This window comes from Acidiferrimicrobium sp. IK (assembly GCF_025499425.1).
In the GTDB taxonomy this organism is placed as follows: Bacteria; Actinomycetota; Acidimicrobiia; order Acidimicrobiales; family Palsa-688; genus Acidiferrimicrobium.
The window spans coordinates 510796-565988 of record NZ_JAIMCB010000001.1; the positions used below are offsets into that span (position 1 = coordinate 510796).

The following is a 55193-nucleotide window of genomic DNA, read 5'->3' on the forward strand; positions in this document are numbered from 1 at the left end:
CAGCACGTTGTTGTCCACGGTCACATCGACTGATTCGGGGTCGACGCCGGGGAGGTCGAAGTTGACCACGAACTCGTCGCCGCGGCGGTAGGTATCGACGGGCATCCATCTCGGCGCCGTCCCGCCGTATCCGCTCAGCAGGCCGTTGAGGCGGTCGAGGTCATGGAACAACGAATCGAAGCTGGTCAGCATGGACATCATCACACCTCCTGTTGTGGTCAGTGCCCTTCGTAAGTAGATGACGGCGTCGTATAACGACAGCCGGGCCGTCCCGGATATTCCCTGGTATCGGTACCTGCGCGGGTGAAGGAACCCCTCTTCTGGGGTTCCCTCACCTTCGCTGTTCGGTTGTAAACCCTCTGCACGCCCTGGTCGCCCAACCGGATATAAGGGCGGGAAACCGCGACAGGAACCGCCTCAAGCTGCACAACGTCACCGCGTCGACCGGGACCCTCACGGAGGTGCCTCTCAGTGTTGATTGGCGGTGACGAACTGTTGCCTTCGGCTGGCTCCCGGTCCGAGCTTCAAGGATCCGGCGGGAGCCGGACGGCATCGGGGAACTCAGGCGCCAGCGGACTCCGACATCACCCAGCCATCAGGCGGCGAACGCTTACCTGAGCGGAACAACACAGTAAGAACCACCTCCTTGTCCTCACGATGATGCTCTGTGGCGGGGTGTCATCCCCACCGGTTATTTTACCAACTGGTGGCGGTTCGGTAAACGCAAACCTCCAGAAGATCTCCGGCCCGGCCCCACCGTGATCCGGTGTGCGCCACATTCAGCCCACGCGGTTGCACGCTCGCCAGGCCAAGCGGGCCTTGGCGGCTACGGCTCGGCGACCACCAAGCGAAGCGACCCGCGGAAGCGGTCCTGGCTGCGGAGGTACCCGAAGCGGGCATCCCACGCCCCGGAGCGAAGATCGGCCCGCAGACGCTCGACGATGCGGGCTTCGGAGCCGGGGGGTAGCAGCGCCCACATCGACTGCGCGGAGCGCACCGCCGGGTCGAGCAGGGCCTCCGGCCGGCACCAGAACGCCTCGAAGAACCCGTCGGTGCAGTCCGCCGGGGTCGTCAGGCGCACGACCCGGGTCCGGCCGCCGAGCGCCTCGCCGATCGCCTCGAGATCCCCGAAGCGGGGCGCCTCGACGGCCAGGCCCTCCGCCAGGTACTCCTGCTGCCACTCCGGCAGCGCGCTCAACTCGAACGTGAAGACCACCACCGGGCCGGTCGCCACCCGGCGCATCTCCGCCAGGCCCCTCGACGCCGGGTCCCAGTGGTGGACCGTCAGGCAGGCCATGGCGGCGTCGACCGCCCGGCTGCGAACGGGCAGGTCCTCGGCTCGCCCGGCGACGACCGCCGCCGCGCCCGGCGGCCGCTGGGCGCGCATCACCGCGCTGGGCTCGACGGCCACCACCGCCAGGTCGGCCGGTTCGTAGGAACCGGTCCCGGCGCCGACGTTGAGCACCGTGCGGGCGTCGCCGAGCGCGGCGCGGATAGCGGCCGCGATCCGAGGGTCGCCCCGGCGGTGGGCCGCGTAGGTCCGGCCGTGGCGTTCGTAGTCGACGGCTGGCCGTGCCATGGCCCGATCCTACGAAGCGGCCAGCACGCCTGCCTCGCCCACGGTCGGGTCCTCTCCGGTAGGCGCGGCGTGCCAGAGTGCAGGTCCCATGCACGACGCAGATCTGCTCGTCGTCGGCGCCGGTCCTTACGGACTGTCGATCGGCGCGCACGCCCGCCGGGCCGGCCTGGCCGTCACGGTGCTCGGCCACCCGATGGAGTCCTGGGCGCCGGCCGCCGCGGTCGGGTCCCGGCTGGTCAGCGACGGGTTCGGGTCCAACCTGTCCGACCCTGACGGCCGCCTGACCCTGCGGGCGTTCTGCTCCGGCGCCGGCCGGGGCTGCGAAGGGGCCGGCGAGTACCGCGACGTCGGGTGGCCGGTCCCGGCCGGTCTGCTGCGGTCCTACGCCGACTGGTTCGTGGCGGAGGCCGGCGTCGAGGTCGACGAGCGGACGGTCACCGCCTTGCGGTCGGGGCCCGGAGCCGGGCGTTCGCGCTCCGGGCCTGCCGCCGCTCACACGGTGACCCTCGACGACGGCGCGACGCTCTCCGCCCCGGTCGCGGTGGTGGCGCTGGGCCTCGCCGCGTTCCCTTTCACCGCCCCGGTGCTCGACGTCATCGACGCCAGCCTGGCGCTGCACAGCGGCGCGCTCGGTGATCCTGCACGGCTGGCCGGGCGGAGCGTCGCGGTGCTCGGCGGCGGCCAGTCGGCGCTGGAGTCCGCCGCTCTGCTGGCGGAGGCCGGCGCCCACGTCACCGTGTTGGTCCGCCGGGCGTCGCTGAGCTGGCAGCCGCGGAGACCCGAGGAGCGCAGCGCCGGGCAGCGCCTCCTTGCTCCCCGCTCGGCGCTCGGCGACGGGTGGCGGCCGTGGGCCGCGTCCCGGGCGCCTGAGCTGGTGCGGTTGGCGCCCGGCGCGTGGAGGGGACGGCTCGCCAACCGCGCCGCGGTGCCCGCCGGCGCATGGTGGCTGCGGGCACGCGTCGAGGGGTCGGTCGACATCCGGTTGGCGACGACGGTGGTGAGAGCCGAGGCTGTCGGAGACCGGGCGGTGCTGCATCTCGACGGGCCCGGCGGCGGCCGCCTGCAGGTCGATCAGGTGGTCTCGGCGACGGGCTACCGCCCTGACGTCGGCCGGCTCCGGTGGCTCGACGCCCCTGGCCTGCTTGACATGGCGCCGTCGTCGGCGTCCCCAAGGCTGTCGCGTCGCTTCGAGAGCTCCCGTCCCGGGCTGTGCTTCACCGGTGCGCTGGCCGCGTCCAGCTTCGGGCCGGCCCAGCTGCTCCTCGCCGGCGTCGCCCCCGCGGCGGGGGCGGTGACCGTCGCGGCTCGCCGGTACCGCCGCCGGGGCGGCTGACCGCGACCGTCCAGGCCGTCCTACGGTGATCCCAGCGCCGGTCCCCGGCCCCCGAAAGGAAACCCCATGAAGCTGGCCATCCACTACTCCCGCTTCGGTCACCCCGGAGGACCCGAGTCGCTGGCGCCGACGCTCGCCGCGACCGCCAGAGCCGCCGACGAGGGCGGCTGCTCGCGGATGACGGTGATGGACCACTGGTTTCAGATGGAGAACCTCGGCGGGCCGCCCGAGGCGATGCTCGAGTGCTACACCACCCTCGGGTACCTGGCCGCCACGACCAGCCGCCTGCAGCTGGGCGCGCTGGTCACCGGCGTCACCTACCGACCGCCGGGGCTGCTGGCCAAGCAGGTGGCGACCCTCGACGTGCTCTCCGGCGGCCGGGCGTTCCTCGGGATCGGCGCCGCCTGGTACGAGCGTGAGCACCTCGGGTTGGGAGTGGCGTTCCCGCCGCTGGCCGAGCGCTTCGAGCGACTGGAGGAGGCTCTGCAGATCTGCCGGCAGATGTGGAGCGACGAGGAAGGCCCCTACGAGGGTCGTCACTACCGGCTGGCCGAGACGGTGTGCCGGCCGCGGCCGCTGCAGGAGCCGCGCCCGCCGATCCTCATCGGCGGCAGCGGCGAGCGCAAGACCCTACGCCTAGTCGCCCGCTACGCCGACGCGTGCAACCTGTTTGTCACCTCCCCCGCCGAGGTGGCGCACAAGATCGACGTCCTCAACCGCCACTGCGAGGAGCTAGGCCGGGACCCCGCCACCGTCGAGAAGACCATCCTCGGGCAGTGGGACATCCTCGCCAACCCCGACGGGTTCCTGCGGGCGATGGAGGATTACGCGGCGCTCGGCGTGAGCACCGTGTGGACCGGGCCGCCCGGCGACGACCCGGCCGCCGGCGTGGCCCGCCTCACCGACGCGGTCGGGTCCCGGCTGGCGTCGATCTGACCTCGCCGGCCGCCGGCGGGGCGGCCGCCGGTCAGTGGGCGAGGATCGGGGCGATCTCGAGCACCCGGTTCATGCGCATGGCGTCCGCCGCGTCGGCGGGCGCCGCCGGGAACGCCGAGTAGGACGCCCACAGCTTGCCGGAGCCGTCCACGAAGGTGTCGAACCCGCCGGGCGACACCGCGGTGGGCGTCGACGCCAAGACCGCAGAGTCTTTCGCAGCCCGGCACGGCCCGGCCGGCGTGGCGCACCACGCCACCCCGGTGCCGTAGCTGGCGGACTGCCAGGTGCCGCCGGAGTAGAACAGCCACCAGCCTCCCGTGCCGGCGCGCAGCATCGCCGGGCCTTCGATGATGCCGTGCTCCCACGGCTGGACGGCGGAGAGCAGCCGCGTCGCTCGCCCCTGCAGCGACAACCCGTCGGAGGTGAGCGGCTGCTGCCAGATCGCGACGGGAACGTCGAGGGAATTGCCGTCGTTCTTCCAAAGCAGGCTGCGGCCGCCTCCCGGCCCGGCGACCACGCTCGGGTCGATGTCCCCGCCGAGGGACGGCTGGCACACGAGCGGGCCCGGCGACGAGTCGGTGAACGGCCCCGTCGGGCTCTCCGAGGTGGCCCGGCCGATGCACTCCAGGCGCGACGCCCGGTCGAGGGTGGAGAAGTAGAGCACCCACTCGCGCCCGATGTGGGCCACCGTCGGCCCCCACGTCATCGTCCTCGAGTCGACGGCCCACGACGGCAGCCGGGGGAGGGAGTCGGCGACCCGACGCCAGTGGACCAAGTCGCTCGACACCGCGGTCGGGACGTTCGAGCGCCAGTCGGTCGTCCAGTAAAGGACGTAGGTCGTCGAGGCGTTCCCGGCCTGGCCCTTCGGGACCGTCAGCACGTACGGGTCGCCGACGTCGTCGGTCTCGACGACGCGCGCCGGGCCGAGCACCGGGAGGCCCGACGCCGGCAGCCCCCCGCCCGACAAGGCGAGCCGCGTGCCCGGCGGCGGGACCCGGCCGTGAGCGGAGCGGGACGCGACCAAGCTGAGCAGCGCGGCCACGGTGACAACCACAGGCAGAGCCGCCACCCGCCGCGCCCGTCGCCGCCCCGGCCTGCCCATGCCAGGACCGTAGACCTCGGGCGGCTCCGATCGTCCGCGCCCCGGGACCGGCCCGGCTACCCGGCGCCGGGTCCGGTGTCGGGTCCGCTCGCCGGCGGCGGGCGCAGCGCGATGAGGGCGCCGCGGAGGCCGGGGTCGGCCACCGCGAGGGCGTCGTCCCACCCGAACCAGCGCACGTCCCGGCTCTCGCCGGGCGCCGGGGTCAGCGCCGGGCGGGCGGGCGCGCTCAGCAGGTAGCGCAGGTCCAGGTGGGTGTGACCCCGGCCGCCGTCGTGCACGTCGACGTGGACCACCTCAGGGTGGCCGCCGGACCCGATCCGCGCTTCTAGCACCAAGCCGGTCTCCTCGGCGGTCTCCCGCACGGCCGCCTCCCACGGCGTCTCGCCCGGCTCGAGATGACCGCCCGGCTGCAGCCACAACCCCAGACGCTTGTGGCGGTGCAGCACCACGCCGGCCGGGCCGGTCACGATCGCCGAGCCGGTGACATGCACCGGCCCGGCCGCCTGGTCGAGAGGGGCGGGCAGCCGGTCGAGGGCGTCGAGGATCGTCGCCACCGCGGCCACCTCCCGCTCATCGACCGGGGCCCGGCCCTCGACGTCGGCGCGCAGCACGCCGATGAGCGCCGTCACCGGGCCCACGTCGCAGAGCAGGTGAGCGTCGGGCCGTCCAGCTCGGTGAAACCGGCGTCGACCACCCGCACCGCCGCGGCGGCCTCGAACGGGGCGAACTCGGCCCGGGCCGGGTGAAGCACTCGCAGCGGGAACCCCGACACCGCCCACTCTCGTCGGCGGTCCTCGGGCATCTCCAGCCACGCCAGGTTGGCGGCGTGCCCGACTTGGGCCGCGGTCTTGCCGAGGGAGATCTCCACGTCGGGGTTGACCGCGATGACCACCTCGTGGCGGTCGGCCCGCAGCGGGCCGGCCGCCCGGTCCGGGTCGTCGAGGTCGAACCCCTGCAGCTGCAGCTTGCGAAGCTCGGGGGCGGCCGTGCCGGTCGGCCCCGGGACGAACGCCCGGACCTCCGCCCCGTGGTGGCGTACCGTCACCCCGCGCAGGTGGCGGGCCCGTTCCCACTCGACGCCCCGGGCCCGGCGGGCCAGCTTGCGGATCGATCCCGACAGCCAGCGCTCCACCTCGTCGTGCCACTCGCCGCCGGGCCCGGCCTCGGGATGGGCGAGCAGGGCCACCACCGCCATCGCCGCACACTCGAGCACCGCCGTGGCGCTGGGCCGCTCGGCCTTCTCGATCCTGGCGACGAGCTGAAGGGCCCAGGGGGAGTCGTCGGGCGGGGAGTCGTCGGGCCGGGAGTCGTCGGGCGGGGAGTCGTCGGGCCGGGAGTCGGTCCAGTCGTCAGGCACCCACCCATGGTGCCGGGTCGAGATGGGTAGGACAGTTAGGCAAGGCAACGAACCCACAGAGGAGTGGCAGTGACCGCAGTGCCCGACATCAAGCTCAACAACGGCGTCACCATCCCCCAGGTCGGCTTCGGGGTGTTCCAGGTGAAGCCGGCGGAGACCGTCGAGGTCGTCACCACGGCCCTCGAAGCCGGCTACCGCCACATCGACACCGCCGCCATGTACGGCAACGAGAAGGAGGTCGGCCAGGCCATCGCCGCGTCCGGAGTCGACCCCGCGCAGGTGTTCGTCACCTCCAAGCTCAACAACAACGCCCACGCCTTCGACGACGCCCTCAAGGCGTTCGACGCTACGTACGCGGCGATCGGCAAGGAGCAGCTGGACCTGTACCTGATCCACTGGCCGCTGCCGACCGTCGAGGGTCTCGACTACGTCGAGACCTGGAAGGCGATGGAGCGGATCTACTCCGAGGGCCGGGTCCGCAGCATCGGGGTGTCCAACTTCCAGGTCAGCCACCTGGAGCGGCTGGCCGCGGAGACCGACACCGTCCCCGCCGTCAACCAGATCGAGGTCCACCCGTACCTGACCCAGGAGCCGCTGCGCCGTTACGACGCGGAGCACGGCATCGCCACCGAGGCGTGGTCGCCGATCGCTCAGGGGAAGGTCCTCGACGACGCGGTCATCGCCGGGATCGCCCAAGCCCACGGCAGGTCGCCGGCGCAGGCGGTGCTGCGCTGGCACGTCCAGCGCGGCGACATCGTCTTCCCGAAGTCGGTCACCCCGCAGCGCATCCGGGACAACCTGGCGTTGTTCGACTTCGAGCTGAGCGACCACGAGATGGACGCCATCTCCGGGCTCAACCGGGACCAGAGGACCGGTCCGGACCCCGACGTCTTCGCCATGGTCCCGCCGGCGTAGGACCGCCGGCAGCGGCGCGCTCCATGACGACCGGCTCACAGATCCCTCACACCGCGAGGTCATCCTGGGACTGGAACACCGAACGCCTCGTCCAAGGAGTAGCCCCCATGCGCCGCCTTCCTGCTGTCGCCGCCGCCGTCGCCGCCCTCACCACCGTCGGGGTGGGGGCGGGGTCGGCGTTCGCCGCCGGGACCCCCGCCTCGCCCGCTCCGGCGGCCGGCGCCCAGTCCCGGTTGCAGAAGATCCAAGCCAAGGCGTCCGCCGCGGTGACCCACCAAGTCGACGCCTTGAACAAGCAGATCGCCAAGGTCCAGGCCGCCAAGGACCTCGGCGCCGACCAGGCCCCGCTGTTGGCCAGCCTCCAGGGAGAGGTCAGCGGTCTGCAGGCCCTCGGCCGCACCATTGCCGCCGACACCACCGCCGCCAGCGCCGCGAAGGACGCCAAGACCATCGTCACCGGCTACCGGGTGAAGGGCTTCGAGCTGCCGATGTCGCGGATGGTCCTAGCGGCGGACCGGGTCAGCGCCCAGGCCGTCCCCAGGCTGACCGGGATCGAGACTAAGCTGGCCGCCCGCGTCACCCCCGCCGACACGGCGCAGGTGACGTCGCTGCTCGCCGACATGAAGACCCAGCTGACCTCCGCGGGCGGCGCCACCGCCGGCCTGGCGGCCAAGCTGCTGGTTTTGACCCCCGCCGGGTTCGCCGCCGACCACGCTCTGCTGGCTCAGCCCCGCGCGTCGCTGGCGGCGGCTGGCGCGGACCTGAAAAAAGCGGTCGCCGACGCCAAGCTGGCCCGCGCCGACATCAAAGCCGCCGGCCACTCCGCGGCCCCCGCCCCGGCTCCGGGAGCTTGACCCGGGCCGGTCTAGGGGGGGCTCAGACCCCGCGGCGTGCCGGGTCGGCGACCACCTCGTGGAGGGTGACCTTCTCGGAGATCCCCTTCAGCCGGCGGGCCCGCCCGGGGCGGTAGGCGACCTGCGGGACCGGCCCGGCCGCGGCGACCATCTCGGCGGTCACCAGCACTTGGCCGCCCTCGGCGGTCTCGGTGACCCGAGCCGCCAGGTTGACGGCGTGGCCGATCAGGTCGTCGCGGGTGGCCACCGCCTCCCCGATGTGGCCGCCGGCGCGCACCCGCAGCGGGTCCGGGGCGGTGGCGACCAGGTCCAGCGCGGCGCGCACCGCCGCGTTGGCGTCGGGGAACGCGCACATCAGCCCGTCGCCGATCCGCTTGACGATCCTCCCGCCGTTGCGCCGCACCGCGGTCCCGGCCCGGCGCTGGTGGTCGGTCAGCAACTCCAGCGCGGCCTGGTCCCCGTGCCGGTCGGTGTAGGCGGTGAACCCCTCGAGGTCGGTGAACACCACTGCGGTGGTCTCGAGCGTGGCGCCCTCCTTCGCAGTGGTCAGCGACGACAGCAGCTGGACCGCTCCGAGGCCGAGGGTGCCCAGACGCGACGGGCGGGCGTCGACGGTCCGCTGCAAGAAGCGCTCCAGGACCTCGCCTGGCGGGCTGGTGACATTGGGATGACCGGTCGGGTCCTCCAGCCACCTGGCGTCCACCAGCCCCATCTCCAGGGCGGCCGCCGCGGCGTCGGGGTCGCTGCGGATCAGCTCCGCGGTACGCCGAGCGAGGAGCCGGCGCAGCACCCCGACCGCCTCGACCCCGGTGTCCCGGGCCCGCCCGACCGCGCTGCGCTCCACGCCCGAAACGCTAACGGGCCCACGACCAGGTCCGGAACCGGGGCGGTCCCGCAGGCTCGGGCCCGGGCCCGCTCAGCCGGCTTCGTAGCGCTCGACTAGGAGCCGCTTGGCCAGCTTCCCGGTCGGCAGCCGAGGCAGGGAGTCGACGAAGTCCACCGACCGGGGGCACTTGAAGTGGGCCAGACGCTGCCGGCAGAACTCGATCAGCTCCGCTTCCAGCGCCGGTCCCGCGGCCGCCGGCTCCGCGGCTTGCACCACCGCCTTCACCTGCTGGCCCATCTCCGGGTCTGGCACGCCGATCACCGCGACGTCGGCCACCGCGGGGTGCAGCGCCAGCTCGTTTTCGATCTCCGCCGGGTAGATGTTGACCCCGCCGGAGATGATCAGGTTGGTGCGACGATCCGATAGGTACAGGTAGCCGTCCGGGTCGAGCCACCCCAAGTCGCCGAGCGTGCTCCACCCCGCGGTGTTGAACGCCGCCGCGGTCTTGCCCGGGTCGTTGTGGTACTCGAACGCCGGAGGAGCGCCCTCGGCGCCCTCGAAGTAGATGGTCCCCACCTCACCCTGCGGCACCTCGCGGCCGTCGTCGCCGACGACGTGCAGGGTGCCGGTGAGCGCCCGGCCGACCGACCCGGGATGGGACCGCCACTCGTCGGGGCCGATGGCGACGAACCCGTTGCCCTCGCTGCCGGCGTAGTACTCGTGGATGATCGGGCCCAGCCAGTCGAGCATCTGGGTTTTGACCTCTACCGGGCAGGGGGCCGCGGCGTGGATGACGGTCTGCAGGCTGGAGAGGTCGTAGCCCTTGCGCTGCTCCTCGGGCAGCTTCAACAGCCGCACGAACATCGTCGGCACCATCTGCACGTGGGTGACCCCGAAGCGCTCGATGTTGGCCAGCGTCTCGACCGGGTCGAAGCGGTCCATGACCACCACGGTCCCGCCGAGACGCTGCACACCCATCGACCAGCCGAGCGGCGCCGCGTGATACAGCGGCGCCGGGCACAGGTAGACCGAGTCGGGCGAGAACCCGTAGAACAGGCTCATCAGCGTCTCGAGGCCGCCGCGAGTGCCGTACGGGGCGCTGACCGCGGCCCGCTTGATGCCCTTGGGCCGTCCGGTGGTCCCCGACGAGTAGAACATCACCGAGCCTTCGGTCTCGTCGCGCTGCGGCTCGGGGCGGGCGGCGGCCAGCGCCTCCTCGAAGGAAGCGAATCCGGCCGGCGGGTCGCCGGCCCCGGTGCACAAGCGCAGCGCCGGCGGGGCCATCTGCACCTGGTCCGGGCCGACCAGGCCGGCCAGCTCCGGCGACGCGACCAGCGCCTGGGAGCCGCTGTCGGCGACGATGTAGGCCGCTTCGGCCGCCGTCAGGTGCCAGTTGACCGGCGTGACGTACAGCCCGGAGCGCTGCGTGGCCCACGTGGTGTCGAAGTACTCGACGCAATTGCCGAGGACCACCGCCACCCGCGACCCGGCCTCGATGCCCGCCGCGGCCAGCAGGTGGGCCAGGCGGGAGGAGCGCTCGTCGAGCTCGGCGTAGGTCCTGACCCGCCCGGTGCCAGCCTCGATGGCCGCCGGGTGTCCCGGCGCCCTCGACGCGTGGAGGGCCAGGGTCTGCGGTTGCGTGTCGTCGGTCATCGGCTCCCCGTCGTCTGGTTGCGACTTTCTACCGCGCCGGCGCGCCCGCCGGGGGCAGACGGGCGCGCCGGGTTCGCCAGGCCATACGATGGAGAGGACAAACAGTTAGACGGTTGCACCGATAACGGGGGGGTGAGAGCCACCGGTGGTGCGCCATCATCACTCCCGCCTCGATCCCTCATAGGAGCCCGATGCCCGATCAGATCCCCTTCGTCGACTACCTGGTGCTCGGCGACCAGCCCCACTTGGTGGCCAACGAGTGCACCACCTGCGGCGCCCGGTTCTTCGACCGCCGCAACGCCTGCGCCAGCTGCTTCGCCACCGAGTTCAAGAAGGTCGACGTCCCCACCGAGGGAGAGGTACGGGCCTTCACGATCGTGTCGATGGCCGCCCCCGGCATCCCGGTCCCCTTCGTGTCCGCGACCATCGACTGCCAGGGCACCAGCGTCCGGGCCAACATCATCAACTGCGACCCCACCCCCGAAGCGGTCACCCTCGGCATGAAGGTCCGCCTGGCCACCTACGTCCTCGGCGACAAGGGCGGCGTCGACGCAATCGGCTTCGGTTTCGAGCCGGTGTCCTGAGTGAACGCGCCCACCTCATCCGGCATTCACCCCTTCTGCGACAAAAGGAGCACTACTGATGGCAAGTGACGACGTCTGGATCCTCGGGATCAAGATGACCAAGTTCGGCAAGTACCCCGACAAGGACATCACCGACCTGGCCGCCGACGCGACCATGGCCGCGCTGGCCGACGGCGGCGTGACCATGAAAGACGTCCAGCTGCTGGCCTACGGCAACCTGGTCGGGGGCACCCAGGGCCAGTCCCTGCAAAAGCAGGTCGGCCAGACCGGCATCCCCGTGTACAACGTGGCCAACGCCTGCGCCACCGGGGCCACCGCCCTACGGGTCGCGTACATGGCGATCAAGGCCGGGGAGATCGACACCGGCCTCGCGGTCGGCGTGGAGAAGCTGGCCGGCGCGGGGCTGCTCGCCGGCGGCTCGCGCGGCGCCGAGAAGGACGAGTGGACCCCTGAGGGGCGCTTCGGGGCGGTCGCTCCCGTCGACGGGCGCATCGGCACCGAGACGATGCCGGGCGTGTTCGCCCAGATCGGGATGGAGTACGGGCACAAGTACGGGGGGACGAGCTTCGAGCTGTTCGCCAAGATCTCCGAGAAGAACCACGCCCACTCCACGCTCAACCCGCTCGCCGCCTACTCCAAGCGGTTCACCCTCGAGCAGATCATGGGCGACATCATGATCAGCTACCCCAACACCCGCCCGATGTGCTCGGCCAACTGCGACGGTGCCGCCGCGGCGGTGCTGGTCAGCGACGCCAAGCTGAAGACCCTCTCCAAGGAGCAGCAGCGCCGGGCGGTCAAGATCTCCGCGTCGATCCTCACCACCGACCCGTGGGAGGAGGCCTGCCAGGTGCTGCCCAACGTCAACACCCTGACCCGCAACGCGGCCAAGCAGGCCTACGAGAAGGCCGGGATCGGCCCCGAGGACCTCGACTTGGTGGAGCTGCACGACTGCTTCGCCACCGCCGAGCTGGTCCACTACGACAACCTGATGCTCTGCGAGGAAGGCGGCGCCGCGGACTTCTTCAACTCCGGTGCCACCTGGCGCGACGGCAAGACCCCGGTCAACGTGTCCGGCGGCCTGGAGTCCAAGGGCCACCCGATCGCCGCGACCGGCATCGCCAACGTGTGGGAGATCGCCCACCACCTGCGGGGCGAGGCCGGTGACCGCCAGATCGAGGGCGCCAAGGTCGGCCTGGCCCACGTCATCGGCCTCGGGTCTGCGTGCGGCATCCACGTGCTGGAGAAGTCCGGCCTGTAGGTCTCTGCCAGTCGTCAGTACCAGCAGTGCCGCGAATGCGGGGCCGGGCGTAACGCCCGGCCCCGCTTTCGCGTCCCCTCGCTTCGAGCCCAGGAGCGGCCTACTTGAGGAGGGGCTCCCGGGGTAGGCCGAGGAGGCGCTCGCCGATCTGGTTGCGGACAATTTCCGATGTGCCGCCGGCGATGGTGAGGCACAGTGCGTTCAGGTACTCGTAGGCCCGACCGGCGCCGGCCGCTCCGACGGGGCCGATGACCCCCGACGGGCCGGCCATGCGCAGGGCCAGGTCCGACACCCGCTGGGTGAGCTCGCCTGACGCCAGCTTGGTGACGTTGCCTTCGGCCCCAGGCTCTGCGCCTTCCACGGCTCGGGCCACCAGGCGCTGCTGAAGCGCCCGCTGGGCCATGGCCTCGGCGATGAGCTCGCCCAGCTCGTGGTCGAAGCGGCCGTCCGCGGGGGCGTCAGCGGCATAGTCGCGGGCCGGGGTGCCGAAGCCGGGGCCACCGCCGATGGACACCCGCTCGTTGCCGAGGGTGGCCCGGGCCACCTTCCAGCCGTCGCCGACTTTGCCCACCACGTCGTCGTCGGGCACGAACACGTCGGTGAAGAACACCTCGTTGAAGTGGGCCTCGCCCGTGATCTGCCTGAGGGGGCGGATGTCCACCCCCTCCGACGTCAGGTCGATGACCATCATGGAGACGCCGGCGTGCTTCGGCCCGTCGGGATCGGTGCGCACGGTGGCGAAGCCCCGGTTGGACAGGTGGGCGTTGGAGGTCCACACCTTCTGACCGTTGACCAGCCAGCCGCCGTCCACCTTCTGGCCCTTGGTCCGGATGGCCGCGGCGTCCGAACCGGCGTTGGGCTCGGAGAACATCTGGCAAAACATCAGCTCGCCGCGGAGGCTGGGGCCGACGAAGCGCTCGAGCTGGTCGGGAGTGCCGTGCTGGGCGATGGTCAGGGTGACCCACCCGCCGATGCCCATGTCGGGCCGCTCGACGTCGGCGAAGACCTCGTCGATGACCAGCTGCTCCACTGCGCCGGCGCCGCGGCCCCACGGTGCGGGCCAGTGCGGGAAGAGGTACCCGGAGCTGACCAGCTCGGCGCGCCGCTCGCCTTCGGGGAGGGCCAGGATGCGCTGGCGGGCCTCCGCGGCCCGGGCCCGGAACTCCTCGGCCTCGGGCGGTAGGTCGACGCCCTCGGCGCGGCGGGCGCCGCCGCGCACCGATACGGTCAGCTCGACCGCAGGGTCGGGGTCGCCGTCGAACAGCGCTCGTAGGGTCGTCACTCGCCTCAGGTAGATGTGGGCGTCGTGCTCCCAGGTGAAGCCGATCCCGCCGGACACTTGGATGTTCTTCTTCGCGACTCGGACCGCGCCGGGGAAGGCCTGCGCCGCGGCCGCGGTGGCAGCGAGGTGCAGCTGCATGTCGGCGCCGTCGGTCCCGGCGGGGATGTCAGCGGCGCGCGCGGCGTCCCACGCCGCGGCCGTGGCCAGCTCGGTGTCGACGAGCATGTTGGCCAGGTGGTGCTTGACCGCCTGGAAGCTGCCGATGACCCGGCCGAACTGCTCGCGCTCCTTGGCGTAGGCGTTGGCGGCATCCAGGCAGGCGGAGGCCACGCCCGCCGCCTCGGCGGCGGCCAGGGTCCGCCCCAGGTCGCGAGCCGCGCCTGCTGCGCCGGCGAGGCGCCCTACCGGGGCGCCGGTGAGGGTCACCGACGCCAGCGGCCGGGTCCGGTCCAAGCTGTCGAGGGCCTCGGAGCTCAGCGCGGCCCGCTCGGCCACGACGATGTCGTCGCCGTCGACGAGCAAGACGATGTCGGCTCCGGCCCCGCCGGCAACGGCCCCGGCATCCAAGCCCACCGCTGCGCTGCGCCGCCCGGTGGCCAGGTCCGGCAGGAGGGAGGCCTTGAGGTCGTCGGGAGCGCAGCGCGCCAGCACCGCCGCCGCCCACACGGTGGGCAGGAACGGCCCGGGCGTCACGGACCGGCCCAGCTCGTAGAGGACGACAGCCAGCTCGGGGAGGCCGTAGCCCTGGCCTTCGAGATCCTCGGGGACGGCCAGGCCCAACCAACCCAGCCCGACCAGCTCGTCCCAGGACGCCGGGAGCTTGTCACTGCCCGAGTCGGTCGCCTCGCGCGCCGCGGCGATGCCGCCCTGGCGGTTGAGGACCGCTCGAGCGGTCTCGGCCAGCAGGCGGTGGTCTTCGGTGATGGCCAGGGTCATGGGTTCTCCTTAACGGGGGTGCGGGTTCGAGCAGGGGCCAGCGGGTGCCTGCGGCCGTCTACTGGGTGACGGTGATGGCCTGCTCGGGGCAACTGGCCCGACCCAGCTCCACCTTGTCGGCGAGCGCCTCAGGCACGTCCCCGCCGCCGATGACCGCGCCGTAGCCCTCGTCGTCGGCCTCGAACACCTCAGGAGCCAGCGAATAGCACCGGCCGTGGCCGGTGCAGCGGTCGGTGTCGATCGTCACCTTCATGTAAACATCCTACTGATTCCAGTAACTCGCTATCTGATTGGGTCGGTGAAACAGGGCGGGTCAGCGCGTAGCGTTGCCGGGGTGCCCGCACTCGTGGACAGTCACGTGCATCTCCTCCCGGAACGACTCGGAAGCGCCATCCGGGCGTTCTTCGCCGACCACGGCATCGACCCGGCCCGCTTCGCCTACCCCCTCGACCACGACGAGATCTGCGCCCGCCTGGCGGCCGACGGCATCGCTGCGGCATGGACGTTGCCCTACGTCCGCCGGCCCGGCGCTGCGGACGCACTCAACGCGTCCACGGCAGCAATCGCGGCCTCTCAGTCCGCCGGCCCAGTCGAGGTGATCGCCGGTGCGACGGTCCATCCCGGCGACGCTGACCCGGTGGGGGTGGTGCGCCGGGCGGTAGAGGACCTCGGGGCCCGGGTCCTCAAGCTGCACTGCTCGGTAGGCGACCACTCGCCAGACGATCCCCGCCTCGACGCGGTGTGGGACTGGGTGTCGGAGGTCCGGCTGCCGGTAGTGGTCCACGCCGGTCACGGCGTGTCGGGGCACACTGGAGCCGCCGAGCTGGAACCCATCGGGGTCGTCGCAGCGCGCTGGCCCGAGGCTCGGGTCGTCGTCGCCCACTGCGGACACGCGGCAGCGGCGCGGACCCTCGAGCTGATGACCCTCCACCCCTCACTGCACGCCGACCTCACCCCAGTGGTGTTCGAACTGGTCGACGTCCCGGCGCCGGCGGCCCGGGCGCTGGCCGACCGGCTGCTGTTCGGGAGCGACGCTCCCAACACCGGCTTCAGCGCAGCCGAGGCGCTGGCCGGCCTCGACCGCCTCGAACTCGGCGACGCCCGCGCCGCGGTCGCCGGCGGCACAGCCCGCCGCCTCGTAGAGGAAGTGGCGGGCTGACCGCTCCGGCGCCAGTCCGAGTCGCCGGCGACAGGCGCTGCTAGGGGCAGCCCCCGACGGGCCGGCGGTGAGGAGCCCTACGCCCGGTCAACGGGTTCGGTGTGCTTCTGCCAGGGGAAACGCCACGGGACCGTGCTGCCTGAGCGCACCTTGGCGGAGATCTTGCGCTCGATCACGAACGCCAGGACCGGGATGAGTCCGGCACCCACCATGGCCGCCATCTCCGTCAGGGTGAAGCGGGCCCGGCGGGCCAGGTCCAGCGCACAGACCAGGTACACGATGTACAGGTAGCCGTGGGCCGTGCCGACGATCTGCACGATGATGTCGTCACTGGCCCAGACCTGCAGCGGGATGCCCACGAACACCACGACCGCCAGTCCCACGCCGACGACGTAGGCCATCACCCGGTATCGGGCAAGGGACGACTCGAGCGACCCCCAGCGGGCCATCCGGGGAGCGGTGCTCACGGCAGTCCCTGGGGGTTGCGCCACGTCTTGGCCTTGCCCTTGTCCTTCAACGAGGCCAGGTAGTCGTTGTAGCGGTCGAGGGCGGCGGCTGCGGCTTCGATCTTGGACTCCTCGATCTCGGTGGCCCCTTCGCTTCCTGGCCCAGGGAGCAGGCCGGGGCCGGTGGTGGTGGTGAGCATCAGCCGGGTCGGGGCCGGTATCGGGTCGGCGGTGGGCGGACCGATCTGCTTGGCCCGGCGGAGCCGCTCCTCCTTGCGCGCCTGGACCTCTTCGGGCGCCTCGTGGATCAACTGCCACCACCCGACAACCGCCAAGACGGCGAAGATCGGCCACTCGAAGGTGTAGGCCCAGCTCAAGCCGTTGCCGCTCATGGCCCGGTCGAGCTGCCACCAGCCGGCGATCAGGCAGCCCGGCACGATGATGATGAGCAGGGCGTGCCATAAGAAGGCCCGGCGTGTCACCCACTTTTGCACGGCACCGATGCTAGAAGCACCCAGGTGCCATCGGCACGGCAGGACTGCGGCTCAGCGGCCTTCGAAGGTGGCGCCGCGCCGCTCGCCGAAGGCCCGCATGCCCTCCTTGAAGTCGGCGGTCCGGATCGCCAGCTCCTCGGTCATGGCCTCGTTGCGGAGGCTGTCGGAGAGGGTGGCGTTGCTGTTTTGGGCGAGGAGCTGCTTGGCCAGGCCGACCGACACCGTCGCCGCCGCCGCGAGCTCAGCGACGATCGCCGCTGCCGCGGCCTCCAGGTCGCCGGGCTCGGTGACCTGGCTGATCAGCCCCCACCGCAGCGCTTCCTCCGCGGCCACCGGGCGGGACCGCAGCACCATGTCCTTCGCCCGGGCCATCCCCACCAGGCGGGGCAGGATCCAGGTAGTGCCGCTGTCAGGAGTGAATCCCCGCCCGACGAACGGCACCCAAAACTTGGCGCTGGTGTCAGCGACGACGTAGTCGCCGCTCAGGGCCAAGACGTTGCCGAACCCGGCCGCCCAGCCAGCGACGACCGTCACGACGGGCACCTGCGCGTACTGGATGGTCTCTATGAGACGGTGGGCCCCGGCGGCCAGGCGCCGCTCCATGTGGCCGGCCCTTGGCTGGGGGCCGTCGCCCCGGTTTCCGGAGATGTCGAAGCCGGAGCAAAAGTTCTTGCCCTGCCCGCGGATGATCACGACGCGGGTCGTGTCGTCCTGGCTGGCGGTCTCGATGGCATCTATCAGGCCCGCGGCGATCTCGGCGGTGACGGCGTTCCCCTTGTCCGGTCGCTCCAGGGTGAGGGCCAGCACCGCGCCGTCGGCGGCGACGGCGAGACCGGGGACCTCGCTCATTGGTCCACCCCGAGGTGCGCGTTGTTCCAGTTGAGGACCTTGCCGTCCGGTGTGAAGCGCACGACGGCCGACTCGGCGGCGTAGTGGCTTCGGGTCGCGTCGGGCATCTTCTTCGGTGCGGTTCGAAACCCGGCGTATTTGCGAGCCATCTCGGCGTCGATAGCGGCCTGCAAGTCGGCGTCGGGGTCGACGATCTCGGCGTGTCCGCTCATGTGCACCGCTCGCAGCTCCGCCCACCGCTCGCCGTCCTCGACGAGGAACGAGCTGACCGGGTTGCGCCTCACCCGCAGGAGCTTCTTGCCCCGCGTGGTGGTGTAGACAGCCCCGCCGACGAAGGCGTACCAGACCGGCAGGGCGACCGGGGACCCGTCGGCCTTCAGAGTGGTGAGAACCCCGGTGTGCCCATCACGAACGAAAGCCCACAGCTCCTCGTCGTTCATGCGTACCGTCGGTCTGCGGGTCTCGCTCACCGCCTCCCCTTCGCTCTCATAATCCGCACACTATATTGCGGCTACGGGGACTGCCCGGCGGGCTGCGGTCGGGGAGCCCGGCGGGGGGTTAGCGGGCCGGCGCAGGGACGACGGGCAGCTGCAGGACGAAGCGGTGCGGGGGGCCAGGATCTAAGGATGCCGACCCGCCGCTGGCCTCCGCCAGGGTCCGCACCACGGCCAAGCCCAGCCCGCTGCCGGCCACCGACGGATCCGCGCCGGCCCGCTCGAAACGCTCGAAAAGCCGGGACCGGTGGCTCTCCGCCACGCCCCGCCCGGCGTCGCCGACCGCCACCCGGACCCTCCCGGCGCCGACGCTCACCTCGACGGTGTAGGGCGCCGACCCGTGGATCCTGGCGTTGGTGAGGTAGTTGGTGACCATCTGGTGCAACCGGCGGGGGTCCACGAAGACCTGCACGTCGGGGTCGCAGACCACCGTGACCGACGCCGGGTCGACGCCGTCGTCGGCCACCACCTCGAGGAGGGCGTCTCTCAAGGAGAGGGTGACCGGACGCAGCTGCAGCAGGCCGGCCCGGCCGGCGGCGAGCAGCAGGATGTCTTGGAGCAGCCCGTCGAGGCGGTGGGCCTGACGGACGATGGTGTCGAGGGCGTCGTCGAGCTGCTGCTCGCTCAGCCGCCCCCGGCGGTCACGGACGGTCTCGGCGAACCCGACGATCGCGGCGACGGGGCCGCGCAACTCGTGGGCGCTGAGGGCCAGGAGGTCGTCGGCCTCTCCGAGGTGGTCGGCCCGGGATGCCCCGTCGTGGTGCTCGATCCGGTGGTTGGTCATCTCGCGCGTCCCTGCCCCTCGCCCAGGAGCATGCCACGTCGCCGCCGGCGCGTGCAGCCGAGCCCCGGCAGGTGACAAATGTCAGGCCCGCCTCCGGACGCCGCGCACTGGGCGCAGCTGCGACGATGCCTTAGGCTGGAGGCCGGGAGGTCGACATGAGCCAACGGATGCCCGACACCATGCGCATCGGCGATGCGGAGCGGGAGCAGGCCGCGGAGGATCTGCGCAGCCACACCGTCGCCGGTCGCTTGAGCATGGACGAGTACGCCGAGCGCCTCGACGCGGTGTACGAGGCCAAGACGTTCGGTGACCTGCGACCGGTCATGGCCGACCTGCCGCCGCTTCGCGCCGACGGCCCGCCGTCGGCCGCGGCCGCCGCCCCCGCCGGCCCGTTCGTCGGGCCGCCACCGGCGCCCCCTGGGCCGCACGCCTCCCGCCAGGCTTGGGCGCCGCCGGTGGCCTGCGCCGGGCGGGGCGGCGGGGCCGGGTCCGTGTGGATGCTCTGGCTGGTCGTGGCCATCGCCTTGACCGCCGCCACGCACGGCCTGGCGTGGCCGGTGTGGTTCCTCGGGCCGTGGTTTTGGGGTTCGGCGCTGCGCCGGAACCGGTCCCGTTCCCGCCGGCTGGGCAGCGCCCAGCCCCGCTGAGGGAGGTCGTCCCCGGCGGACTGGTCCCCGCCGGCCCGGTCCGGGAAGGATGGCGCCCATGGCCGTCCCGTCCTCCCTGTCCGGTTCGGGGCAGGAGCAGCCCCTCGACCGCCTCCTCGAACTGCTCGACCTCGAGACGATCGAACTGAACGTCTTTCGCGGCTACTCGCCGCCGGAGACCAAGACCCGGGTGTTCGGAGGCCAGGTGGCCGCGCAGTCGCTGGTCGCGGCGAGCCGGACGGTCGACCCGGCGATGCCGGTGCACTCGCTCCACGCCTACTTTCTCCGGCCTGGCAACCCGAGCATGCCGATCGTCTACGAGGTGGACCGCCTCCGCGACGGCCGCAGCTACACCACCCGGCGGGTGGTGGGGATCCAGGGGGGCAAGGCGATCTTCAACCTCCAGGCCAGCTTCCACGCCCCCGAGGCCGGCTACGAGCACCAGGCGCCGGCGCCGGATGTGCCCGGACCGGACCAGGCCGTCCCGAGAGACGAGAGCGACCTGCCCGAGGACGTGCGGCTGGACTTCCTCCACTCGGTGCGGCCCATCGAGGCCCGGACCGTCCCCGACGACGACCCGTACCATCGGCGGGTGTGGATCCGGGCCAACGGCACCATGGGCGACGACCCGGTCCTGCACACCTGCGTGCTCACCTACCTCTCCGACCTCACCCTCCTCGGGGTGACCGTGGGTCCTCATCTCGCCGACAACGAGCGGCCCGGGATGATGGCCAGCCTCGACCACGCGATGTGGTTCCTCCGCCCGTGCCGGGCCGACGAGTGGCTGCTCTATGACCAAGAGACCGCCTCCGCCTCTTCGGGGCGGGGCCTGGCCCGGGGTCGGATCTGGACCCGTGACGGCGTGCTGGCCGCGTCGGTGGTACAAGAGGGCGTGATCCGCCCGCCCAGGTGACTCTCAGGCCGGCACGGCTTAGGCTCGCCTCCATGGCCGTCCCCGTCATCGAGACTGACCGCCTGGTGCTGCGCCCCTTCGTCCCCGACGACCTCGACGCGCTGGTGCCCCTCCACGAGGAGGAGTCGTTCTGGCACTTCCCGCTCGGCCGGGGCCAGACCAAGGCGGAGACCGAGGAGTTCCTCGAGCGGACCCTCGCCCGTTACGACGAGGAGGGCCTCGGCGTCCACGCTGTCGTCGAGCGGTCGTCGGGGCTGCTGGCGGGATGGGCCGGCCTGTCGGTGCCCCACTTCCTGCCGGAGGTCCTGCCGGCGGTGGAGGTCGGGTGGCGGCTCGGCTCCGCGTTCCGGGGTCGGGGTTACGCCACCGAGGCCGGCGCGGCCACGATCCGCTGGGGGTTTGAGAGCCTCAACCTGGACCGGGTGGTCAGCATCTACGAGCCGGGCAACGTGGCTTCGGGCGCGGTGATGGAGCGCCTCGGCCTGACCCTCGACCGGATCACGTCCCTGCCCCAGAGGCAGCTGGACGTCCACGTCTTGGTCCTGACCGCCGGCCGGTGGGAGCAGCTCGTGCACGCCGGGGCGTGGCCCGCGCCCCGCCACGAGCACCGCTAGACGCCAGGCGGTCCCGGCGGCCGGGCGCCGCTGGCTGGCAGACTCGCTGGTCATGCGAGCGGTGGTGTGCAAGCAGCTGGGAGCGGTGGCCGACCTCGTCGTCGAGGACGTCGAGGACCCCGTCGCCGGGGCCGGTGAGGTCTTGGTGGCGGTCGAGGCGGCCGGGGTCACTTACGTGGACGCGCTGCTCGTCGGCGGCCGCTACCAGTTCCCGGTCCCGGTGCCCTTCGTCCCCGGCGCCGAGGTGGCCGGCCGGGTCGCGGCGCTCGGCGAGGACGTGTTCGACCTGGCGGTGGGGGAGCGGGTGGTCGCCCAGGCCCGCACCGGCGGGTTCGCCGAGACGCTCGTCACCGGCCGCGGCCAGGTGTGGCGGCTCCCCGACGGCGTCGCGGCCGGCGTCGGCGCCACCGTCTTGCAGAGCTACATGACCACCGTCTACGAGCTGACCCGGCGCGATCCGCTGCGGGCCGGGGAGAAGATCCTGGTCCTCGGGGCCGGCGGCGGGGTCGGCCTGGCCGCCGTCGACGTGGCCGTCGGACTCGGCGCTCAGGTCATCGCCGCCGCGTCGAGCGCCGACAAGCGGGCCGCGGCGATGGCCGCCGGGGCGTTCGCCGCGGTGGACACCCTCAACGAGGACCTGAAGACCAGGGTCCGGGAGCTGTCAGGCGGCGGGGTGGACGTCGTGGTCGACCCCGTCGGCGGGGAGCTGGCCGAGCCGGCGCTGCGGGCGCTGGCCTTCGGTGGCCGCTACCACGTGGTGGGTTTCGCCGGCGGTCCGATCCCGAAGATCCCGCTCAACTTGGTGCTGCTCAACAGCCGGACGGTGGTCGGCGTGGAGCTGGGCGGCGTGCTGCCGCGCCGCCCGGGCCTCGGCCAGGAGATCACCGAAGAGGTGCTTTCCGGGGTCGCCGACGGCCGGTTCCACCCGACCGAGCCGAGGATGCTGCCTCTCGAGCAGGCCGGCGAAGCGCTCGACGCGCTCCTCGGCCGGCGGGTCACCGGCAAGCTGGCCCTGGCCCCCAGCCTGGCACCCGGGTAGGTCGACCCGGGCCTGCTTCAGCCGGCCAGCGGCACGAACGTCCCGCCCTTGTAGGCGAAGGTGACCTGCTTGGCGCCGCCGGTCGCGCAGGTCGGGGTGCAGGAGTTGAACGTCGCCGCGATCGTGGTCTGGCGCACGATGGCGTCGGGGACACCGATCACCGTCCCGGAGGGAGCCTGGAAAGGCACCGCCCGCCACTTGCCGGTCTGGTCGGAGACGATCGTGGTGATCAGCGCCGACGCCGACGCGGTCGTCACCGCGTAGTCCGGGTCGGCCGATCCGGTCAGTGCGGTCACGGTTATCGGCGTGGCGTGCTGGCTGGCGGGAAGCAGCAAACCGGTGCTGCCGTCGGCGCCCAGCGGCACGCTGGCCTGAGGCTGCCACGCCCCGTTCAGGTACTGGTACACGTCTACCACGACGGTGCTCCCCCCGCCGGACTGCGCGGCCGGGTGGTCGATCGCCGCGAACATCGACTTGTCCTGGCCGGCGATCGGGCTCACCGCGTAAGTCGGGCCCAGGGTGGCGGCGATCGCGTTGAGAGCAGCCTGCGGGGTCGGAGCCACGGTCGTGGCGGGAGGCGGGACGGTGGTGGTGGTGGTGGTCGTCGCGGGCAGCGTCGAGGTCGTGGACGGCGCCGCGGTGGTGGTCGTCGCAGCCACCGTCGTTGACGGCGCCGCAGTGGTCGAGGACCCCGACGCGGTCGTCGAGCCGTTCGAGTGGGTGGCGAGGAGCACCACGACCACGATGATCGCGATCGCCAGCACCCCAGCGGCAGCCAGCAGCGCCCGCTGGCGGGCGTCGCGCCCGGCGCCGTTGGGTCCCGGCCCGTCTCCGTAACCGCCCCCGCCCAACCCGGGAGGGGGTAGGGGCGCGCCGCCCCCGCCGCCACCGGCCGCGGGCTGCACCCGGGTCGGGTCGGCGCCGGCCACGCTGGGCTCGCCGCCACCTCGAGCGGGCTCGCCGGCGCCTGCAGCGTCAGCGCCGAAGATCACCGTGGGGTCGTCCTCGGGTCCTCTGGGTTCGGTCATGTGATCGTCTGTTCCTGGCTCATGCGGTGGGGCGCGCCGCGCCACGCGGACACCGACCGGTGGTCGCCACCGGCGCAGCGGCGGGAGGACTCAGCCGACCCCGCCGGCCGGCGCCTGCTGGCCGAGTACCTCGAGGGCCCGGTCGGCGTGGACGCTGGCGCGCAGCTCGGAGCGCACGACGTCAAGGACTCGCCCGTCGCGGCCGATCACGAACGTGGCCCGCTTGTTCGGCAGGCCAGGGAGGCTGCGGTGCACGCCGTAGGCCTTGGCGACGGTGGCGTCGCGGTCTGAGAGCAGCGGGAAGCCGAGCGAGTAGGTGTCGGCGAACTGCTTCTGCTTGTCGACGTTGTCGGCCGAGATCCCCACGGGCTGGGCGCCGAGCGCGTCGAACTCGGCCTTAAGGTCCCGGAAGTGGCAGCTCTCCTTGGTGCACACCGGGGTCATCGCCCCCGGGTAGAAGAAGAGCACGACTGGTCCGCGGGCGAGCAGGTCCGACAGGCGCGTGGTCGTGCCGGTCTCGTCGGCCAGCTCGAAGTCGGGCGCCTGGTCTCCGGGCTTCATCCCCCGAACCCTACGACCCGCAGCGGCGCGGGTGGTGCACACCGGGCACTTCCTCCGCCGTTGGCTGAGCCCAGGATGACTCCGGTCTTCCCCGGACGGCCGGCTCCCGGTCGGGAACACCCTCGACGCCGCCACCGGCCTCGGGGGACAATGGCGGGATGGGCCGCAGCTACGACAGCATCGATGACCGGATGGCGGAGTGGGTGCAGAGCCAACCGGTGTTCTTCGTCGGCACCGCCCCGCTCGCCGAGGACGGGCACGTCAACGTGTCACCGAAGGGCAACCGCGGGGAGCTTGCCGTCCTCGACGAGCGCCGGGTGGCGTACCTGGAGCAGACGGGCAGCGGGGTGGAGACCATCGCCCACCTCCGAGAGAACGGCCGCATCGTCATGATGTGGTGCGCCTTCGACGGCCCGGCGCGCATCATCCGCTTCCACGGCCGGGCCCGCGCCGTCGTCCCCGGCGAGGACGGCTGGGACGGCTTGGCCAGCGCGTTCCGTTCACGCGGCGGGGACCCCGACGGCATCGGGGTGCGCAGCGCCATCGTGATGGACGTCGAACGGGTAGCCGATTCCTGCGGCTACGGCGTGCCGCTCATGAATTTCAGGGCGCACCGCCCGGCGATGGACAACTGGGCCAGAGGTAAGGGTCCCGACGGCATCGCCGCCTACCAGTCAAAGAACAACGCTCGCAGCATCGACGGGCTGGCCGGACTGGCTGACTGACCCTCGCCGGGGGCGGCCAGTACGGCACCCGGAGGTTCCGGGTCGCTATCGGCTGACGCAGCGAAAGCCGATATGACTGGTCGAACTGTCGGCTGGTTGAGCTTGGCGGGCGGCGGGCCGGTAGCGGCGGCAGTAGTTAGGGGCGCAGAGGAATGACCCACCTTTGACGATCCATCGTTCATCCTCTGGCTCGGCGGTGCTGGGCGAGCAGCAGGATCGTGGCCGGTCCGGCTGCGAGGGGGTGGCGGTCCATTCCCAGACGTTGCCGATCATGTCGAACAGTCCGTAGCCGTTGGCCGGGAAGCATCCGACCGGGGAGGTTCTGTCATGCTCACTGTTGAGGCGCTGGTAAGGAAACTGTCCTTCCCAGGTGTTTGACATCCGCCGGCCGCCCGGGTTCAGCTGATCCCCCCAGGCGTAGGGGGCCGAGGGGAGCCCGCCGCGAGCGGCGAGCTCCCATTCGGCTTCGGTCGGCAGTTGCTTCCCGGTCCAGGTGGCGTAGGCACAGGCGTCAGCGTGAGCGACGTGCACAACCGGGTGATCCCAGCGTTCGTCGAGGCTGCTGGCCGGCCCTTCGGGATGAGTCCAGTCTGCGCCTGGGGTGTAGGCCCACCAGTTGCGGATGTCGCGCAGGTCGACCGGCCGCTTCGGGGGGACGAACACCGACGATCCCGGGACGAGTAGCTCGCGGTCGGCGTCGGGGTAGTCCTGGGAGGAGGGATGGCGCTGGGCCAGTGTGACGTAACCGGTGTCGAGCACGAACCGGGCGAACCGGCGGTTGGTCACCGGGTGGCGGTCGATGGAGAAAGGCCCCACGGTGACCTCCCGGACCGGTCGTTCCTCGGGATAGAAGTCGTTCGATCCCATGAGGAACGTCCCGCCCCCGAGGTCGACCATCTCCGACACCCCCGAGGTGATCGTGTCGGTCACGCCGAGGTCCTCTCGGGGATGTGATCGATGGCCGAGCCAGGCGGGATGAGCGCCTCGGTCCTGACGCTGTCCTCGAAGGAGCGGATGATCCTGTGGGCGTGTTGCATGACCCACCACCGGACATGGGTCTGGTTGACCGCTTCCCGTTCCTTGGGGTCCTCGAGCAGGTTGATGATCCGGGCGAAACCGAGCGGCATCTCGGGATCATGGAAGTGCTGCTGGCGTTTGAAGTTGATCTTGAACTGGGACCATTTCACGGCGTGAAGTTCGTCGTTCAGCCAGACCATGCAACCCTCCCGGTCGGATCTCTCCTCACCGGTGAAGAAGTCCCTCTGGTCGCGACCGTCGATGAGCCGGTCGTCAGGTATCTCCGCCCCGGCCCAGCGCACGAGGGTGGTGAACATGTCAGTGACGTGCACCATCTCGTTGCTCTCCCGGACCGGGACCCGGCCGGGCCAGCGGATCAGGCACGGGGTGCGGATCCCCCCCTCGGCAGAACTGAAGTAGGAGCCGTCGAAGAACCCGGCCGTGCCGCGGCCCAATAGGTGATCTTCAGGCCCGTTGTCGCCGGCGAAGATCACGATCGTGTTGTCCACCACGCCGAGTGCTTCGAGCTCGTCAAGCAGGCTGCCGAAGTCGTGGTCGAGCTGCAGTAGGCAGTCACCCCATTCGCCGTTGGTGCTCTGACCGTGGAACTCGGGACGGGCCACCATCGGGAAGTGCATGAGCGAGTGATTGTGGTAGAGGAAGAAGGGCTTGCCGTCGGCCACGGAGCGGCGCATGAAGGCCTTGGCTCGCCGGTCGTATTCGGCGTCCACCTCGCCTTTGAGTTTCTTCGTCAGCTGCTGGTCCAAGATGGGCTTCACCCCATCGGCTCTGGTTCCTTCGTACATGTACGCGTAGCCGTCGCGTTCGCCGTCGTACCAAGGGTCGTCGGGCCACAAGCATTCGTCGTAGGTGCGCGGCGGACCGTACCACTCGTCGAATCCGTGGTCGGTGGGCCAGCGGCCGTCCTCGGCGCCGATGTGCCACTTGCCGTAGCAGGCGGTGGCGTAGCCGGCCCGGGACAGGATGTCGCCGATGGTCTCCTCCCAGGCCACGATCCCGCCAGCGTTGCCGCCCAGGGCGATGGTGTGGTTCCCCGAGCGGATTGGGTACCGGCCGGTCATCAGCGCGGAACGAGTGGGGGTGCATTGCGGCTCGACCACAAAATGCGACAACTTCAGGCCTTCCCGGGCGAAGGCATCCATACGGGTGGTCTCGGCGCCGCGGAGGATTCCGCCACCGAAGCAGCCCAACTCTCCGAGTCCGAGGTTGTCGACGTGGAAATACAGAATGTTCGGTGCCTCAGGCACGACAGGTCCTTTCTAATCAATCGTTCCCGGCTACGCCGGGGTCTGGTGGAGGGGTCGTAGTGGAAGAGTCGGCCGATCCCGGCAGGTCGCGGGACAGGGTGGTGACCAGCTGGAGACGGTCCGCTCGGTAACGGATGGCCTCCAAGTCGAAGGGGCTGTCGGCGTCCAGAAACGTGAGGCGCTGCAACAGCAGGAGCGGGGATCCGGCCCGGACCTGTAAAAGCTCTGCCACCGTGTCGTCTGCGGGAACCGCCTCTATGGTGACCTCGGCTCGAGACAGTCGGTGGCCCAGGTGGCGCTCCAGGAGAGCGAAGATGTCGGTCCGGGCAAGGTCGTTGCCCAGTAGCACTCGTCCCGCCGCGGGGCGGAGGTAGCTGGTCTCCACCGAGAGCGGGACGCCGCCCACGGATCGGAGTCGCTCCACGAACACCACCTCCGAGCCTTCGGCCACTGCCAGTTGTCGGGCCACGAACAAGGTGGCGGCCGCCATCCGAGCGGCCAGTACCCGATTGACGACGGGGAGTTGATGGCCGGCCATTGACTCGGCCAGCCCTTCTAGGCGATCCAGGTGCTGACGGAGCTTCGCCCCGGTGACGAAGGTCCCAGCGCCGGGGATCCGGGTGACCAGACCTTCCGCCCGCAAGAGATCCAGTGCTCCGCGGACTGCGTTGCGGCTGACGCCCATCTGGGCGGCCAGCGCCGTCTCGGTGGGCAGCATCGGCCGGGGGGCGGCCAGACCCCCGAACGCCCCGTCGAGGATCTGCTGACGCAAGGTGTCTCGGATCCAACGGGCCGCGTCGGCCCGGCGCCCCTCGTACTCCGGGGTGAGGCTCCTCACCGACCGGCGATGGGGTTTGGGGGGCACGCAGTCATGATGACCACCCAAACCCGGCCCGGCGGTTACAGGCGAGTTACGCCACTACGACAATGCACGTCAGAGCCGGTCGGGCCCTTGAAATCAGCGAAAGAAGCGGCGTAACGCCACCAGCGAGGGGGAGCCGTCCTTCGCTGTCTCGTTCGTGCGTCTGGGCCCGGGAAGGTGGCGCAACGACGGCTGCGGCCGGTCCCCCGGCAGGTCAATGACCTGTATCGGGGGCGGTTTGGTGGCGCAACGACGCGTTCATCACCAGGTAACGAGTCACGAACAAGTTGCGGCCACCCTCCCGGTCATGCCCCCCCAGAACGCGAAGGCCCAGATGACCAGCGAATCCATCGACCTGGTCCGGCCATCCGCCCCTCCCCTCACCGAGACGCTGCCACGGTGGAGGACCAAAGGAAGCAGGGCGCTGCAAGTCGGCCGCCGTGAAGTTCTTGCCGGTCTTGTCGGAGCATTCGCCCTTATGCCGGAGTCGATCTCATTCGCGGTTGTGGCCGGACTCAATCCCCTGGTCGGGGTGCTCACCGCCGCCACCATGGCGATCGCGACGTCTGTGCTGGGAGGCCGACCGGCCCTGGTCTCAGGCGCCGCCGGCTCGGTCGCCCTGGTCGTGGCACCTCTGGTGCATCAGCACGGTCTGTCCTACCTGTGGAGCACCCTCATCCTGGCTGGCGTCCTGCAGATCGCGGCCGGGTTGGGTGGCGTGGCCCGACTCCTTCGGCGGCTGCCGAGAAGTGTGATCACCGGCTTCGTCAACGCCTTGGCAATCCTCATCCTGTCGGCTCAGCTGCCCAACCTGACCCACGTTGCCTGGCCCACCTACGCGCTCACGGCCATGGGCCTGGGGTTGGTGGTGCTCATTCCACGATGGGTGCGACCGGTGCCGGCCCCGTTGATCGCCATTATCGCGGTGACTTCGGTGAGCGAGCTGTGTCACCTGCAGGTGGTCACCCTGGGCCAGAAAGGGGACTTGGCTCATTGGACGTTTCCCCACCCCGCCTTCCCCCACCTGCCGTGGTCAGGCTCGGTGATCGCGACCGTGGTGCCCTATGCCGTGGCCGTGGCTGCTGTGGGTCTCCTCGAATCTCTGATGACCGCCCAGCTGGTCGACGAGTGGACCGCAACCTCCAGCTCCAAAGCGCGGGAATGTTGCGGCCAGGGCGCTGCCAACATCATCACTTCCTTTTTTGGGGGCATGGGCGGCTGCGCCATGATCGGCCAGACCGTCATCAACCTGCGCAGCGGCGGCCGCACCCGCCTGTCTTCGTTCACTGCCGGCGTGGCCATATTGGTTTTCGCGACGCTGGTCAAGGGCCAGCTGTCCCAAGTGCCCATGGCCGCGCTGGCCGCAGTGATGATCGTCGTGGCCGCCACAACCTTCGACCGGGACTCCATCCGCCCCAGCAGGCTCCGCCAGACCAGCTGGGCGGACAGGATCGCACTGATCGTCACCGTCGCCTCCACTGTGGCCACCAGCGACCTGGCCATCGGAGTCGTCGCCGGGGTCCTCGCCTACGCGACTACCAGCCGGCTCCAGAGAGGCACCGGTGGGTGGTTCTCTGAGCCGGAGCACGGAGAAGCGCCTCGAGTCGAACTCCCGGTCGACCGGTAGGGCCTTCTGGTGGTGGGGCCATACGGTTATCACCTCAGGCGGTTCTACGAACGCGGCCGAGCTGGCGGTCACCGGCCGATCGCCCTGGACGGAGGGACCAGTGCAACGTCGGAAACCGTCGGGGCATCCGAACGTGGGAGTCCCTCTAGCGGGATCAATCCTGGCGGGTCAGTCACCTGGAATTCGGCGAAAGAGCTGGGCCGCCCGGATCATCTGTGGTGGCGGAGCAGTGGCGTAGGACCCCCCGTTGCTGGCGTCATCGGTGGCGCTGTGGTGGCGTAACTCCCGCTTCACGAGACGACACATCGGGTGAAACATTCGACCCGGAAACTCCTTGCAAGAGGGCCGCCCGAATCGGCCCTACCGACCGCCACCGCCGAGGAGCGAATGATGATCAGAAGTGGGCCGACTGAAGCACTCACCGCGACAGGATCAGGCCTGCCGCTGGTCCTACGAAATGCCGACGACGTCGTCCGTGCTGTCGACACCGCCAACGCAGCCGCCGATCCGGCCCAGCGCCGACGGGCGGCTCGCCAGACCCTGCTGGTGATGATGATCGCATTGGGAGGAGTGTTCGTTGATGCCTACGACTTCTCCAGCATGAGCATCGGGACTGTGCAGCTCAAACATGTGTTCCATCTGACGAGCACCCAGGTGGGAGAAGTCTCCGCGGCGATGGCGGCCAGCGCCCTGTTCGGGGCCCTCATTGGCGGATACTTCGTCGACAAGCTGGGCCGGCGTCGCATGTTCTCCCTGGACCTGTGGCTATTGGTGGTAGCCGCCATCGGCGCCTCCCTGGCTCCCAACCTTCCCACTTTGGTGGCCTTCCGGCTCCTGATGGGCATCGGCGTGGGTCTGGACTTTCCTGTCGCACTGTGTTTTGTGGCCGAGTTCTCTGACAAAGCCCGACGGGGCCGGTTCGTCAACTCCAGCTATGCCAACTGGTATTTGGCGGCCATCCTCGGATATGGCGCCGGCTGGGTTGGCTACGAACTGGGTGCGGGAGGATCGCTGTGGCGCATGGCCGTCGGTTTCGGCGCCGTGCCGGCGGCGGTCCTGCTGTTCCTCCGTTACCGCTACATGCTGGAGAGCCCGCTGTGGGCTGCCCATCAAGGAGACCTGAACGAAGCGGCCCGGATCCTGCGTCGCACCCGCAACCTGGAGGTCGAAGTGGACCCTGTCGCCGCCCAGACGGTGGCCGCGACCGTGCGGGCCCGGCCCGATGCGAAAGCAACCGTCAAGATTCTCTTCAGTCGCCGCTATCGCAGCCGGGCCACTCTCTCCGCGGTGCTGGGCTTTGCGCAGAGCATCGAGTACTACGCCGTGGTGTTCTACCTGCCGGTCATCTCCCAGGTTATCTTCGGGCAAAGCCTCCTCAAAGCCCTCCTGGGCGGGGCGATCTTCAGCGCTGTCGGCCTAGTCGGTTCCAGCGTCCAGGCTTGGATCTGCGATCGCACCGGCATCCGCCCCCTCGCTCTCCTCGGCTCTGTGCTGGCCGCCATCGGCCTGATCGGGATCGGCGTGGGTCACGCCGCCCACAGCGGCCTCAGCGAGGCGCTCATGGTCGGCCTGTTCATGCTCGGCCATACCGTCGGTCCCGGCCCGCAGTGCATGGCGTATGGGACGCTGTCGTTCCCCACTGTGATCCGCGGCTCGTCAGTCGGTTGGACCCAAGGCATGCTCCGGATCGGGAGTGTCATCGGGTTTTTGATCTTCCCGATACTGCAATCGGCCCTCGGGTTCTCCGCCACCTTCGCCACCTTGGCAGCGTGCCCCTTGGTCATACTGGTCGCCGTCCTGCTGATCCCTTGGGAACCGATCGGCGTCGACGTCGAGAGCGAGTGGGCCGACCAGCACATCGACCTGAACCTGGCCGATCCCTCCAGTCGGCTCATCCCGGCCGCTTTGCCGACCTAGTCGGGACTTCCTGGCCTGTCAAACCCGACCGCTCTGCGCCGCCCTGACGGACGGATCCGGCAGCGGTCGGGTTCGACGGGCCAACCGGCCACGCTGACCACGGCCGCTCGCAGTGCTTGGTCGGATCTGACCTCCGGATCGCCAGACCGGGGAGGGCCCGGCTCAACACCTTGGACGCCGACGGCGGTCAGTCATCAGGCCCGGTGCCTTCGGGTCGCGGTGGCGAGGCGGACAGGTTGTAGGCGTTGGCGGCGCTACTGGCCGATGTGAAGCCCGCCGTCCACCCTTACCGTGGCGCCGGTGGTGAAGCTCGATGCCGGGCTGGCGAGGAACAGCGCCGCGGCCACGATCTCCGTCGGGTGGCCAGGCCGGCCGATGGCGCTGTCGACGTGGCGGCGGTTCTCTTCGGGCCACGCCTTGGCGATGTCGGTGAGGAAAGGCCCGGGTGACAGCGTGTTTACCCGGACGCTCGGGCCGTACTCGGCGGCCAACGAGCGGGTCATGGCATTGAGGGCGGCCTTGGCGCTGCCGTAGGGGACGACTTCCGGCAGGGGCTGCAGGGCTCCCGATGACGAGACGTTGATGATGACCCCGCCATTTCCCTCCCGCATCCGGTGGGCGACCTGGCTGGCGAGGCGGAACGGGCCCTTGAAGTTGAGGCCTACCACGCTGTCGAACAGCTCCTCGGTCACCTCGTGGCTGGCCACCCGGGGGCTCATGCCGGCGTTGTTGACCAGGATGTCGACCCGGCCGTAGGCGGCGTAGACCTCGCTGATCGCCCGGTCGATGCTGTCCCACTTGGCCGCGTGGAGCTGGCAGGCCATGGCCTTGGAACCGAGGGCGCGCATCTCCTCGGCCACCGTCTCGCAGTTGTCGAGCTTCCTGCTGGCGATGATCACGTCTGCGCCCCGTTCGGCGAAGGCCCGGACCATCTGGTAGCCGAGGCCCCTGCTGCCGCCGGTGACCAGAGCCACCTTTCCGGTCAGGTCGAAGTACGGGTCAGGTGTCATCGGTGCTCCTGTTGGTCGGGCCGCCGGCCACGGTGGCGGTCGAGGACGTGAGGCCGATGCCGGAGAGGCAGAAGGCGATCAGGTGCTCGACGTCGGCGGGGTCAGGGATGATGCCGTGCTGCAGGGCGGTGCGCATGCGGCTCCCGACGGCGTGGCCGATCACCGCCGCGTCGCGGGCGGGGTGGGGGCTTGGGAGTTCGCTCAGCGGCCCGATGAGCAGGTGTGACAGGGCGCCGTCGGCGTCGAAGGGCTCAGCGCGGGCGGGGACCCTCCCGCCGTTCCAGAGCACCGCCCTGGTGCTGCGGGCCACCTCGGGGTCCACCGCCTGCGACATGATCGCCTCGATCCAAGCCCGGATCTTGCCTTCCGGCGTCGTCGCTTTCTGCATCCTGTGCTCGGCGTAGCTCACCAGGCGCCAGGTACCGGCCTCGACTATGGCCTCGACGAGGTCCTCCTTCGAGGCGAAGTGGCGGTAGAAGGCGTCCCTGGACAGGCCGGCTCCCTCGATGATGTCGGCTACCCGCGGGCTCTTCGTCGTGCCCAGCCGGCGCATGACCTCCAGCCCGGCGTCGAGGAGCCGGCGCACCTCGTCGCTGTAGGCCTCCTGGTGGCGGGCCAGTGCTCGGCGGGTGGCCTTGTCGATCACCCGATCCTCCGCCGTGGCGGCCCTCCTGAGAGGCCTACTTGTGTTCTGTGACATCAGAATGGCATTCTTGCACACCGGGTCGCCCGTTGGGGCGCCGGCCGGGGGAGAGGGAGACCGTCATGTGGGATTTCGAGACCGACGCAGAGTTCCAGCAGAAGCTGGACTGGATGAACGAGTTCGTGCGCGAGGAGGTGGAGCCCCTCGACGCGCTGTGGGGCGACAAGGTCTACGAGCGGCCTATGGACAAGGCCCTGGTGGATGTCGTCGAGCCGCTCAAGGCCAGGGTCAAGGCCGAGCGCCTGTGGGCGTGCCATCTCGGTCCCGAGCTTGGTGGCGAGGGTTACGGCCAGGTGAAGCTGGCCTTGATGAACGAGATCCTGGGTCGGACCTCCTGGGGGCCGACGATCTTCGGCACCCAGGCCCCCGACACCGGTAACGCCGAGATCCTCGCCCACTACGGCACCGAGGAGCAGAAGGCGACATACCTGCAGCCGCTGCTCAACGGCGAGATCATCTCCTGCTACTCGATGACCGAGCCCCAGGCGGGTGCCGACCCGAGGGAGTTCACCTGCCGGGCGGTGCGCGACGGTGACGAGTGGGTCATCAACGGGTGGAAGTTCTTCTCGTCGAACGCGCGGTGGGCCAGTTTCTTGCTGGTGATGTGCGTGACGGATCCGGACGTACCGATCTACCAGGGGGCGTCGATGTTCATCGTTCCCACCGACACGCCCGGGGTCGTGATCGAACGCAATGTCGGGCTCTACGGAGAGGGCATCAACGAGGGTTCGCACGGGCTCATCCACTACCAGGACGTCCGCGTCCCTGCCGGCAACCTGCTCGGTGGCGAGGGGCAGGCGTTCGTCATCGCCCAGACCCGGCTCGGCGGCGGGCGGGTGCATCACGCCATGCGCTCGGTCGGGGTGGCGCAGCGGGCCCTCGACATGCTCGTCGAGCGGGCCTTGTCGCGTCACACTGCGGGCAGCATCCTGGCGGAGAAGCAGACGGTGCAAAGTTACGTTGCCGACTCCTACATCCAGCTCATGCAGTTCCGTCTCTACGTTCTGTACGTGGCGTGGAAGATCGACAAGGTCAACGACTACAAGGCGGTCCGCCACGACATCGCGGCGATCAAGGTGCTCACGCCGCAGGTGCTGCACGACGTGGTCCAGCGGACGATCCAGGTGCACGGCGCCTTGGGGGTGACCAACGAATTGCCTCTGGCCCGCATGTTCCAGGGTTCCCTGGCTCTGGGGTTGGCGGACGGACCGACCGAGGTCCACAAGGTGACGGTGGCACGCAGCATCCTTAAGAACGGCCGTCCGGCGCCTGGGTTGTGGCCGAGCGAGTGGATCCCGGCCAAGCAGGATGCGGCCCGCCAGAAGTTCGCTGAGCACATCGAGCACGAGGCGGCGCAGCTGTGACCGGCGCAGACTCGCAGGAGAAAGCGGGCGGGGTCAACATCGACGTCGGCGCCCTGGAACGCTGGATGGACCATGCTGAGCTCCCCGGTGCCGGCGCCCCCATGGAAGTGGGGTTCATCTCTGGCGGCAGTCAGAACGAGATCTTCGAGATCCGCCGTGGCGACCTGCACTGCGCGCTGCGCAAGCCGCCGGCGAGCGCGCCGGCTCCCCGTGACGAGGGGATCCTGCGAGAGTGGCGCATCATCGACGCGTTGACCGGCAGCGACGTGCCCCACACTGACGCGGTCGCGGTGTGCGAGGACGCGTCGGTGTTGGGCCGGCCGTTCTACCTGATGGGGTTCGTGGACGGGTGGTCGCCGATGGGTCGCGACATCCTGCCGGAGCCTTTCGCCAGCGATCCCGAGGCCCGGGCCGGACTGGCCTACCAGCTGGTGGACGGCATCGTGGAGATGGGCCGCTTCGACTGGCAGAAGGGCGGCCTCGGCGACTTGGGCCGCCCCGACGGCTACCACGACCGGCAAGTCGAGCGCTGGACCCGGTTCCTCGATCGGATCAAAGGCCGGGATCTTCCCGGCCTGGATGAGGCCACTGCGTGGCTGAGCACCCACCGCCCGCTCGATTTCGTGCCGGGGCTGATGCACGGCGACTACCAGTTCGCCAACGTCATGTACCGCCACGGCCTCCCGGCCACCCTGGCGGCCATCGTCGACTGGGAGATGGGCACGATCGGTGACCCGAAGCTGGACTTGGCGTGGGTCCTCGGCCGCTGGCCGGAGGACACCGCCGCGGAGCCCGACGCCATGGGCTACATCGACCTGTCCGGGATGCCGGGCCGCTCCGAGGTGCTCGACTACTACTCGAGGGAATCGGGGCGGCAGGTGGACGACTTCGACTACTACCTGGTGTTGGCCAACTGGAAGCTGGCCATCGTCCTCGAGCAGGGCTACCAGCGTGCCGGCGACGACGAGAAGCTGCAGGGCTTCGGACCCATCGTCCTCGACCTCATGGCCTCCGCCGGTGAGATGGCCTCGACCAGTGACTACCCGGCCACTGCGCCCTCGAGCCACTAGGGCGCGGCGTGGAGCAGACCCATATGCATCTGCGCGACCGTGCGGCTGCCCACCCCGACAAGCCCGCAGTGATCACCTCGGGCGGCGCATCGCTGTCCTACGGCGAGTTGGATCGTCGGTCCCGGCGGCTGGCGCGGGCTCTACGCGAACGGGGCCTCGAGACCGAGGACACCGTGGCCATCTTGATGGAAAACCAGATCCGCTACTACGAGGCGGTCTGGGCGGCCCAGCGCAGCGGGTTGCGGTACGTGCCGGTCAATTGGCATCTCCTTGCCGAGGAGATCGACTACATCCTCGAGGACTCCGGCGCGAAGGTGCTGTTGACCTCGCTGCTCCAAGCAAAGACCGTGACCGCGCTCGCTCCTGGCGGCCCTCCCCTTCGGGTGGCGGTCGACGGACCCGTCCCGAGTTGCGCCACCTACGATCAGTTCGTCGAAGGCGTGAGTGACGACCCCCTTCCACCGGAGTGGGAGATCGAGGGAGCAGAGATGCTCTACTCGTCAGGAACGACTGGTCGCCCGAAGGGGATCCAAAAGCCGGTCACGGCGAAGCCGCCGGGTGATCCAGAGGTCGCCCAGGTCCGTATCGCGGCCATGTCCGCAGAGCGCTACGGACAGGACGATGCGTCGGTCTACCTCATCCCCGGACCGCTCTACCACGCGGCTCCCCTCATCGTCGGGATGTCGGTGCTGCGCGTCGGCGGCACGGTGGTGGTGATGGACCGCTTCGACGCCGAGGCCTGCCTGGGCCTGATCGAACGCCACCGGGTGACCCATGCGCAGTTCGTGCCGACCATGTTCATCCGGATGCTGCGGCTGCCGGAGGAGGTGCGAGCCCGCTACGACGTCTCGTCGCTTCGGTGGGCCATCCATGCCGCAGCGCCCTGCCCAGTCGACGTCAAACGGGCGATGATCGACTGGTTCGGCCCCATTCTCCACGAGTATTACAGCGGCACCGAGGACATCGGCGGTACCAGCATCACATCCGAGGAGTGGCTTGCTCACCCCGGGTCGGTGGGGCGGCCGGGTCCTGGGATCACCATCCACATCCTCGGCGCCGACGACGAGGAGTTGCCGGCTGGCGAGCAGGGCCGCATCTTCATGGAGGGCGGCCAGCGTTACGAGTACCACAACGACCCGGTGAAGACCGCCTCGGTGGTGGGGCCGAACGGCTGGCGAACCCTCGGCGACATCGGCTACGTCGATGCCGACGGCTATCTCTTCCTCACCGATCGCTCCAGCAACATGATCGTCTCCGGCGGCGTCAACATCTACCCGCAGGAGGTCGAGAACCTCCTGGCGACGCACTCCGAGGTGACAGACGTTGCCGTGATCGGCGTCCCCAACGAGGAGTTCGGCGAGGAAGTCCGGGCGATCGTCCAAGCGGCGGACCCGGCCGCGGCGGGCCCCGCCCTAGAAGGCCGACTGGTCGAGTACTGCCGGCAGCATCTCGCCGGTTACAAGTGCCCGAAAGCGGTGGACTTCGTGGTCGAGCTGCCCAGGGAAGCCAACGGCAAGCTCTACAAGAGGCGACTGAAGGACGCCTACTGGCAGGGTCGGTCCAGCATGGTCATCTGACCCGTGCACCGCCAGCGATCTGCTCGACTCGGCGAACAAATATCAGCAATGAGGAGGACAGAGTGTTGATTCGCTGCTTGGCCGAGAGCTGTGGGATCGGGGTCCTCCTCACCGAGCATGACGCAGAGATTGTCATGTCGACCTGCGACTGGGTGTACGCCCTCGATTTCGGCCGCAAGATCGCCGAGCGAGCGCCGTTTACGCCCGGGTCATGACAGCTGCCGCATCAGCGGTGGTGACCGTCGACGACACCATCGCCACGGTCACCCTCAACCGCCCGGACCGGCGCAACGCCATAGACGTGCCGATGCTCGAGGAGCTGCTCGCCGGGCTCGAACGCCTGGCAGACGATGCGACCATCAGGGTGGTGATTCTCACGGGCGCCGGCGCGGCGTTCTGTGTGGGTGGTGATGTCCGCGCGATCGCAGACGGAGAGATGGCCAGACCGGCCCGGGGGCGCCCGGCCCGGGAGTGGATGCGCATCGACGAACTACTGCATGGCATGCCCAAGGCGACCATTGCTGCCATAAACGGTGCCTGCGGCGGAGCCGGCCTCTCCCTCGCGGCAGCCTGCGACCTCCGGTACTCAGCCGCCTCGGCGGTGATGGCGACCGCGTTCCTGCGAGTCGGGGTGCCTGGAGATCACGGCGGTATATGGTCGGTGACCAGGGCGCTCGGCGCCGCCAAGGCGAGGCAGCTGTTCCTGCTCGGCGAGCGGCTAAGCGCCGAGGACGCGTTACGGGCCGGGCTGGTGCACGGGGTTTGGCCCGAGGCTGAACTGCTCGCCGAGGTCCGCTCCGTCGCCGCCGTCCTTGCCAGCCGGCCGCCTGCGGCACTCGTCGCCATGAAAGCCAACCTCAACGACGCCATGGAACTGGACCTCGGCGCCTACCTCGACAGGGAAACGGCGCGCTTCGAGGCGGTCGTAGGTTCGGAGGCGACCCGGGCAGCCGCCCGGGCGTTCCTGGAAAAGTGACCCGAGCGTTCGACGGCATACGGGTGCTCGACCTCACGCAGTCGGTGGCGGGTGCCTTCTCCGGGATGCACCTCGCCGACCACGGCGCCGACGTCGTCCGGTTGACCCGGGACCGAACGCCAGACGGCCGGCCGAAGAGCAACAGGGAGGTCGCGCTGCTCTGCGCGCGTCGTAGCACCCGCACGGCCGTGCCCGATGAATGGCTGCCTGACGCTCGGCGGTTGGCGGCGAAGGCCGATGTAGTGCTGGCCGACGGGGCCGCCGACACCCTCGCTCGGCAAGGGCTGGACGCCGAAACCCTCATCGCTCGCACCTCCAGCCTGATCCACGTTCACCTACCGACCTATGGCGCGACCGCGGTGGCGCCCGACCTCCCCGAGGACGCGCTGCTGCTCTCCGCTCTCAGCGGAGTCGCTGATGCGCATTTCGCCACCAAGGAGCAGCCGGTGGCACCCGCCGTCCCCTTCCTGCTGTACCAACAGGGAGCTCTCGGGGCTGCTGCGGCGGCCGCCGGCCTGATCGGCCGCCAGCGGACGGGACACGGCTGGGCGGTGCGGGTGTCGGGCCTCCACGCCGTGGCGATCATGAACGCCGCCCTGATGCTCGATGCCCCTGGCATCGTCCGCTACGACGGTCCCAAGACACCGCTGCAAGGAGCGCCCAATTACCGCGCCTACCGATGCCGTGACGGTCGGTCGATCTTCCTCGGAACCCTGACGCCGCAGTTCTTCTTCCGATTCCTTGAACTGATCGACGGCATGGACGTCATGGTGCTGCCGGGGGTCGACGGCGAGTTTCTCAACCTGCGCCAGCCAGGGGTGCAGCCGGTGGCGATCGCTCGGTTGCAGGAGGTGTTCTCCACCCAGACGCTCGCTGAGTGGCGCGGCGCGCTGGACGATGCAGAGATCCCCAACGCGCCCGTGCTCACCCGCGCAGAGTGGGAGTCAAGCGATCTGGTGGCGGACAATGCAGGCCTGGTGACGGTCGAGCACCCGACCCTCGGACCCGTGCAGATGCCCAACGTGATGGTCGAACTGACGGCCACCCCGGGCGAGATCTCCGACCCGGGCCCTGCGGTGGCGGCACGGGAAGTGTGGGATGACGATCGCCGGCATCCCGTCCCGGTGCCACAGACGCCGGTCGCCACGGCAGGGCCGCTGGCCGGGGTGCGGGTCCTGGACCTCGGTACCTTCCTGGCCGGTCCGCTGGCAGCCTCCATCCTCTGCGACTTCGGCGCAGAGGTGATCAAAGTGGAGCATCCGGGAGGGGACGCCTACCGGATCTTCACCGCCGCGTTCGCTGCGGTCCATCAGGGAAAGGACAACGTGGCCTTGGACCTGAAGGACCAGACGGCGCGTGCGCACCTCCATCGGTTGGTCCGCGATGCCGACCTCCTGTTCGACAATGTTCGCCCGGGAGTCCAAGAGGCACTTGGCACCGATGCTGCAACGCTCCACGCCATCAATCCGCAACTGGTTCGCTGCACGATCACGGCATGGGGCCACGCATCGAGTAGCGCGCCGGCGTTCGATCCTCTCATCCAGGCCATGAGCGGCCTGATGGTGGCGCAAGGCGGTGTGGACGATCCCGTCCTCGAGTCGATGCCAGTCCACGACAACGCCTGCGCGACCCTCGCCGCGTTCGGAGCCCTTGCTGCCCTCTACGCCCGTCCCGGGCTCGGCGCTGGCCAGGAGGTCAAGATGTCGCTCACCGTGGCTTCGCTGGTCATCCAGGCGGGGGAACTGACCACCTTCGAGGGCCGTCCGCCGTCGGTGTCAGGAGGCCCCGATTTTCTCGGGCCCGACGAGCGGCACCGGCTCTACCGCTGCAGTGATGGGTGGATCGCGGTGGCGTGGACCGCGGACCCGCCGCCGGCCGGCGTGGCCTCGGTGCTCGTCGACGGTGAGAGGGACCTCGGTGCGGCGCTGGCCGCCAGCCCGTGCGCGACGGCTCTCCGCGCCCTGACCGCAGTCCAGGTGGCAGCCGTACGGGTCCTCGACCGAAGAGCGATCTACGACGACCCCTGGATGGCGGCCAACAACTTCTTCCGGACGGTGGACGACTCCGTGATCGGTGAGGTCACTGTGGTGCGGGGGTACGCGGACTGGGACGGCAAGGCCGATGCCGCGCCGAAGCACACGGCAGGGATCGGCGAGAACGACGGCAAGTGGCTCTAGCTGCGCGGGGCCGCCGGGACCGAGGTGAGCCCCCGTGCGAACTCAGGTAGCTGCGGCTCCGCCTCGCAGTTGCGCCCGGAGCGCGAACTTCTGCACCTTGCCAGAAGCGGTTCTCGGGAAGTTCTCCACCAGTTCGAGCCGCTCCGGCGTCTTCTGCCGGGCCACTCCGGCGGCGCGGAAGTGCTGCGCGACGGACTCGAGGTCCAGCAGGGAACCGGGGCGGACGACGACGAACGCGCAGACCGTTTCGCCCAGGCGCTGGTCGGGGGCGCCCACGACGGCAGACTCTGCGACCGCCGGCATCGTCGCCAGCACGTCCTCGATCGCCTTCGAGGACAGCGTCTCGCCTCCCCGGATGATGACGTCTTTCATCCTGTCGGTGATCGTCAAGAACCCGTGCTGGTCGAGGCGGGCGATGTCGCCGGTCCGAAACCACCTGTCGGTGAGGTAGGAGTCTTCATTCAGGCTCGGGTCTGTGTACCCGACGAACTGCTGCGGCCCGCGGCACACCAGTTCCCCGTCCTCACCTGGCCCGACGTCGGTCCCCTCGGCGTCCACGATCCGCGCCTCGTTGCCGGTCACCAGACGGCCGTCAGTGAAGGCCCGCTGATGTATCGAGTCGGTCCCGCACCCGGTCGACAGGACCGGGTGCTCGGTCGATCCGTACGAACGGAACGCCGCGATGCCCATTGCTTGCGCCCGCTCCACCAGGGTGGGTGAAACGCTGGCTGCACCGACGAGGTAGGTGGTCAGGGAGCTGATATCCCGCTTGGTGTCACGAGCGGAGTCGAGAAGCGAGATGAGATGAGTCGGCGCCCCGGACGTCGTCGTGACGCCATAGGACTGCACCAGCGCGGCCGCCTCGTCGGCGTCCCACCGATCCATCCAAACCGTCGACGACCCGGCCAGGGCCATTCGGATGTGGCTGAGCAGACCGGCCATGTGGCCGGCGGGGAACGCGGCCAACGACACCGTGTCCGGTCCGATCCCGAGCCGGGGGCCGGAGGTGCGGATCTGGGCTCCGAGGGTGTTGTGGGTGTGACATACGCCTTTGGGATCCGCCGTCGTTCCGGAGGTGTAGAGCACTACGCAGACCGCGTCAGGGTCGGTGACCGCAGCCGGGTCAGCGACCCTGCCGGCGGACTCGAGAGCGGACCACGGCACAAAGCCTGACGGAACCTCGTCGCCGACGACGACGACGGTCTCCAGTGACGGGACCTCACCCAGGTGTGCAACCCGCTGCAGGTAGTCGACGTTGCGCCACCGGTCAGGGAGCACGAGGACGCGCGCCCCGGACTCGCGCAGCACGAATCCGAGCTCGGCGGGACCGTAGATGTGGACGACGGGGACAGCTACCGCGCCGAGGTACAAGACGGCCTGGACGGTGATCAATCCTTCGATCCAGTTGGGAAGCTGCACTGCCACCCGGTCGCCGGGACCGACGCCGGCACCGGCCAGGCCGCCTGCGACGGCTCGGGCGCGGGCGTCGATGGTCTCGAGGTCCGCGAGCGACGAGTGCCCATCGCCCGTGAAGACGGCTTGGGCTCTTGGGTAGCGCCTGGCAGCCTTTGCCATCAGCTGTGGCAGCGTCTCGGGGAGGTAGAGACCCTGCTGGTACCAGGAGCTGCGGAGGGCTGCCATGACGCCAGCGACGGGATCGTTCACGCCAGGAAAATAGCAGGCGCTTTTAAGCGGCTTGCAAACACCGATGTCAGACGGTGGTGCGGGATGGGACGGAAGCGGGCGGTGTCCTCAGGTCGTCGAGACGAAGCTCGAGATGGCGGGCAACCAGCGATCGCCAGCCCTCGGACCCCCCGGGGACACTGGCATACAGCTTGTAGGTGGGCGATACTGGCGCCATGGCAGGTGTGCAACCGCGGTCGGAGCAGGCATACGCCACGCGGGCTGCGCTCATCGACGCGGCGCGTGCGCTCTTCGTGGAGAAGGGGTATCACCGCACCGGGACCGAGGAGATCGTCGCCGCTGCGGGGGTCGGGACGCGGGGTGCGCTCTATCACCATTTCGCCGACAAGCGAGCGCTGTTCCTCGCGGTATTCGAAGCCGTTGAGGAGGATTTGGTCGGGTCAGCCGCTGCGGGAGTTCTCCCCGGCGACGCCTTCGGGCAACTGCGGGCAGGCTTGCTGGCCTTCCTCGACGCGTCGCTGACACCCGAGGTGCAGCGGGTGCTTCTGCTCGACGGGCCAGCGGTGCTCGGATGGCGAACCTGGCGATCCTTGGAGGAGAAGTACGGGCTGGGGGCCATCCAGAGCCTGCTGGGTCAGGCGGTGGAGGAGGGAGCGGTGCGCCGGCAACCCCTCGGTGCTCTCGCGCATCTCCTCCTCGCCGTCATCGACGAGGCGGCGCTGTTCGTCGTGCACGCCGTCGACCCCGCCGCGGCGAGGGCTGAGGCGGCTACGGCCGTCGACGGCCTCCTGGCCGGCATCCGGACGGACCCGACACCGCCCCCGTCCCGGTCACCTGCGAAGGGCGGGAGGCGGCGGACGGTCCGCTGAGCACGGGACTTGGTGGCTCCGAGCCGGGCGGTCGCGGTGGCTTGACAGCGCCCCGGCTTCGATACAAGCTGTAGGTGAAAAGTCGCCTGCGGATATCGGGGCGCTGGGCATGGGGAGGCCGGGATGACTGCGAAGCAGGTAGTGCAGGACTTTTGCGACTTGATGGTCAGGCGGGATGCCGAGGCGCTCCGGCCGTATCTGGCCGACGACGTCGTGTACCAGAACGCAGGCATGCCGGCGAGCGCCGGGATCGACCAGGTGATCGACAACATGGCCGGGCAGTTCGCGATGTTCCCCGACTCCTACGAGTACCGCACGATCAACGCCGTCGCCGAGGGCGAGGTGGTGATGAACGAGCGGCTCGACATGGTCAAGGGTCCCGACGGGACCGTGCACGGCCTGCCGGTCATGGGGGCGTTCGTGGTGAGGGACGGGAAGATCGCCCGCTGGACCGATTACTGGGACAGCGCCCTCATCGGGAAGATGATGAGCGGCGAGGACTACGCCGCGCTGGTCCCGGCGTACTAGAGCCCACGGCTCGTGGGTCGAGTTTCGGCAACCGGAGAGACGGAGCAGAGGGTATGAGGGTTCGAGTCGACGAGGAAAAGTGTCAGGGCCACACCCTGTGCGCGATGGCAGCGCCGGACGTGTTCGTCCTGAGCGACGTGGACGGGCACGCCTCGGCACCGGTGGCTGCGGTGCCGGCCGAGATGGAGGCAGCGGTGCGGGCTGCGGCGGGGTCGTGCCCCGAGCAGGCGATCGTGGTCGAGCCGTGAGCGGCACGACGACGGGCTCGGACCCGAAGGCGTGCCCGGTGCACTTCGACCGGCACACCCCCGATTACCGGGAGAAGTTCGTCGAGATCACCGAGGAGCTGCAGCAGTCCTGCCCGGTGGCGTGGAGCGACACCTACGACGGGCACTGGGTGGTGAGCGGACACCCAGAGGTGTTCGAGATCGCCCGGTCCGCCGCGAACCTCTCGAACGACCACGACGTCCACGGCGTCCGCAAGGGATACAAGGGGATCGCGATCCCTTACGCAGCCCCGCTCCAGGTCGGGTTCTTGGAGATGGACCCGCCAGAGCAGCGCGACTACCGGGCCATCCTCAACCCGTACCTGTCGCCGGCCGCCGTGGCGCGCTGGAAGCCGCTGGCGGAGGACGTGACCCGCGCCTGCCTGGACGCAGTGATCGAGTCGGGGCGGATCGACTTCATCGATGACCTGGCCAACATCGTCCCGGCGGTGATGACGCTGGCGATGATGGGGATCCCGCTCGCGGACTGGCCCATCTACTGCGAGCCGGCCCACGCGACGGTGTACACGCCACCGGATTCACCGGACCGGCCGCGGGTGGTCGACCAGACGCTCACCATGGCGGCCAAGCTGGGCGAGGCAGCTGCCCTGGGGAGGACGACGCGCAGGCCGGGCCTCGTCGACGCGCTCATCAACGGCGAGGTCAACGGCCGGGCGCCGACCGACGAGGACATCATGGGAGTGCTGTTCCTCCTAATCGGCGGCGGGTTCGACACCACCACCGCGCTCACGTCGCACTCGCTCGAGTGGCTCTACGAGCACCCCGAGGAGCGGGACCGGCTCCGCCAGGATCTCGGAGGCTTGCTGGACTCGGCCACCGAGGAGTTCCTGCGCTTCTACACGCCGGCCCCGGGAGACGGCCGGACTATCGCCAACGACTGCGAGATGGCCGGCGTCGCCTTCAAGGAGGGCGAGCGGATGTGGTTGTCGTGGGCGATGGCAAACCGGGATCCGGAGGTGTTCCCTGATCCCAACACCATCCACCTGGATCGGGAGATGAACCGGCACACCAGCTTCGGGCTGGGTGTCCACCGCTGCATCGGCTCCAACATGGCTCGAATGGTGTTCAAGACCATGGTCACCGCGGTGCTGACACGGATGGCGGACTACGTGTGCGACAAGGCCGGGACGGTCCACTACGAGACCATCGGGGTCATCAACGGCATGCGCAAGCTCCCTGCCACCTTCACCCCCGGCGCACGGCTCGGCGACGACCTGGACGCGACGCTGGCCAGATGGCAGGAGGCCTGCGACACGCAGGCCCTCGCCGAGCCGATCACCCGGCGCAGCACCCCCGGCGCCGCGTAGGCGACCCATGCGGAGGAGGGTGCGGCCCTGCTTGTTGATCGAGCCGGCCAGCAAGACGCTGGCCCTGCTCGCCGTCGTGCTTCGCGAGGTGCACCTATGCGGCCAGGCAGGACAAAAAACTTACGACGAACAGCTCGGCACGCGAAGTGACCGGGCGGTGACCGGGCCGTGACGCCGTACTGCGGGAAGACCGCCGCCGACGCCCTCGTCGCCGTGCTGGATCCGCACGGCGACGAGGCACGACGGCCCGTCTATCTCAAGCCGCGCCCCCCGAACGCCCGGCCTGCGCGATGACCGAAGCGACGTGGGCGGTGTGCTGGCGGTCGAACTCCTCGGCCGCCTCCTCGTCGCCGGCCATCTCGGCGTCGATGTCGGTCTCGGCGTAGCCGATCACGCCCATGTCGGTGAACGCCTTGCGGATCTTCGGGCCCCACAGGCCGATGTCTTTGAGGATCGGCACGATGCGCATGAACAGGTACGAACGGAACGTCCGCTGCATCTCGCTGTGCTCCACGTAGTCGGCGACCTCCTGGGGCAGGCCGAGGCGCTCCCACACCTCCTCGCCCAGGAACCGGTCCCGCATCCGGTAGCAGGCGTCGACGCAGAACTCCTCGCGCTCGTCGCGCTCGGCCTGGGTCAGGTACGGGTAGTAGTCGCGCAGCGCCAGGCGACCGAACATGACGTGGCGGGCCTCGTCTTGCATCACGTATGCGTTGAGCGCTTTGCCGAGCGGCTCGGTGGCCATGTTGCGGATCACCCCGAACGCGGCCAGCGCCAGGCCCTCGATGAGGACCTGCATGCCGAGGTAGGTCATGTCCCAGCGGCTGTCCGAGACCGCGTCGTCGAGCAGGCTGGCAAGGTTCTTGTTGAGCGGGTAGACCAGCTGCACCTTCTCGTGCAGGTACCGGCTGTAGACCTCGACGTGGCGCGCCTCGTCGATCACCTGGGTGGCGGCGTAGTACTTGGAGTCGATGTTGGGCACCGTCTGCACGATCTTGGCGGTGCAGATGAGCGCGCCCTGCTCGCCGTGCATGAACTGGCTGAACCGCCAGGCCTCGAGGTGCTTGTGAGCGGCGTTCTTCTCCGCCATGGTCATCTTGTCCCACCACTCGGTCCCGAACAGCGGGTGGATCTCGTCGGGCATCCCGACGGGGCGCTCCGGGTCGCACTCCTGGCTCCAGTCGAGGCGGTCCGAACCGATCCACTGCCGCCTGGTTCCCTTGTCGTAGAGCCGCAGCAGCTGCTCCCGGCCGTGCGTGTAGTCGAAGTCGAACGTGGTGGTGGCCGACGCCGGGATTCCCCATGCGACGCTGCTGGCGGTCAGGGTCTCGTCGATGCTCGCGGCCCCGAAACCGGACTCGGTTGTTGTCACTCCGATGAACCTCCCCCGGTGCCCGCCCCACGGCGTGACACCGCGTCACAGACTACGCCGGCGCCGGCCATCCGTCGAGGGGCTGCCGATCCCAGGTGCAGTCGTGCTCGCTCCGAGTGGCCGGTTAGCCTCGAAACGTGGAACCTGCTGCCAATGTCGCGCCACGAGGCGAGGCGCGCCGAGAGGCCACCAGGCGGACGATCGTCGCGGCCGCCGAAGCCCTCCTGGCCGAGCGGACCTACTGGAACCTGACCGTCGAGGAGGTCATGGCCTCCGCCGGCCTGACCCGCACGGCGTTCTACCGATACTTCCCCGACATGGAGGCGGTGCTGCTCGCCGCGCTGGCCGACATCAGCGCCGAGTTGCTCGACGCCGCCGGTCGCTGGTTGTCCCTCGACGCCGACCCGGAGGGCGCCATGCTGGCGGCCACCACCGGGCTGGCGGAGGTCTACCAGCGCCACGGGCGGATCCTGCTGGCCTTCGCGGAGGCCGCATCGGGCGGAGCGGCGATGCAAGAGGCGTGGCACGACGTGGTCGACTCGTTCATCCTCCCGGTCCGGGCCCGCCTCGCCGATCTCGACGCCCAGGGCCGCAGCCACCTGGCCCATCGCGACGAGGTGGCCCGGGCGCTGGTGTGGATGACCGAGCGCTACCTGCTGGAGACCTACGGGCGGGGCCGGGACGTGCCGGTGGCGGTGGCCGCCGAGACCCTGGCGCAGGTGTGGCGAGCCGTCGTCCTCACTGAATAAACAGCTTCTCCTTGTTAAAACAGTAACTTCTCCGTATACTGCGTCCAGGAACCTGAACGAGGGAGGGATGTTCCATGGAGCGCGACGGAATGCCAGGTGGGGAAATGGTCGCGGTGGTGACCGGCGGGTCTCTGGGTCTCGGCGCCGCCCTGGCTGAAGGACTGGCCCGGGACGGCTGGACGCTGGTCATCGACGGGCGCGACGGGGCTGTCCTGGACGCGGCCGTGGCGCGCCTGGGGGCTGTGGCCGGGGACAGCTCCGCGGTGGTGGGGATCGCCGGCGACGTGACCGACGCCGCCCACCGTGAGGCGGTGGCGGAGGAGATCGCCCGCCGCGGCCACCTGGACCTTTTGGTCAACAACGCCAGCACCCTCGGGCCGTCGCCGCTCCCGGCGCTGGTCGACTACCCGCTGGAGGAGTTCCGCCGGGTGTTGGAGGTCAACGTGGTCGCCCCGCTGGCGTTGCGCCAGGTCCTCGCCGGCCTGCTGCGGGCCGCGCCGGCGCCGGCGGTGCTCGACATCACCTCCGACGCGGCCGTCGAGGCCTACGAGGGGTGGGGCGGTTACGGCGCATCCAAGGCCGCCCTCGAGCGACTGTCGGCGGTGTGGGCGGCGGAGAACCCGTGGTGCCGGACCTGGGCGCTGGACCCCGGAGACCTGCGCACCCGGATGCACCAGGAGGCGTTCCCCGGCGAGGACATCTCCGACCGGCCGGCGCCGGCGACGGTGGTCCCCGCCATCGTCGCGCTCCTGCAGTCGGCGCCGCCGAGCGGCCGGCTGCGGGCCGCGACCCTCCTCGCGTCCGCCGGCCCGACCCCGGCGCCGGCGGGCATCGAGGCCCGCCGGTGAGCCCGGTGACCCGCATCCGCAACCGGGCCGGCGAGGACCGGGCCGACCCCCTGGCCGCCCCGCTTCCGCCCGGTGCCGAGGCGACCGCACCGCCAGAAGAACGCGGCCTGGCCCGCGACGAGGTCCGCCTCCTCGTCGCCGACCCCGCCGGCGGGATAGAGCACCGCAGGTTCCGGGACCTTCCCGACGTGCTCGAGCGCGGCGACCTGCTCGTCGTCAACACCTCCGCCACCCTGCCCGCCGCGCTGCCCGCGTCGGTGGCCGACCAGCCCGGCGTGTTGCACCTCTCCGGCCGGCTCCCCGCCGGCTTGTGGCAGGTGGAGTTGCGCCACCCGGCGGGCGGTGCGACCAGCCCATGGCTGGACGCCGAACCAGGCACGGTGATCGACCTCCCGGCTGGCGGTTGGGCCGCGCTGCTCGCGCCGGCGTCATCCCCGCCGGAGCGCGACGGGCGGTCCGGGATCCGGCTGTGGCTGGCCCGCCTAGAGCTGCCCGAGCCGCTGCTCGGCTACCTGGCCGCCAACGGCAAGCCCATCCGCTACGGCTACGTCACCGCCGAGCGGCCCCTCGCCGCATACCAGACGGTCTTCGCGGACCAGCCCGGATCGGCCGAGATGCCCTCCGCGGCAAGGCCCTTCAGCGCCGAGCTGGTGACCCGGCTGGCGGCGCGGGGCGTGGTGTTCGCCCCCTTCACCCTGCACTGCGGCGTGTCGTCCCCCGAGGCTCACGAGCCTCCGCCCACCGAGTGGTACGAACTGCCGGCCGAGTCTGCGGCGCTGGTCAACGGCGCCCGGGCCGGCGGCCACCGGGTCATCGCGGTGGGCACCACCGCGGTGCGGGCCCTCGAGACCGTCGCCGGCGCCGGCGGGGTGGTGCACCCCGGCCGGGGCTGGACCGACCTGGTGGTCACCTCGGACCGTCCGGTCACCACCATCGACGGGCTGATCACCGGGTGGCACGAACCGCAGGCCAGCCACCTCGAGATGCTCCAGGCCGTCGCCGGGCGGCCGGTGCTGGAAGCCTCCTACACTGCGGCCCGGACGGGGAGGTACCTCTGGCACGAGTTCGGCGACAGCCACCTGCTGCTGCGATGACCGTCAGCGCCACCGGCGAGACAGGCGAGACCGGCGAGACCGGCGGGGCGGCCAGCGGGCCGCTGGAGCTGGCCCCGAGCGAGGCGGCCGGCACCGGCGCCGGCCTGGCCGGCTTCGCCCCCGGAGCCCGGCGGGTCCTCGAGGCGTTGAAGCTGGCCGGCGACGCCTCCGCCGAGCAGCTGGCGGCGTCGATCGGAGTCACGGTCAGCGCGGTGCGCCAGCAGCTGGGGCCGCTCGAGGACGCCGACTTGGTGGCCCACCGCGACCATCGAGCCGGTCCCGGTCGGCCCCGCCGGCGCTACTGCCTGGCGCCGGCGGCGGAGGCGCTGTGGCCCAAGCGCTACGGGGCGTTGACCAACGAACTGCTCGGCTTCATCGAGGAGACCGCCCCCGACGCGGTCAGCGCCGCGTTCGACCGCCGCGGCGAGCAGCGCCGGCGCCGGGCGGAGGAACGCCTGGCGGGCATGGACCTGCAGGCCCGGGTCGCGGGGCTGGCTGGGATCCTCGACGAGGACGGCTACCTGGCCGGGTGGGAGCAGACCGGGCCGGGGGAGTGGATGGTCTCCGAACGCAACTGCGCGATCCTCGACGTCGCCCAACGCTACGGTCACGCGTGCCGAAGCGAGCTGGACTTCCTGCGCGCCGTGCTGCCCGGCGCCGAAGTCGAGCGGGTCACCCACATCGTCGAGGGAGCCCACGCCTGCGCCTACCGGGTCCGGGCGGCGAGCTAGCGCTGGAGGATATCCCGCTCCCGGTACAGCCAGATCGGGCTACGGGGAAGGTCGATAAAGCGGCGCTCGTCCTCGATCAGGGCCTTCGCGGCGGCCCGGCCGTCCTCGGTGGTGGCGGCGAGGAGGATGTCGTCTTCGCCGTCGAACCACAGCTCGGCGATGCCGTCGAAGCCCTCCGGCCCATGCCTGGATCCGGCCAGTGCCTGCGCCACCGCACCGTTGATCCGGTGCAGCTGCTGGTAGCGACGAATTCGGAGTACCTCGGCGAGGGAGCGCACCAGAGGTCCGTGCCTGTCATACCAGTACGCCGTGAACTCCTCCTGGGAGAGGGCCGGGAGCCGGTGGAGGCCGAAGACGAGCGTCACCATCGAGCGCTCACATGACCCGGCCGCCGTCGGCGACGACGACCTGCCCGGTGGTGTAGGTCCATGACGCCACGTCCATGATGACCCGGGCGATCTCATTCGCCTGGCCGAGGCGGGCGAGGGGCTGGCCGTCCAGGATCTGCACTCGTTGCTCGAGGGTGACCCCTTGGAGCAGGTCGGTGTCGGTGATTCCCGGCGCGATCAGGTTGACCCTGACGTCGGGGGCCAGCATCCGAGCCAGGGTCTTGGTCGCGCCTATCAGCCCCGCCTTGGAGGCGGCATAGGGCAGCGAGTGGACTGAGCCGACGATGCCGCCCGTGGATCCAACGTTGATCACTGCGCCGCGGCCGGCAGCCAGGTCGCTCGACAGGTTCCGGGCCAGCCACACAGGAGCCGTGAGGTTGAGGGCCAGCGTGGCGTGCCACCGGTCCCAGTCGAGGGATCCGAGCGGGCCGCTGTTGGTGACCCCTGCGTTGTTGACCAGCAGTGTGACGGGCCCGAGGGTGCGGGCCGCGGCCACTGTCGCCTCCAGCCCTTCGACCTGGGTCAGGTCGGCCTGGCACACGGCGGCCTGCTTGCCGGTCCCGGTGATTGCTGCGGCCACCGCCTCCGCAGCCGCGACGGCGCCGACGCACCCGACCAGGACGTCGTAGCCCCGACGGGCGGCCTCGATGGCGACGGCCCGGCCGATGCCCCGGGAGGCGCCGGTGACCAACGCTACCCCGCTCACGTGTGCTGGTACTTACCGGCGGCGTTGGCCAGGTAGGTCTTGTCGCGGGTGCTGACACCGAAGGGGTAGGGGATGTCGTCACCGGCCAGGCGGGCGAACCGGGGGCCGTTCCTCGCCCGCATTTCGTCGGTCACGTACCCGGGAGCCTCCTGGCGCAGCAGGTACATGCGAACGAAGTAGGAGATCAGGCTGAAGCGGTAGCCGGGGGTGCGGCGGGGGAGCGATCCATGCCAAGTGTTGCCGTGGAAGATGACCAACGACCCGGTGGCGGCCTCGACCGGCACGGCCAGGTGGTGGGCCTCGACCTCGCTCGGGAGGGGGTGTCGGGCCAGCTTGTGGCTGCGGGGCACGAACGTGATGGCGCCGTCGTCGGCGGAATAGTCGCTTAGGAGGAGCGTCGAGTTGGCCACCTGCGAGTAGGCGGGGAAAGGAGCAGGGATGCCGACGTTGTCGGTGTGGAGGTCGAGCATCTTGTCGCTCGGGCCCTTCATGAACGCGCTCATGCTCGACAACACGCAGCTCTCGCCGAGGAGGTGGGTGATAAGAGCCAGTGACACGGGGTTCATCAGTGCCCGCTCGAAGCAACGTCCCTCGGCCAGCATCCGGTGCTCGAAGTACGAACGGTGGGTGGCCGCGCTGCCCGGGCCGACCTCGTCCGGCGCTATCTCGAAGCGGGCGGCGGCTAGCCCGGTCAACCGCACCCGGATCTCCTCGATGAGGGGCCCGGCGCCGACTTTCTCCGGACCGACGACGGTGTAGCCGTACTCGTCGAGCTCTGCGACGTTGGCCTCGAGGCCGAGCTCCCGGACCGGGGCGAAGGTGTCGGGCGTGTCGCTCAGCGCCGGGTACGACGCGAAGCTCAGGCGGCCGGCCGGTGCGCTCACGCCTGGTCATCCGCGGAGTGGGCGGCCTGGGAGAACACCGAGCCGTACTCGTCGCGCAGCAGGTGCTTCTGGATCTTGCCGACCGCGTTGCGGGGCAGCTCGTCGACGAAGCGGACCGTCCGGGGGGTGTTGTAGCCGGCCAGGTGCTCGCGGACCCACGCCTTGATGGTGTCAGCAGTCGCCTCGCTCGGGTCGTGGCCGGCCCGCAGCACCACGACGGCGCACACCTGCTCCTCGTAGCGGGGGTCGGGTAGGCCGATCACCCCGGCCTCGGACACTGCAGGGTGGCCCTGAAGGCAGTCCTCGACCTCCTTGGAATACACGTTCTGCCCGCCACTTCGGATCATGTCCTTCTTGCGGTCGACGATGAACAAGAAGCCCTCGTCGTCGGCGTGGGCTATGTCACCGGTGTGGAGCCAACCGTCGACGATGGCAGCCGCGGTTGCCTCGGGGTTGGCCCAGTAGCCGGACATGCGGGGGCCCTTGAAGCACAGCTCGCCGGCCTGCCCGGGAGCGACCGGCTTATTGTCGGAGTCGAGGAGCGCGATCTCCACCCCCGGGATGGCCCGCCCGATCGACCCCCAGTGCTGGAAGATCTCGCTCGGCAGGCACAGGGTGACGAAGGGGCCGCCCTCCGTCAGCCCGAACGTGTGGGCCATGGCGCACCGGCCCTCATGGGCGCCGAAGACCTCCGCCGTGCGCTGCATGATGCCGCTCGGGTCGTAGGCGCCGTAATAGACCAGCCGCACCGACGATAGGTCGGTGGTGGCCAGGCTGGGGTGGTTGAGCAGTTCGTGAAGCATGGTCGGCACGCCCAGCACGACCGTCACCCCCTCCCGCTCGAGGGTGGCGAGCACCTCGCCGGCGTCGAACTGCCTGAGCAGGCATACCCGGCCCCCCATGAGGAGGAAGAGCTTCATGTGATCCCAGTTGCCGACATGGAACGGCGGGAAGTAGTTCATGAACACGTCACCGCTGGTGGGCTGGAGCGCAGCGGCCATGGCGACGGCGTCATCGACGGTCCGGCGGTGGCTGAGCATGGCCCCCTTTGGGCGACCGGTCGTGCCCGAGGTGTAGAGGATCATGTGGGTGTCTTGCTCGTCGAGCCCGGGCGCGGCGGCGCCGTCGTGGCCGGCACCCCCGGCGAGGAACGCTTCCCAGTCGCCGCGATCGGTGTCCGCCACGGGCATGGACAGGACCCGGGTGTGCTCTGGCAGTGCGCCGAGCGAGGCGCGCAGTTCGTCTTCGACGAACAGCAGCGTCGGGTCGCAGTTGCCGATCGTGTACTCGTGCTCGGCGGCTCGGTGCCAGAAGTTGAGCGGCACAAGGATCGACCCCGTAGAGGCGGTGGCAAAGTAGAGGAGGAAGTACTCGAGGGTGTTCTTGGCCAGCACCGCCACCCGGTCGCCCCGGCCGATCCCCGCCCCCCGCAGGGCCGCCGACACGCCGCGCACCCGGTCCTCGAGCTGGTCGTAGGTGTAGCGCCCCTCGCCGACGACGAGAGCCTCGTCGTGCGGCCTGGTGAGCGCATTATGCCGGATGATGTCGCCGACGAGCACCGGATCTCCCCTGTGAAGCCGGGTGGGTGGAACGGACATGGTTGCGCCGTGTGATCCCGGTCACTCAATTTCTAACAAGTGATTGATCGAAGGTCAAGCGACTGCTAGCTTCTGCGCAATCGACCCGGAGGGGGTCGCATCCGGAGGGACGGTCGTCGTGGCGACTTCCGAGGGCGCCACCGGCGCCGCTCGCACCAAGCGAAAGTTCAACGAGGAGAAGTGGCGCCAGATCCTGGATGCCGCCGCGGAGACCTTTGCCGCCAAGGGCTACGAGGCGACCAGCATCCGAGACGTCGCTGATGCCGTCGGGATGCTCGGCGGCAGCCTCTATTACTACATCAAGACCAAAGAAGATCTCCTATACGCGCTGATCGATGACTTTCACCAAGTCGGCATGGAGGAGGTCGCACGGGCCGAGGTCGAGGCCGCGGCCGCCGGCCACGCCGGCGATCCGCTGGCGATGCTCCGCGCCGTGTGCGTGCGCCACGCCGAGGTCAACGTCCGGAGCAGGACGCTCTCGACAGTGTTCTACAACGACTTCCGCCACCTCGGCGCCGAGCGCAAGCAGCACATCGTCGACAGCCGCCGCACCCACCAGCACCGCATCGAGGAGCTCATCGTGCAGGCCCAAGCCGCCGGCGAGGTCCCGCCGGACCTCGACGCCCGCCTCACGGCCCTCGCCATGCTGTCGATGCTCAACGCCACCAACACCTGGTACCAGGCCGACAAGGACACCTCCGGCCGGCCGATCGGGGAGGTCCTCGCCAGCCTCCTCATCGACGGCCTGGCCTCCAGGCCGGCCGTGGTCGCCCCCTCCAAGCCCAAGGCCGCGCCCGGTGCCACCAAGAAGGCCGCACCCCGCTCCGCCGCTCGCCGGCAGGGCGGCCAAGTCGTGCCCATCAAGGGCGCCTCGCGCCGGAAGGAGCGCTGACGTGCGCTACGGGATGACCGTTCCCCTCGACGATGTGCCTCTGACCGAGCAGGGCGAGGTGGCCCGGGCCCTCGCCGGTGCCGGTTACACCGACCTGTGGTCGTCGGAAGCGATGGGGGCGGACTGCTTCGTGCCCCTGGCGGTGGCCGCCGCGTCGGAGCCGACTCTGCGTCTCGGCACTGCGATCGCCCCGGTGTACACCCGGGGGCCAGCCTGCCTGGCCCAGAGCGCCGCCACGCTGGCTGCCACCGCCCCGGGTCGGTTCGTCCTGGGTGTGGGTTCCTCGTCGCAGTTGATCGTGCAGGGCTGGAACGACAAGGTCTTCGACCGGCCCTACCATCGGACCCGGGACGTCGTGCGGTTCCTGCGCAAGGCCTTTGCCGGCGAGCGCGTCGACGAGGCCTTCGACACCTTCGAGGTGCGCGGCTTCCGCCTCGGGATCAAGGCCGACCCGGCCCCGCCGGTGCTGGTCGCGGCTCTGCGCAGCGGGATGCTGGCGATGGCCGGGCGCGAAGCCGACGGGGCCATCATCAACTGGCTCTCGGCCGCCGACGTCGCGACGGTGGCCCCTATCGTCCACGCTGCTGGCCCGGGCAAGGAGATCGTGGCCCGCATCCTGGTGATGCCCACCGCCGACGCGGATGCGGCGCGGGCCGCAGGCCGGCGCCTGATCGCCACCTACCTCAACGTGCCGGTCTACGCCGAGTTCCACCGTTGGCTCGGCCGCGATGATGACCTGGCGCCGATGTGGAAGCTGTGGGCCGAGGGCAACCGCCGCGAGGCGGCTGCCGCGGTACCTGATCACGTCGTCGACGAGCTGATCCTCCACGGGCCACCCGAAGCGTGCCAGGAACAGGTCCTGGCCTACGTCGAACAGGGGGTGACCACTCCGGTGCTGTCGATCCTTCCGACGGGCGACGACCCGCGCCAGGTGGCAGTCGCGCTGGCCCCGGCGTGACCGCCGAGCCGGTCGGGGTCGATGCGGCCCGGGTGGGGGAGTGGTTCGCCGCGCACGTCCCGCAGTGTCGCCCGCCCCTGCGCTACCGCCTGATCGCCGGCGGTCACTCCAACTTGACCTTCGAGGTCGCCGACGCGGCCGGGGCTCGCTGGGTGCTGCGCCGCCCACCCCTCGGCCACGTGCTGCCCACCGCGCACGACATGGAGCGCGAGCACCGGATCCTGGCTGCGATGCACGGCACCGACGTGCCGGTGCCAGCCACCGTGGCGCTGTGCACGGACCGGGGCGTCAACGGAGCGCCCTTCTACGTGATGGCCATGGTCGATGGTGAGGTCCTCCGCGACAGCGCCGCCGCCGAGCGGGCCTTGGACCCCGACGGGAGGCGGGCTCTGGGGCTGCGG

General features: G+C 70.3%; 59 protein-coding genes (2 of these 59 only partly in view). 32 read left to right on the plus strand and 27 right to left on the minus strand.

Translation table 11 applies throughout. The features are described from left to right. Together K6U06_RS02480 and K6U06_RS02485 are read right to left on the minus strand one after the other, a co-directional pair. Window positions 1-201 carry the 5' portion of an Hsp20/alpha crystallin family protein gene (locus K6U06_RS02480; protein ID WP_262320303.1) on the minus strand. The gene continues 252 nt to the left of window position 1, outside the view, so only the first 201 of its 453 coding nucleotides appear in the window; its start codon is at window positions 199-201; its stop codon lies off the left edge, out of view. A 625-nt stretch (window positions 202-826) separates the two neighbouring features. Further along, window positions 827-1579, minus strand: coding sequence for a class I SAM-dependent methyltransferase (locus K6U06_RS02485; RefSeq protein WP_262320304.1), 753 nt, complete (start codon window positions 1577-1579; stop codon window positions 827-829). Between the two features lie 88 nt (window positions 1580-1667). On the opposite strand from K6U06_RS02485, the gene K6U06_RS02490 reads away from it, so the two are divergent. Beyond that, window positions 1668-2912 (plus strand): FAD-dependent oxidoreductase, encoded by a 1245-nt coding sequence (locus K6U06_RS02490; protein ID WP_262320305.1) that lies wholly within the window; start codon window positions 1668-1670, stop codon window positions 2910-2912. A 66-nt stretch (window positions 2913-2978) separates the two neighbouring features. Further along, window positions 2979-3848: an LLM class F420-dependent oxidoreductase gene (locus K6U06_RS02495; RefSeq protein ID WP_262320306.1), complete on the plus strand. Its 870-nt coding sequence runs from the start codon at window positions 2979-2981 to the stop codon at window positions 3846-3848. Between the two features lie 31 nt (window positions 3849-3879). Here the strand turns inward: K6U06_RS02495 and K6U06_RS02500 are convergent, their stop codons facing one another. The 3 genes from K6U06_RS02500 to K6U06_RS02510 all read right to left on the minus strand — a co-directional run bounded on the left by K6U06_RS02500 (window position 3880) and on the right by K6U06_RS02510 (window position 6307). After that, window positions 3880-4902, minus strand: coding sequence for a glycoside hydrolase family 43 protein (locus K6U06_RS02500; RefSeq protein WP_262320307.1), 1023 nt, complete (start codon window positions 4900-4902; stop codon window positions 3880-3882). Between the two features lie 104 nt (window positions 4903-5006). Further along, complete coding sequence (locus K6U06_RS02505) at window positions 5007-5579, minus strand: NUDIX hydrolase (protein ID WP_262320308.1); 573 nt, start codon at window positions 5577-5579, stop codon at window positions 5007-5009. Next, on the minus strand, window positions 5576-6307 hold the full coding sequence (locus tag K6U06_RS02510) for a peptidyl-tRNA hydrolase (RefSeq protein WP_262320309.1): 732 nt from the start codon (window positions 6305-6307) through the stop codon (window positions 5576-5578). Before K6U06_RS02510 ends, K6U06_RS02505 begins: the two co-directional genes overlap by 4 nt. Window positions 6308-6376: 69 nt before the next feature. Here K6U06_RS02510 and K6U06_RS02515 point away from each other — a divergent pair, with 69 nt between their 5' ends. Then, window positions 6377-7222 (plus strand): aldo/keto reductase, encoded by an 846-nt coding sequence (locus K6U06_RS02515; RefSeq protein ID WP_262320310.1) that lies wholly within the window; start codon window positions 6377-6379, stop codon window positions 7220-7222. 107 nt (window positions 7223-7329) lie between these two features. Continuing rightward, window positions 7330-8076: a hypothetical protein gene (locus K6U06_RS02520; RefSeq protein ID WP_262320311.1), complete on the plus strand. Its 747-nt coding sequence runs from the start codon at window positions 7330-7332 to the stop codon at window positions 8074-8076. A gap of 22 nt (window positions 8077-8098) precedes the next feature. Here K6U06_RS02520 and K6U06_RS02525 read toward each other — a convergent pair whose 3' ends face one another. Together K6U06_RS02525 and K6U06_RS02530 are read right to left on the minus strand one after the other, a co-directional pair. Further along, complete coding sequence (locus K6U06_RS02525; protein ID WP_262320312.1) at window positions 8099-8920, minus strand: adenylate/guanylate cyclase domain-containing protein; 822 nt, start codon at window positions 8918-8920, stop codon at window positions 8099-8101. A gap of 72 nt (window positions 8921-8992) precedes the next feature. Beyond that, on the minus strand, window positions 8993-10555 hold the full coding sequence (locus K6U06_RS02530) for an acyl-CoA synthetase (RefSeq protein WP_262320313.1): 1563 nt from the start codon (window positions 10553-10555) through the stop codon (window positions 8993-8995). Between the two features lie 191 nt (window positions 10556-10746). Between K6U06_RS02530 and K6U06_RS02535 the strand changes: the two genes are divergently transcribed. Then, window positions 10747-11139, plus strand: a complete 393-nt coding sequence (locus K6U06_RS02535; RefSeq protein ID WP_262320314.1) for a Zn-ribbon domain-containing OB-fold protein — start codon at window positions 10747-10749, stop codon at window positions 11137-11139. A gap of 58 nt (window positions 11140-11197) precedes the next feature. After that, complete coding sequence (locus tag K6U06_RS02540; protein WP_262320315.1) at window positions 11198-12397, plus strand: thiolase family protein; 1200 nt, start codon at window positions 11198-11200, stop codon at window positions 12395-12397. A 100-nt stretch (window positions 12398-12497) separates the two neighbouring features. On the opposite strand, the gene K6U06_RS02545 is transcribed toward K6U06_RS02540, so the two are convergent. Together K6U06_RS02545 and K6U06_RS02550 are read right to left on the minus strand one after the other, a co-directional pair. Further along, window positions 12498-14615, minus strand: a complete 2118-nt coding sequence (locus K6U06_RS02545; RefSeq protein WP_262320316.1) for an acyl-CoA dehydrogenase family protein — start codon at window positions 14613-14615, stop codon at window positions 12498-12500. Between the two features lie 58 nt (window positions 14616-14673). Continuing rightward, a complete protein-coding gene (locus K6U06_RS02550; RefSeq protein WP_262320317.1) occupies window positions 14674-14868 on the minus strand; it encodes a ferredoxin in 195 nt (64 codons plus the stop codon). A gap of 81 nt (window positions 14869-14949) precedes the next feature. On the opposite strand from K6U06_RS02550, the gene K6U06_RS02555 reads away from it, so the two are divergent. Further along, window positions 14950-15774: an amidohydrolase family protein gene (locus K6U06_RS02555; RefSeq protein ID WP_262320318.1), complete on the plus strand. Its 825-nt coding sequence runs from the start codon at window positions 14950-14952 to the stop codon at window positions 15772-15774. A 77-nt stretch (window positions 15775-15851) separates the two neighbouring features. Here K6U06_RS02555 and K6U06_RS02560 read toward each other — a convergent pair whose 3' ends face one another. From K6U06_RS02560 to K6U06_RS02580, 5 genes are all read right to left on the minus strand, one after another. Then, window positions 15852-16241, minus strand: a complete 390-nt coding sequence (locus K6U06_RS02560; protein ID WP_262320319.1) for a DUF3817 domain-containing protein — start codon at window positions 16239-16241, stop codon at window positions 15852-15854. Next, window positions 16238-16714 (minus strand): hypothetical protein, encoded by a 477-nt coding sequence (locus K6U06_RS02565; protein WP_262320320.1) that lies wholly within the window; start codon window positions 16712-16714, stop codon window positions 16238-16240. The genes K6U06_RS02560 and K6U06_RS02565 overlap by 4 nt, the downstream gene beginning before the upstream one ends. 51 nt (window positions 16715-16765) lie before the next feature. Further along, window positions 16766-17563 carry an enoyl-CoA hydratase/isomerase family protein gene (locus K6U06_RS02570; protein ID WP_262320321.1) on the minus strand — a complete coding sequence of 266 codons (798 nt, stop codon included), beginning with the start codon at window positions 17561-17563 and terminating at the stop codon, window positions 16766-16768. Next, the gene (locus K6U06_RS02575) at window positions 17560-18033 is read right to left on the minus strand and encodes a pyridoxamine 5'-phosphate oxidase family protein (RefSeq protein WP_262320322.1); all 474 of its coding nucleotides are present in this window, start codon (window positions 18031-18033) and stop codon (window positions 17560-17562) included. The genes K6U06_RS02570 and K6U06_RS02575 overlap by 4 nt, the downstream gene beginning before the upstream one ends. 88 nt (window positions 18034-18121) lie before the next feature. Further along, complete coding sequence (locus K6U06_RS02580; protein ID WP_262320323.1) at window positions 18122-18841, minus strand: sensor histidine kinase; 720 nt, start codon at window positions 18839-18841, stop codon at window positions 18122-18124. A gap of 155 nt (window positions 18842-18996) precedes the next feature. On the opposite strand from K6U06_RS02580, the gene K6U06_RS02585 reads away from it, so the two are divergent. Genes K6U06_RS02585 through K6U06_RS02600 form a run of 4 tightly spaced genes read left to right on the plus strand, consistent with a single transcriptional unit; the run spans window position 18997 to window position 22054 of the window. Then, the gene (locus K6U06_RS02585; RefSeq protein WP_262320324.1) at window positions 18997-19488 is read left to right on the plus strand and encodes a DUF1707 domain-containing protein; all 492 of its coding nucleotides are present in this window, start codon (window positions 18997-18999) and stop codon (window positions 19486-19488) included. A 58-nt stretch (window positions 19489-19546) separates the two neighbouring features. Continuing rightward, window positions 19547-20401, plus strand: coding sequence for an acyl-CoA thioesterase (locus K6U06_RS02590; protein ID WP_262320325.1), 855 nt, complete (start codon window positions 19547-19549; stop codon window positions 20399-20401). Between the two features lie 32 nt (window positions 20402-20433). Then, window positions 20434-21015 (plus strand): GNAT family N-acetyltransferase, encoded by a 582-nt coding sequence (locus K6U06_RS02595; RefSeq protein WP_262320326.1) that lies wholly within the window; start codon window positions 20434-20436, stop codon window positions 21013-21015. A 52-nt stretch (window positions 21016-21067) separates the two neighbouring features. After that, window positions 21068-22054, plus strand: coding sequence for a zinc-binding dehydrogenase (locus K6U06_RS02600; protein ID WP_262320327.1), 987 nt, complete (start codon window positions 21068-21070; stop codon window positions 22052-22054). 17 nt (window positions 22055-22071) lie between these two features. Here K6U06_RS02600 and K6U06_RS02605 read toward each other — a convergent pair whose 3' ends face one another. Together K6U06_RS02605 and K6U06_RS02610 are read right to left on the minus strand one after the other, a co-directional pair. Continuing rightward, the gene (locus tag K6U06_RS02605; protein WP_262320328.1) at window positions 22072-23082 is read right to left on the minus strand and encodes a hypothetical protein; all 1011 of its coding nucleotides are present in this window, start codon (window positions 23080-23082) and stop codon (window positions 22072-22074) included. Between the two features lie 90 nt (window positions 23083-23172). Beyond that, entirely contained in the window at window positions 23173-23643 is a 471-nt protein-coding gene (locus K6U06_RS02610; RefSeq protein WP_262320329.1) for a peroxiredoxin, read from the minus strand. A 158-nt stretch (window positions 23644-23801) separates the two neighbouring features. On the opposite strand from K6U06_RS02610, the gene K6U06_RS02615 reads away from it, so the two are divergent. Then, on the plus strand, window positions 23802-24368 hold the full coding sequence (locus K6U06_RS02615; RefSeq protein WP_262320330.1) for a pyridoxamine 5'-phosphate oxidase family protein: 567 nt from the start codon (window positions 23802-23804) through the stop codon (window positions 24366-24368). Between the two features lie 45 nt (window positions 24369-24413). Here K6U06_RS02615 and K6U06_RS02620 read toward each other — a convergent pair whose 3' ends face one another. The 3 genes from K6U06_RS02620 to K6U06_RS02630 are packed head-to-tail and all read right to left on the minus strand — an operon-like array spanning window position 24414 to window position 27518. Then, window positions 24414-25265, minus strand: a complete 852-nt coding sequence (locus K6U06_RS02620) for a formylglycine-generating enzyme family protein (RefSeq protein WP_410050968.1) — start codon at window positions 25263-25265, stop codon at window positions 24414-24416. A gap of 29 nt (window positions 25266-25294) precedes the next feature. Continuing rightward, entirely contained in the window at window positions 25295-26653 is a 1359-nt protein-coding gene (locus K6U06_RS02625) for an arylsulfatase (RefSeq protein WP_262320332.1), read from the minus strand. 16 nt (window positions 26654-26669) lie between these two features. After that, window positions 26670-27518, minus strand: a complete 849-nt coding sequence (locus K6U06_RS02630; RefSeq protein WP_262320333.1) for a GntR family transcriptional regulator — start codon at window positions 27516-27518, stop codon at window positions 26670-26672. Window positions 27519-27849: 331 nt separating this feature from the next. On the opposite strand from K6U06_RS02630, the gene K6U06_RS02635 reads away from it, so the two are divergent. Continuing rightward, complete coding sequence (locus tag K6U06_RS02635; RefSeq protein WP_262320491.1) at window positions 27850-29142, plus strand: SulP family inorganic anion transporter; 1293 nt, start codon at window positions 27850-27852, stop codon at window positions 29140-29142. 390 nt (window positions 29143-29532) lie between these two features. Further along, window positions 29533-31059 carry an MFS transporter gene (locus K6U06_RS02640; protein WP_262320334.1) on the plus strand — a complete coding sequence of 509 codons (1527 nt, stop codon included), beginning with the start codon at window positions 29533-29535 and terminating at the stop codon, window positions 31057-31059. A 254-nt stretch (window positions 31060-31313) separates the two neighbouring features. Here K6U06_RS02640 and K6U06_RS02645 read toward each other — a convergent pair whose 3' ends face one another. Further along, complete coding sequence (locus tag K6U06_RS02645) at window positions 31314-32069, minus strand: SDR family NAD(P)-dependent oxidoreductase (RefSeq protein WP_262320335.1); 756 nt, start codon at window positions 32067-32069, stop codon at window positions 31314-31316. After that, window positions 32059-32715 (minus strand): TetR/AcrR family transcriptional regulator, encoded by a 657-nt coding sequence (locus K6U06_RS02650; protein WP_262320336.1) that lies wholly within the window; start codon window positions 32713-32715, stop codon window positions 32059-32061. Before K6U06_RS02650 ends, K6U06_RS02645 begins: the two co-directional genes overlap by 11 nt. Before the next feature lie 119 nt (window positions 32716-32834). Between K6U06_RS02650 and K6U06_RS02655 the strand changes: the two genes are divergently transcribed. From K6U06_RS02655 to K6U06_RS02680, 6 genes are all read left to right on the plus strand, one after another. After that, window positions 32835-34136 carry an acyl-CoA dehydrogenase family protein gene (locus tag K6U06_RS02655; RefSeq protein ID WP_262320337.1) on the plus strand — a complete coding sequence of 434 codons (1302 nt, stop codon included), beginning with the start codon at window positions 32835-32837 and terminating at the stop codon, window positions 34134-34136. Window positions 34137-34201: 65 nt separating this feature from the next. Next, window positions 34202-35206, plus strand: coding sequence for a phosphotransferase family protein (locus K6U06_RS02660; RefSeq protein WP_410050969.1), 1005 nt, complete (start codon window positions 34202-34204; stop codon window positions 35204-35206). Window positions 35207-35229: 23 nt separating this feature from the next. Further along, window positions 35230-36783 carry an acyl-CoA synthetase gene (locus K6U06_RS02665; RefSeq protein WP_410050970.1) on the plus strand — a complete coding sequence of 518 codons (1554 nt, stop codon included), beginning with the start codon at window positions 35230-35232 and terminating at the stop codon, window positions 36781-36783. Between the two features lie 62 nt (window positions 36784-36845). Next, window positions 36846-36998: a hypothetical protein gene (locus K6U06_RS02670; protein ID WP_262320340.1), complete on the plus strand. Its 153-nt coding sequence runs from the start codon at window positions 36846-36848 to the stop codon at window positions 36996-36998. Further along, the gene (locus K6U06_RS02675) at window positions 36995-37759 is read left to right on the plus strand and encodes an enoyl-CoA hydratase-related protein (RefSeq protein ID WP_262320341.1); all 765 of its coding nucleotides are present in this window, start codon (window positions 36995-36997) and stop codon (window positions 37757-37759) included. Before K6U06_RS02670 ends, K6U06_RS02675 begins: the two co-directional genes overlap by 4 nt. Next, on the plus strand, window positions 37756-39936 hold the full coding sequence (locus K6U06_RS02680) for a CoA transferase (RefSeq protein ID WP_262320342.1): 2181 nt from the start codon (window positions 37756-37758) through the stop codon (window positions 39934-39936). Before K6U06_RS02675 ends, K6U06_RS02680 begins: the two co-directional genes overlap by 4 nt. A gap of 42 nt (window positions 39937-39978) precedes the next feature. Here K6U06_RS02680 and K6U06_RS02685 read toward each other — a convergent pair whose 3' ends face one another. After that, window positions 39979-41601, minus strand: a complete 1623-nt coding sequence (locus K6U06_RS02685) for an AMP-binding protein (protein ID WP_262320343.1) — start codon at window positions 41599-41601, stop codon at window positions 39979-39981. 194 nt (window positions 41602-41795) lie between these two features. On the opposite strand from K6U06_RS02685, the gene K6U06_RS02690 reads away from it, so the two are divergent. From K6U06_RS02690 to K6U06_RS02710, 5 genes are all read left to right on the plus strand, one after another. Further along, window positions 41796-42449, plus strand: a complete 654-nt coding sequence (locus tag K6U06_RS02690) for a TetR/AcrR family transcriptional regulator (protein WP_262320344.1) — start codon at window positions 41796-41798, stop codon at window positions 42447-42449. Between the two features lie 123 nt (window positions 42450-42572). After that, window positions 42573-42977 carry a nuclear transport factor 2 family protein gene (locus K6U06_RS02695; RefSeq protein WP_262320345.1) on the plus strand — a complete coding sequence of 135 codons (405 nt, stop codon included), beginning with the start codon at window positions 42573-42575 and terminating at the stop codon, window positions 42975-42977. 53 nt (window positions 42978-43030) lie between these two features. Next, a complete protein-coding gene (locus K6U06_RS02700; protein WP_262320346.1) occupies window positions 43031-43225 on the plus strand; it encodes a ferredoxin in 195 nt (64 codons plus the stop codon). Beyond that, complete coding sequence (locus K6U06_RS02705) at window positions 43222-44571, plus strand: cytochrome P450 (protein WP_262320347.1); 1350 nt, start codon at window positions 43222-43224, stop codon at window positions 44569-44571. The genes K6U06_RS02700 and K6U06_RS02705 overlap by 4 nt, the downstream gene beginning before the upstream one ends. 31 nt (window positions 44572-44602) lie before the next feature. Beyond that, window positions 44603-44743 carry a hypothetical protein gene (locus tag K6U06_RS02710; RefSeq protein WP_262320348.1) on the plus strand — a complete coding sequence of 47 codons (141 nt, stop codon included), beginning with the start codon at window positions 44603-44605 and terminating at the stop codon, window positions 44741-44743. 84 nt (window positions 44744-44827) lie between these two features. On the opposite strand, the gene K6U06_RS02715 is transcribed toward K6U06_RS02710, so the two are convergent. Continuing rightward, window positions 44828-45943, minus strand: coding sequence for a ferritin-like domain-containing protein (locus K6U06_RS02715; RefSeq protein WP_262320349.1), 1116 nt, complete (start codon window positions 45941-45943; stop codon window positions 44828-44830). A 137-nt stretch (window positions 45944-46080) separates the two neighbouring features. Between K6U06_RS02715 and K6U06_RS02720 the strand changes: the two genes are divergently transcribed. The 4 genes from K6U06_RS02720 to K6U06_RS02735 all read left to right on the plus strand — a co-directional run bounded on the left by K6U06_RS02720 (window position 46081) and on the right by K6U06_RS02735 (window position 49365). Beyond that, window positions 46081-46692 (plus strand): TetR/AcrR family transcriptional regulator, encoded by a 612-nt coding sequence (locus K6U06_RS02720; protein WP_262320350.1) that lies wholly within the window; start codon window positions 46081-46083, stop codon window positions 46690-46692. A 74-nt stretch (window positions 46693-46766) separates the two neighbouring features. Then, window positions 46767-47540, plus strand: a complete 774-nt coding sequence (locus tag K6U06_RS02725) for an SDR family NAD(P)-dependent oxidoreductase (RefSeq protein WP_262320351.1) — start codon at window positions 46767-46769, stop codon at window positions 47538-47540. A 5-nt stretch (window positions 47541-47545) separates the two neighbouring features. Further along, the gene (locus K6U06_RS02730; protein WP_410050971.1) at window positions 47546-48634 is read left to right on the plus strand and encodes an S-adenosylmethionine:tRNA ribosyltransferase-isomerase; all 1089 of its coding nucleotides are present in this window, start codon (window positions 47546-47548) and stop codon (window positions 48632-48634) included. Beyond that, window positions 48631-49365: a helix-turn-helix transcriptional regulator gene (locus tag K6U06_RS02735; RefSeq protein WP_262320353.1), complete on the plus strand. Its 735-nt coding sequence runs from the start codon at window positions 48631-48633 to the stop codon at window positions 49363-49365. Before K6U06_RS02730 ends, K6U06_RS02735 begins: the two co-directional genes overlap by 4 nt. Here the strand turns inward: K6U06_RS02735 and K6U06_RS02740 are convergent. Genes K6U06_RS02740 through K6U06_RS02755 form a run of 4 tightly spaced genes read right to left on the minus strand, consistent with a single transcriptional unit; the run spans window position 49362 to window position 52903 of the window. Further along, window positions 49362-49733, minus strand: coding sequence for an EthD domain-containing protein (locus K6U06_RS02740; RefSeq protein WP_262320354.1), 372 nt, complete (start codon window positions 49731-49733; stop codon window positions 49362-49364). The two genes, K6U06_RS02735 and K6U06_RS02740, sit on opposite strands and share 4 nt — an antisense overlap. Window positions 49734-49740: 7 nt before the next feature. Continuing rightward, window positions 49741-50460, minus strand: a complete 720-nt coding sequence (locus tag K6U06_RS02745) for an SDR family NAD(P)-dependent oxidoreductase (RefSeq protein WP_262320355.1) — start codon at window positions 50458-50460, stop codon at window positions 49741-49743. Then, window positions 50457-51344, minus strand: a complete 888-nt coding sequence (locus K6U06_RS02750; protein WP_262320356.1) for a phytanoyl-CoA dioxygenase family protein — start codon at window positions 51342-51344, stop codon at window positions 50457-50459. Before K6U06_RS02750 ends, K6U06_RS02745 begins: the two co-directional genes overlap by 4 nt. Further along, window positions 51341-52903, minus strand: a complete 1563-nt coding sequence (locus K6U06_RS02755; protein WP_262320357.1) for a class I adenylate-forming enzyme family protein — start codon at window positions 52901-52903, stop codon at window positions 51341-51343. Before K6U06_RS02755 ends, K6U06_RS02750 begins: the two co-directional genes overlap by 4 nt. Window positions 52904-53060: 157 nt before the next feature. On the opposite strand from K6U06_RS02755, the gene K6U06_RS02760 reads away from it, so the two are divergent. The 3 genes in view from K6U06_RS02760 to K6U06_RS02770 are tightly spaced (at most 13 nt apart) and all read left to right on the plus strand, a layout consistent with a single transcriptional unit that may run on beyond the window. After that, window positions 53061-53834: a TetR/AcrR family transcriptional regulator gene (locus tag K6U06_RS02760; protein ID WP_262320358.1), complete on the plus strand. Its 774-nt coding sequence runs from the start codon at window positions 53061-53063 to the stop codon at window positions 53832-53834. Between the two features lie 13 nt (window positions 53835-53847). Next, window positions 53848-54792 (plus strand): LLM class F420-dependent oxidoreductase, encoded by a 945-nt coding sequence (locus K6U06_RS02765; protein WP_410050972.1) that lies wholly within the window; start codon window positions 53848-53850, stop codon window positions 54790-54792. Further along, a protein-coding gene (locus K6U06_RS02770; RefSeq protein ID WP_262320360.1) for a phosphotransferase family protein crosses the window boundary here: on the plus strand, window positions 54789-55193 show its beginning. It continues 627 nt past the right edge of the window; only the first 405 of its 1032 coding nucleotides appear in the window; it begins with the start codon at window positions 54789-54791; its stop codon lies off the right edge, out of view. Before K6U06_RS02765 ends, K6U06_RS02770 begins: the two co-directional genes overlap by 4 nt.

Excerpts from the sequence above, each read along its gene's own strand:
- K6U06_RS02485 (WP_262320304.1), bottom strand. The coding sequence starts at position 1,579 with ATGGCACGGCCAGCCGTCGACTACGAACGCCACGGCCGGACCTACGCG.
- K6U06_RS02490 (WP_262320305.1), top strand. The coding sequence starts at position 1,668 with ATGCACGACGCAGATCTGCTCGTCGTCGGCGCCGGTCCTTACGGACTG.
- K6U06_RS02495 (WP_262320306.1), top strand. The coding sequence starts at position 2,979 with ATGAAGCTGGCCATCCACTACTCCCGCTTCGGTCACCCCGGAGGACCC.
- K6U06_RS02520 (WP_262320311.1), top strand. The coding sequence starts at position 7,330 with ATGCGCCGCCTTCCTGCTGTCGCCGCCGCCGTCGCCGCCCTCACCACC.
- K6U06_RS02530 (WP_262320313.1), bottom strand. The coding sequence starts at position 10,555 with ATGACCGACGACACGCAACCGCAGACCCTGGCCCTCCACGCGTCGAGG.
- K6U06_RS02535 (WP_262320314.1), top strand. The coding sequence starts at position 10,747 with ATGCCCGATCAGATCCCCTTCGTCGACTACCTGGTGCTCGGCGACCAG.
- K6U06_RS02540 (WP_262320315.1), top strand. The coding sequence starts at position 11,198 with ATGGCAAGTGACGACGTCTGGATCCTCGGGATCAAGATGACCAAGTTC.
- K6U06_RS02545 (WP_262320316.1), bottom strand. The coding sequence starts at position 14,615 with ATGACCCTGGCCATCACCGAAGACCACCGCCTGCTGGCCGAGACCGCT.
- K6U06_RS02550 (WP_262320317.1), bottom strand. The coding sequence starts at position 14,868 with ATGAAGGTGACGATCGACACCGACCGCTGCACCGGCCACGGCCGGTGC.
- K6U06_RS02570 (WP_262320321.1), bottom strand. The coding sequence starts at position 17,563 with ATGAGCGAGGTCCCCGGTCTCGCCGTCGCCGCCGACGGCGCGGTGCTG.
- K6U06_RS02580 (WP_262320323.1), bottom strand. The coding sequence starts at position 18,841 with ATGACCAACCACCGGATCGAGCACCACGACGGGGCATCCCGGGCCGAC.
- K6U06_RS02585 (WP_262320324.1), top strand. The coding sequence starts at position 18,997 with ATGAGCCAACGGATGCCCGACACCATGCGCATCGGCGATGCGGAGCGG.
- K6U06_RS02590 (WP_262320325.1), top strand. The coding sequence starts at position 19,547 with ATGGCCGTCCCGTCCTCCCTGTCCGGTTCGGGGCAGGAGCAGCCCCTC.
- K6U06_RS02595 (WP_262320326.1), top strand. The coding sequence starts at position 20,434 with ATGGCCGTCCCCGTCATCGAGACTGACCGCCTGGTGCTGCGCCCCTTC.
- K6U06_RS02600 (WP_262320327.1), top strand. The coding sequence starts at position 21,068 with ATGCGAGCGGTGGTGTGCAAGCAGCTGGGAGCGGTGGCCGACCTCGTC.
- K6U06_RS02605 (WP_262320328.1), bottom strand. The coding sequence starts at position 23,082 with ATGACCGAACCCAGAGGACCCGAGGACGACCCCACGGTGATCTTCGGC.
- K6U06_RS02610 (WP_262320329.1), bottom strand. The coding sequence starts at position 23,643 with ATGAAGCCCGGAGACCAGGCGCCCGACTTCGAGCTGGCCGACGAGACC.
- K6U06_RS02615 (WP_262320330.1), top strand. The coding sequence starts at position 23,802 with ATGGGCCGCAGCTACGACAGCATCGATGACCGGATGGCGGAGTGGGTG.
- K6U06_RS02620 (WP_410050968.1), bottom strand. The coding sequence starts at position 25,265 with ATGGTCGACCTCGGGGGCGGGACGTTCCTCATGGGATCGAACGACTTC.
- K6U06_RS02635 (WP_262320491.1), top strand. The coding sequence starts at position 27,850 with ATGACCAGCGAATCCATCGACCTGGTCCGGCCATCCGCCCCTCCCCTC.
- K6U06_RS02640 (WP_262320334.1), top strand. The coding sequence starts at position 29,533 with ATGATCAGAAGTGGGCCGACTGAAGCACTCACCGCGACAGGATCAGGC.
- K6U06_RS02645 (WP_262320335.1), bottom strand. The coding sequence starts at position 32,069 with ATGACACCTGACCCGTACTTCGACCTGACCGGAAAGGTGGCTCTGGTC.
- K6U06_RS02655 (WP_262320337.1), top strand. The coding sequence starts at position 32,835 with ATGTGGGATTTCGAGACCGACGCAGAGTTCCAGCAGAAGCTGGACTGG.
- K6U06_RS02660 (WP_410050969.1), top strand. The coding sequence starts at position 34,202 with ATGGACCATGCTGAGCTCCCCGGTGCCGGCGCCCCCATGGAAGTGGGG.
- K6U06_RS02665 (WP_410050970.1), top strand. The coding sequence starts at position 35,230 with ATGCATCTGCGCGACCGTGCGGCTGCCCACCCCGACAAGCCCGCAGTG.
- K6U06_RS02675 (WP_262320341.1), top strand. The coding sequence starts at position 36,995 with ATGACAGCTGCCGCATCAGCGGTGGTGACCGTCGACGACACCATCGCC.
- K6U06_RS02690 (WP_262320344.1), top strand. The coding sequence starts at position 41,796 with ATGGCAGGTGTGCAACCGCGGTCGGAGCAGGCATACGCCACGCGGGCT.
- K6U06_RS02695 (WP_262320345.1), top strand. The coding sequence starts at position 42,573 with ATGACTGCGAAGCAGGTAGTGCAGGACTTTTGCGACTTGATGGTCAGG.
- K6U06_RS02700 (WP_262320346.1), top strand. The coding sequence starts at position 43,031 with ATGAGGGTTCGAGTCGACGAGGAAAAGTGTCAGGGCCACACCCTGTGC.
- K6U06_RS02725 (WP_262320351.1), top strand. The coding sequence starts at position 46,767 with ATGGAGCGCGACGGAATGCCAGGTGGGGAAATGGTCGCGGTGGTGACC.
- K6U06_RS02735 (WP_262320353.1), top strand. The coding sequence starts at position 48,631 with ATGACCGTCAGCGCCACCGGCGAGACAGGCGAGACCGGCGAGACCGGC.
- K6U06_RS02740 (WP_262320354.1), bottom strand. The coding sequence starts at position 49,733 with ATGGTGACGCTCGTCTTCGGCCTCCACCGGCTCCCGGCCCTCTCCCAG.
- K6U06_RS02765 (WP_410050972.1), top strand. The coding sequence starts at position 53,848 with ATGACCGTTCCCCTCGACGATGTGCCTCTGACCGAGCAGGGCGAGGTG.